Origin of the sequence: Bradyrhizobium sp. ISRA430, from assembly GCF_029909975.1 — a bacterium.
Classification (GTDB): domain Bacteria; phylum Pseudomonadota; class Alphaproteobacteria; order Rhizobiales; family Xanthobacteraceae; genus Bradyrhizobium.
Genome location: NZ_CP094516.1, coordinates 949889 through 1006380 on the forward strand (window position 1 = coordinate 949889; position 56492 = coordinate 1006380).

Genomic DNA, 56492 nt, shown 5'->3' on the forward strand with positions numbered 1-56492 from the left:
CAAGGTGAGGACGTCGCGCTGGCGCACTGTCAGGCTTTCGAAGCGGGACCGCACGCCCGAGACCGACTTCTCCGCATCGCGCCGCTTGCGATCCCGTTCGATCGCAGCCTGCACCGCATCCAGCATGTCCTGGTCGCGCACCGGCTTGGTCAGAAAATCGACCGCGCCGCTTTTCATCGCCCTGACGGTCATTGGAATATCGCCATGGCCGGTGATGAAGATGATGGGCGTGTGAATATTGGCCTTGGCGAGGTCCGCCTGGAGGTCGAGGCCGCTTGAGCCCGGTAGGCGGATGTCGAGCACGAGGCAGCTCGGCACCGCCGGCGGTTTGGCGTCCATGATCTCGGCCGCCGAGCCGAAGGCCTCGACCTTGAGGCCGACCGATTGAAAGAGATTGGTGAGTGCGCGACGCATCGACGGATCGTCGTCGACAATCAGGACGATCGGACCATCGGCGCTCGCCTGCGTCTGGGTCGGCTTGGGGTGGTCGATCACGACGTGTCCTCGTGCGGCAAGGGCAGGGCGATCTGGAATGTTGCACCGCCTCCGTCGTTGGGAAAGGCCGAAAGCCGACCTGCATGAGCCTCGATGATCGATCTGCAGATCGAGAGCCCCATCCCCAGGCCGCCTGATTTGGTGGTGAAGAAGGGCGTGAAGATGCGGTCCGCTACGTCCTTGCCAAGACCGACACCGCAATCCGTCACGGTGAGGAGCAGCCGGCCGTCGCCGTCATCGCTCGCCCGGCTGGAGCGGATCGTCAGCTCGCGCGGGCGGTCGACATTGGTTTGCATGGCTTCGATGCCGTTCATCACCAGGTTGATCAGCACCTGCTGGAGCTGAATCCGGTCGCCGCAAATGCTGGGCAGGTCGGACGTCAACTCCATTCGCACCGACACAGCATGGGTGGCGAGCTCGCGCCGAACGAGGGCCACCGCCTCCCTGACGACCTGGTTGATGTCGAGTGGACCCACTTCGATCTCGGTCTTCTTCGCAAGTGCCCTGATCCGGCGGATCACCTCGCTGGCCCGATTGGCATCCTCGACGATCCATTCCGCGGAACGGCGCGCAGCCTTCAGATCAGCAGGTTGGCGGCCGAGCCAGCCGATGCAGGCGTCCGCATTGGAGATCACGGCGGCAATAGGCTGGGTGATTTCATGGGCAATCGAGGCCGTGAGCTCGCCGAGCGTCGTGACGCGCGTGACGTGGGTAAGCTCGGCTTGCGCTCTGCGCAGCGCTTCTTCGGCCTGCTCGGCGCGGATCGCCGCCGTTACGTCGGTGCTGACGCCACGATAGCCGAGAAAATTGCCGCTCGCGTCATGGAAGGGCTTGCCGCTGGTGCGCACGTAGATTGGAGATCCGTTGCGATCCTTGCTGTGGTAGATCAGGTCGCGGAACGGAAGGTGGGCATCGAGCGCCGCGCGATGCTGCTCCCACTTCTCCGGCTCGAGCTCGGCATCGGGAGGAATGTCCCAACGGGTCAGGCCGATCAAACCCGTCGGCGGGGCGGTGGACGTATCGGTGTGTTCCGATATCCGCGTGATGCGGTGGTCCGGGCCGGTCTCCCAAAACCAGTCCGATGCGGTTTCGGCGTAGTCGCGGAATCGTTGCTCGGATGTCTTGAGCTCGTCGAATGCCCTTTGTAGCGCTTCCTTGGCGGCGACCTGCTCGGTGACGTCCACATGTGTGCCGATGATTTCCATCACTTCGCCGTCGCTCCCTATGACGGGATGCCCCTCGGTATGGACACGTCTGATCGAGCCGTCCGGGCGCGCAATGCGAAAGTCGACTTCGAAGGGCTTCTTTTCCCGGATTGCCTGGGCTTCCACCTCGACAATTCGTCGAAAGTCCTCGGGCAGGATACGTTGCTGGAAAGCCCGCGCCGGTAGATCGATCTGGTCCGGCTCGAATCCAAACAGGCGGTACAGTTCAGCCGACCGGTAGGCGAACTCCTGACGGCGCACGTCCCAGGCCCAGCTACTTGTGTGGCTGAGCCGTTGGGCCTCGGCCAAATAGGCCTCGCTGCGACGCAGCCTCTGTTCCGCCTCCTTTGCAACCGTGACATCGGTGACAGCCCCGACGAACTCGATGCGCCCGGACGCATGTCGCACCGCGCGCGCCACGGAGTGCAGATATTTGACGGATCCATCCGGCATCAGCAGGCGATATTCGTGGTCGAAATCCTCTGCTTCGCGGTAAGCCCGATCAAGCGTCCTTCGGACCGTGTCGCGATCTTCGGGATGGATGCGCTGAAAGACGAAGTTCAGGGTCGGCTTTGTCGCCGGGTCGCATTGGAAGATGCGAAAGGTCTCCCTTGACCAGACGGCCTCGCCTGTCGCGAGGCTCAAGCCGAAGCTGCCGGTGCGGCTCAATTCCTGTGCCTGGGCGAGGTAGGCCTCGCTCTGCCGGAGCGCATCCTCCGCTTCCTTGCGCTGGGTGATGTTCTCGCAGGCGACCAGCACGATCGGCGTGCCGTCGCCGCGCAGCATCGCCTTGGCGTTTTCACGGACCCAGAGCACCGAACCGTCCTTCCGGAACTTGCGAATCTCCCAGGTATGCGACTGGTCCACGGTTTCCAGGCACAACGCGATGCACCGACGGACGGCGTCGTGGTCCTCCTCGAAGAAGACGTTCAGCACGGATTGGCCGATTAGCTCGGGCGCCGTGTAGCCGAGCTGTGCGGCGCCGAACGTATTCACGTTGAGCACGGTTCCGGCCGGATCGACCATGAAGTACATGACCGGATTGTGCTCGAACACCTCGCGCCACTGCTTCACGGCGTCGCGCAGATCGCTGATGTCCTGCCGCGGATCATCTCCGACCGCGGGCTTGTCCTTCTCGCCATTGCCGAATGATCGAAGCGCCGCGAGGCCGCCGAGCAGCAATTGTGCGGCCGAATTCCCAAATTTTGCGATCTGGCCAGGCATCATCGCAGGCGTCCCGGCGCGCATGGTCGATGTGAGTAGAGCACTTTGGAACAAGGGGAGCAATTCTCCTTCTGACCAAAGCCGGGCTTTGCGTCCGTTTCGCGGGCACCGTGCAGCCTGCGAGCGTTGCGCCGTCTCGTTGCGCGAGGTCGGCAAAAGCTCCGGAGTACTACGGAACAAACCTACGTATAGCTCGCCCATCCCTAGTTCTAGCGCGCATTTACCTCCGTACAATTGAGCGAGCGGTTGCGCGGGGAATAGTCTTGCGGCCAATCGAGAGGAGTCGATTTGCGGAGCACAAATTGCCGAGAAGCTCGGTGTGCTGCACCCAAAGAGCCGGGCTCCGCCTCCGCCGCCCTGACTTCCCGGATGAATTGGCGGGGCACGATTGAGAAGCCGCATTTTCCGTGACGACCGTGGTGACCGCGCATTTGCGCACAAGGAAGCCAGGACCCCCGAGAGGTCAAAGGAGAGGACAATGTGCGATAGGTCTGAACACTCCGAGCGCCGCGCTGACTCCAAAGGCTGCGCCGTCTGTGGCGGGAAGTTTGGTCTGATCCGATACTATTCCTGGAAAGCGCCGCTCTGCTCGAGGAAATGTCTCGACCACTTCAGGGCGCGTCGCGAGCGCGACCGCCGCTGGCTGTTCCGATTTCAGGCGGCGTGAGGATCGGCCGCCGGATGTGGTCCATTCGGCAGACTCTGAATCGGGAGGTCGTGCGGTGCGCCGTGCTTGCAAGCTCCTCTTGGTCATGATGCTTTCGCTTCCGTCGATGACGGCGGTGGAGGCTGAGGAGGCTGGGCAGGACGGCGCACATCGTCACCATCCGCCGCAGGATCTACTGCTGCACGAGAAGTTCTATTCGGGCTGGCACATGCCCGACAATCCAGCGCTGAGCTGCTGCAACGACGCGGATTGCTACCCGACCGAGATACGGTACGTCGACGGCAGGATCTACGCGCGCCGCCGGGAAGACGGGAAATACATCCTCATCCCGCCCCAGAAGGTTGAACGCAACAGAGACAATCCCGACGGCCGCAATCATCTTTGCGCGCCGCCGCCGTCCGCCTCGATGGTCGATACGGTCTACTGCTTCGCGCTGGGAGGTGCCACGTGAGGTTCATACTGGTGAATGGCAGGACGCCGTTTCGCAAGACGTTCTGCCTGTGGTGCTGCGAGGAGATCAGCGGCGGCTATCTGCGCGACGTCCGAACATCGCTGCCCTACTGCGACCACGCATGCTACGCGCGTCATCACGAAGCGGTGTCGTCGATCGGGGAGCGCGCGCGAGCGGCGTCTTGAGCAGGTTGCGGCGAGACGATCGGTGCATGCACCTTTCGGCAGGAAAGGACACGGCGTTGAGATTCATGCTCGTCAATCAGGAATGTCCCCGCCATGGCGCAGCCTGCAGTGCGTGCGCCCAGCCGCTGGGGTCGAGCTACGTACGGCATGTATCCAAGCAAGAGCGGTATTGCGACTACGATTGCTACCGTCGATATCACCAGACGGCCATCGACATGCTTTGGCCCTATCGCAGCTCGCTCGAAGCGATCACGGTGCTGGCGGCGATTTCGGGCTGGAGCTGCATGATGCACATGGGCGCGCTCTCGCGCTCGCTGACCGAGGCATATCTGCGCACGCACGACCTTCTGACCAGGGAAGGAGGTGACGGCTAGCCGAATGATGCGCGCCGCGCAGAGCCGTCGGCCGCAGTCACCGCGTCCAGCGTCGCGCCGCGTCCAGCCCCGGCGGTGCACGCCTAGGGCGCGGGGGCTGCGGCCGATGCCGTCGGGGCCGCGCTCACTTCGTGCGTCGGGACGCGCTGCTCGGACTTCGCTGTCGCAACGCCAATGCCCTCGAACCGCTGGCGATAGACCTGCACGTTCTCCATCACGCGCTGCACGTAGTTGCGCGTCTCAGACAGCGGAATGCGCTCGACCCAGTCGACCGGATCGACATTGGGGTCGCGCGGATCGCCATGCGCCTGCACCCAGTCGCGCACCCGGCCGCGGCCGGCATTGTAGCCGGCGAAGGTCATGATCTGGTTGCCGCGATACTCCGACAGAAGCGCGCTGAGCTCGGCCGCGCCCATCTGCGTGTTATAGACGGGATCGGAGACCATGCGGTCCCAGTCGTAGCTCACCCCGAAGCGCTTGGCCGTGTCGCGCCCCGCCTCCGGCGTCACCTGCATCAGGCCGACCGCGTTAGCGGGCGACTTGTCGCGCTGGTCGAAGGAGCTTTCTGTGCGCACCACCGAGTAGATCACGCTTTGCTCGATCTCGGGCGCGATCTGCTTGTGCGCGGGGATTCCGATGGTCGGGAAGGCGTAATGGTCAAGCGCCAGCCCGCGTGCCAGCGCCGACTTGCCGATCTCGAGCATTGCGTGGGCGTCGTTGTGCCGGCCAGCGAGCTCGCCGAGCCCCTCGAGGGCGGCTACGTCGCTGCTCTGCTCGGCGAAATCGCCGACGAAATAGAACGCGACGTCGCGCTCGCCGATGGCGTAGAGCATGTCGGCCGCGCGCACGCGCTCGTCTGCGGGCGGTGTGTCGGCCGAGGCCAGTACGGGCGAGGGCGCGCGCAGCTCGATCCGGTGGAGGCCGAGCTTGGCGCGGGCGAGCTGACCGTAATAGGCGGTCGAATAACGCGCCGCCGCCTGATAGCTCTGGCGGGCATCGGCCGTCGCGCCCATCGCCTCGGCGGCGCGGCCGCGCCAGTAATGGGCCCGCGACAGCGCGATCGGATTGACCGAGCCTTCGTCGATCGAGGCGAAGTGCGCCATCGCTGTTTTGGGGTCGTCGAGATAACGTAGTGCGATCCAGCCGCACATGAAGTGGTAGTCGATGCGATAGACCTCCTTTTCCGGCACTGCGGCCGTGCGCACCACGTCATAGGCGGTCCTGGACTTGCCCTGGTCGAGCAGCTTGCGCGCCAGAAGGCGCCGCTCGCGCCACCAGGCGTCGGTATCCTGGGCCGCCATGGTGGCGGGCGCGGCTGCGAGGATCACCTCGGCCGCATCATCGATGTGGTCCTTCTGCAGGTGCCACTGCGCGCGGCACAGCACGTAGCCGAGATCGCGGCGCGTTTCAGTCGCCACGTCGTCGAGATAGTCCTTGGCCTTGTTCGCCTTGCCGGTGACCGCTGCGCAGGCCTTGACGATCGCAAGCTCGTCGCTGCCGAGCCGCTTGGCCGCGCGCTTCGCGCCGGCGTAGTCCTTGGCCCCCAAGCGCTTGTCCATGCGTGCGCGATGGTCGTCCGCGGTCAGGAGATCGCCGAACGCCTCATAGGCATCCTCTTCGCTGCGCTCGGACAGTTCGTCGGTGCGCCAGGCACTGCGGACAAGGATTTGCGCGCGGTCGCGATCGCCCTCGGCAAGCAGCACGCGGGCGAGCGCAAATTTGCCCTTGGCGCTGGTTGGCCGGTCCATCGTGAATTTGTGCACGGTGGCCGCAGCGCTCTTGTCCTGCCAGAGCCGCGCTTCCGCGCGCCGGCGCATCAGCGCGCTGCTCGGCCAGTCCGGATTGGCGGCAATGAAGGCTGCGTAGCGGTCGAAATTCGCCGTGGTCTCGGAGTGGCGCAGGATGAACCATTCCGCGAGCTTCTGCCCCGCGGGGTCGGTGATCCGGTCGCGCGCCGCGGTAGCGTCGCCGGTCTTGCCCTTGCGCGCGAGGTCGATTGCATCCTTCAGCGCGGCGAGGTCGCCGGTGAGGGGCGGTGCCGTCGGCTTGTCCGAGGGCTCATCGTCGTCCGGCTTCTTCGACCTGCGTTTGGCTTCGGCCTGTTTGCCGTGCCGCGCCTTGCCCGCTGCGGCATGGCGCTGCTTGCCAGCCTTGTTGCCAGACTTGGCTTCATGCGTTTTCTTCGGTGCGGATGATTTGTGACTGCCTCTCGCCGTTGCCTCGGTCGAGATCAGAGCAAGCGCGGCAATGGCGAGGGCACACGCGAGCGAGCGTAGGCACTGGTTCATTCGATGGTCCCCCTGCGAAACCACTACAAACCAAGGTCCGCGATCGGATGCGGCTTGAGACTCAGAAGCGATGCGGCAGTGATGATAGGGCATCGTTTCGCGCCGGTCACGCTCACGCAACATTGCGGCAAAAAACGGATGGAACGAGCGGGAACTTTTCCGGTGGAGGGGAAGGACTTCGATTTGGTCTTGCCGCACGCACCAGTTGCGCCGCTTCAGCGCGCCCGCCGCCCGCTTTCGCGGTCAGATTGCACGTGTTCCCACGGTCAAATCCGGTGTATTGAGGTTCCCGAGCCGTTCTTCAGCCCTTTGCTTGCACTTATGCCGATATTCAACCAGTCGATCCGGCGCAAGATCGTCGGTATCGCCCTCGGACTGATCATCCTGATGCTGGTCACCGCGATCCTGTCGATGGTGATGTCGAGCCGCGTCGGTCATCTCCTGGATGAGCTGACCAACCGCTACATTCCCGCCTATGGCCACCTCGCGCGTGCCAATATCCATTCGCTGGAGCGGGCGCTGGCGCTACGACGCATGGTGATCGTCAGGATGCAGACGCCCTCGGATGAGGAGGCCTATGCAGCGCGCCTTCGCGAGTTCCGGGACGAGGACAGCAAGATCGCGGCGGAGGCGGAAGCAGCGCGGAAACTGATCCTCGCGATCATCGACGATCCCAGCACGCCCTCGGACAATGCCGCACTGGCGCGCATCGAGACCCGGGTCGAAAACGCGGTCACAGAACTTCGCCGCGAACTCGAGCAGGACCACGCCAAGCTGCTCAGGCTGCTCGACGCCAAGGACGTGAACAAGGATATGGCGGAGGCGCGAGCGACGCTTGCGCATATCGATACGCTCCGCGACCTCTTCACCCAGCGCATCGACGCCGTCCGCGCCGACATGCTGTCACAGGTTTTCGCGAGTACCGCGCAGGTGATCCGCCACCAGCATCAGGCGATCATCATCTCGTGACGGCGCTCGCGGCGATCGTCGGGCTTGCCTTTGCGCTCCTAGTGTCCAGCGGTATCACGCGGCCGGTGCGACTGTTGCTCGCCGGTACCCGCGAGGTCGAGGCGGGTCGCTTCGACAAGCCCATCACCGTCTCGACCCAGGACGAGATCGGTGAGCTTGCCCGCGCCTTCAACCGCATGATCGAGCAGTTGCGCCAGAACGAGCGCATCCGCGAGACCTTCGGCCGCTACATCGATCCCAAGGTGGTGCAGGGGCTGATTGACCGGCCGGAGGTCGCCATCGACGGCCAGCGCCGCGTGATGACGATCATGTTCTGCGACATGAGCGGCTTCACCTCGATGAGCGAGGGCATGACCCCGCGCGGCCTCGTCAAGGTCATGAACCACTACTTCACGGTGATGTCCGGCCCGATCCGAAACAATCGCGGCATCATCGACAAATATATCGGCGATGCCATCATGGCCTATTGGGGCCCGCCCTTCATCGAGGATGCGGAGCAGGCCGAACTTGCTTGCCTTGCCGCCATCGACATGGCCGACCAGGTGCCCGGGCTTCAGAAGCAGTTGCCGGACCTGCTCGGCATTCGCGCCATGCCGGCGCCATGCGACTTGCGCATCGGCATCGCCACCGGCGAGGTTTTGACCGGCAGCATCGGCTCCGATCTGATGATGAGCTTCACCGTGATGGGCGACGCGGTGAACCTCGCCTCGCGGCTGGAGGCCGTCAACAAGGCTTACGGTACCCGCATCCTGATCTCGCAGACGACGGCGGATGCGATCGGGTCGCGCTGCGAGCTGCGCGAGGTCGACCGTCTCGTCGTCGTGGGCCAGAGCATTCCGCAAGCCGTCTTCGAGGTGCTGGGAAGAGCCGGCGCGCTGACCGAGGCGCAGACCAGCCTGCGGGCCCGCTATGCCGAGGGCCTTGCCGCCTATCGCACGCGCCGTTTCGACGATGCGCGCGCCGCCTTCAATGCCGCCTTGGAGAGCGTCCCCGGCGATGGCCCGTCACGTACCATGCTCGCTCGCATCGCGCAGTTTGAGGCCAAGCCGCCGTCCGCCGATTGGGACGGTGCCTGGCGAATGGACAGCAAATAGTCCTTCGCGCCGGCCGGCGCTGCCTGCGCCGGGAAAAATTGATGCTACCTAATAACGATGTTGGCAGTGACCTATTTCCCGGGCTTAGGTTTAGTGTCCTTGTTGCGTAAAATGGGGACACGGCGATGACAGAGCATCAGGACAGGCTGGAACGCTTCGAGACACTCACCGCCGAATGCGAGTTGATCGCCAAGCTCGCCACCGATAGCGCCAAGCGCGAATTTTACCTCAAGCTCGCGGGACACTACTACCAGCTCGCGAACGACATGCGGCAGGTCATCGCGAGCAAGGCCGCGGCCTGACGCCGGCAATCCGTTTTTAACATTTGGCGCGCATCCTCATGGATGCGGAGCGTCGTGATTTGCGACTGCTCCCGGTGGGAATGCCGGGGTTGTTGCCACATGGCGTGCGCCCCGAGGACGTCGCTTTTGCCAGTGTCTCACAGGGCGATCCCATGCGGCTTTCTGCGGTCATCTTCCTTGCGCTCATGACGGCGGCTTGCGAGCCCGAGCAAGACGTCACAGGTTCGACAGCGGCATGCCCGGTGCGGAACTACAGCTCCTACAATCCGCGCGACATGGCACAATGCGTGAACGCCTGCAAGGCATGCGACCACGGCACCACGGTCACCTGCACGACGTCCTGCACGCTCAAGGGCGCGCACTGAGCCGCAGGCCCACCGTGAAGGCTGATTCCGGAACGATTCACGCGAGTTAATCATTGGGGAGGCGGGCAGGCCGGAGGCTTTCAAGATGGGTATGCTCGATCCCGGTCGGTTCCTGGTGTCCTGCGCGCATTGCGAAGCCTGGCCGATGGCGGCCAATGTCAAGCAGTCGAGCTGGTCGGCGTCGCCGCACGAAGTTCGCTTCGTTTGCCCGCGCTGCCACCGCGAGGAGACCGCGATCATCTCGGCATCCGGCGAGCTGACTCCGGTCCGGCGGCTCGATGCTCCGCCCCGCGACGTTGAGATGGCGTGGGCCCAGGCTCAGCGTCCGAGAGGGCGGACCTGAGCTGCTGCGCTCTCGGTCACGGTGCAGCGCAGCCGCGTCGTCTCGCGCGTCGACGTAGTCTTGGGAAAGCTGCGTCGCTCGGCTTCGCCGTCAATCCCTGTCGCACCTCGGCAAATGTGCTAAGACGTCCGGCAAGGAGATCGTTCATGGCTCTCGACATCCTGCCGGTTCACGCCGACCGTTGCCGTATGTGTCCGGTCGAGCCGCGCCATGCGGCGCTGTTCTGCTTTGCGCTGCTGACCGTATCGTGCGCGCTCGCGAGCTTTGCGCTGGCCTGCGCGACACCGTTCGCGGCCTTCGCCGTGGTGGCGGCGGCGATGCTGCCGCTGCGTCCGGCGCTGCTGGTCGTCACCGGCGCTTGGCTCGTCAATCAGACCATCGGCTTCGGCGCACTGCACTATCCCGTCGATGCCAGCACCATCGCCTGGGATTTTGTTGTCGGCGCCGCCGCGCTCGCTGCTACAGCCGTCTCGTCGGCCGTTCTCCGCGTGCTGCCGCCGAACCGCACGCCGCTGGCATTGACGCTCACGCTCGCTTGCGCTTATTCCGCCTATGAGCTCGCGCTGTTTGCCGTCACGCCGTTCCTCGGCGGGGAGATGGCTTTTACTGCTGCCATCGTGACGCGGCTTGGGTTGCTGAGCGCCGTCTGGCTGATCAGTCTCGTTGCGGCCTGCGAAATCGTCCGCCTGCTCAATCAGCTCGGGCAGCAACGCGCGATCTCGACTTGAACGACGAGGTGCACTGGCGCGCCGACATCACCTCCCTGGTCTTTCCGGTCCGGGGGCATGGCGCTATTTGCGCCGTGCATCGGGGCGCGTTCCGGACGCTGCTCGGCGCCGAGCCCGCGGTCGAGGATTGCCTCGGCTATTTCCGGCGCTTTGAGGGGGCTTTCCGGGCCGCCGCTGGTGCCAAGATCGCCCGCAAGGGCATTCCGGCGGGCACGAGCGTGCATCTTACCAGTCGCGACATCGCCCGGAAGCTGCTAGAAGACGCCCAAATCGCAAGTGGAGAATAGCTATGAGCCAATCCCAGCTCACGAATGCCCAGGTTACGCATCTGCCGGTCGCGGCCGTGCAGGTGGGACGGCTTTCGCAAGCCCTGATGGCCATGGTGCTAGGCCTCTTCGTCGTCGGCGTCGTGGGCTTTTCCCACATCGATGTCATCCACAATGCTGCGCACGACGTGCGCCATTCGAACGCTTTCCCCTGCCACTGACCGGGGTGGCATGGGCACGTTTCGCTCGATCGTCTTCTCGTCGGTCATTGCCGGTTTCATCGTTGGTCTCATCGTCACGGCGGTCCAGCAGTTCGGCACCGTCCCCCTGATCCTGAAGGCCGAGGTCTTCGAGAAGGCCGCGGAGACGCACCAGCATGAGGCTGCTGCGGCGCCGCAAGCGGCCGCGACCGGCCATGATCACGCGGGGCACAGCCACGCCGACCATGACCACGGGGCCGGGGCCTGGGAGCCGCGCGAGGGCCTCGAGCGCAACGCCTACACGGCGGCCGCCAATGTGCTGACCGCGATCGGCTTCGCACTGCTTCTGGCGGGCTTCTTCGCTGTCCGCAGTGGAGCGATCGGCGAGAGCATCTCCTGGCACGAAGGTCTGATGTGGGGATTGGCTGGCTTTGCCGTGTTCACGATCGCGCCCGGCCTCGGCCTGCCACCGGAACTGCCGGGCGTGCCGTCCGCACCGCTGCTGTCGCGCCAGATCTGGTGGCTGACCGCCGTGCTGGCAACGGCTGCGGGCCTTGCGATGATCGTCTTCCGCCGCTCGGTGCCTGCGGCAATCGCCGGCGTGATCCTGCTGACGTTGCCACATTTGATCGGCGCGCCCGAGCTGGAACACGTCGAGACCAACGTGCCGAGCTCGCTGTCGCATCAGTTCATGGTCGCGGTGACGCTCACCAGTCTGGTTTTCTGGAGCCTGTTAGGTTCGTTGACGAGCGCGCTCTTCGCGCGTTTCGATCGTGGAGCGGAGCTGAGCGCCTAAATCGGGCGGGCTTCACGTCCAGCAAACTGAAAAGGTGCGGCTCGGTTCCTTGCCCATCGTGAACGCGCGCGGGTTGACATCGCGCGCGGCGGATATTTAATTCGCGCGACGGGGAAAGCGATCTCCCCGCGAGGCGACATGCCGAAGAATCGCGTCCTGATCACGAAGGACGCAGCATGTCTACATACAGCTCAGTTTTTCCCGACAAGCTTTCCCGACCGATCGGTGTCACCACCAGCGCGCCGACGATGATCGACGCCGTTGATCCGCGCCGTGTGGGCCGCGGAAACCGGCGATCGAACGAACTTCACCTGGGGCAGAGAGTTACAACCAGGAGAACAATCATGCGCAAACGGGTCATTTCTTCTGCCGCCATGTTGCTCGCGATTGCGGCCGGACCGGCGCAAGCCCTGACCAAAGAGGAGCTTGTCGCCAAGATTCAGGCCGCCGGCTATTCGGAGGTCAGCGACATCAAGTCGACCGCTGAAGGCATGGTCGTCCGGGCGGTGAAGGACGGCAAGCAAGTCCGGCTCGTCGTCGACAGCAGCGGCCAGATCAAGCCGCAGAAATGAGTGTGTGCGAGGTCTGCAAGAGCCTCCGAAATCCAATTCAAGGAGCAGAACAATGCGCAGCAGAATCTCAGCGTTGATTGCCGCCAGCGCTTGCCTCTTGGCCCTCGGCACGACCGCGTACATCGCCGATTGGCGCAAGTTCGCCGAAGCATTCGTTTCGACGGCGCAAGCCGCGCCGGATGTCGACTGGCAAAAGGTCGATGAGGCGTTGGGCAGAAAACCCGCCGTCAGCGGCGACGTGCATCGCTACGGGTTTGCGCGGTCCGATCTTACCGTGACGCTCGACGGCGTGACAATCAAGCCGGCACTCGCGCTCGGCGGCTGGGTCGCATTCAAACCGGCCCACGACGGCGTGATGGCCATGGGCGATCTGGTCCTGCTGGAATCCGAGATCAGTCCGGTGATGACAAAGATGATTGCGAGCGGGATCGAGATCACCGCGGTGCATAACCACCTGCTGCGGGCAAACCCCGCAACATTCTACATGCATATCCTGGGACACGGCGATCCGGCCAAGCTCGCCTCGGCAATCCGCGATGCGCTTGCCGAGAGCAAGACCCCGCTGACGGCTGCGGCACCGGCCAATCCGCCGCCTGCGGTCGATCTCGACACGGCGCAGCTCGATCAGATCATCGGTGTCAAAGGACAGGCCAATGGCGGCGTCTATCAATTCAACGTGCCACGGCGAGATCCCATCACCGAAGACGGCATGGCGCTGACCCCGGTCGGGCCGATGGGCGTTGCAATAGGCATCAACTTCCAGCCGACCGGCGCCGGCAAAGCCGCAATCACCGGCGACTTCATCCTGACGGGTGAGGAGGTGAACCCGGTGATCACCGCATTGCGGACAAACGGGATCGAGGTGACGGCGCTGCACAGCCACATGCTGAACGAGCAGCCACGGATGTTCTTCATGCATTTCTGGGCGAACGACGACGCAATCAAGCTCGCCAAGGGCCTGCGCGCCGCGCTCGACAAGACTGCGAGCACGAAGGGCTGACGGCCGGCACGGCAGTATAAATTGATGCAGTTTGGGGATCCGCGACCTCCCCATCAGATGGGTATCCATCCAAGCGTTCGCCGCCTCGTTTCGGGGGAGCGATCCTATGGACGAACTCGTCTTCGTTGTCTTTGCTCTGGCCGCCCTGGTCGGCGGTTTCGTCAGCGGCTTTTCCGGCTTTGCCATGGGCCTCGTCGTGTCAGGCGTATGGCTGCACATCATCACGCCGGTTCAAACCGCCACCTTGATTGCCGGCTATGGTCTGCTCACGCAGGGTTATGGTGTCCTCAAGCTGCGGCATGTCCTCGACTTGCGAAAGGCGTGGCCACTCGCACTCGGGACCGTCGTCGGCGTACCCATCGGCGTCGGCATTCTGACCTACCTCAATCCCGCTTACCTTCGATTTGGGGTCGGGGTCCTGCTGATTGCCTATGCGATCTACGGACTGCTCCGGCCCGCGTTCGCTCCGATGAAGATCGGAACCGGGGCCGATATCGCGATCGGCCTGTCGAACGGTTTGCTTGGCGGCTTGACCGGGCTCGGCGGCGTGATCTCGACGATCTCCTGCCAATGGCGGGGCTGGTCCAAGGACGTGCAGCGTGCGGTGTTTCAGCCGGTGCTGTTCTCGGCATTCGTGGTGATCTCGCTGTCTCAAGCAGCCGCCGGCACCATTACCAGGGACACGTTGGCGCTCTACGCGCTCGGCGTCCCTTTTATGATCGCCGGCCTTTGGTCCGGCTTCAGGCTATTCGGAAAGATTGACGACGAGACGTTCCGCAAGACCGTGTTGGTGCTTCTGTTGTTCTCGGGACTGTCGTTGATCGTCTCCGTGTCGCCGTTTGTTTCCCGCTAGCTGACGAGGCGAGCATGCCCCTGACGACTTTTGGCGTTGTCCCCATACCCAACGGTTTGGACAGCGACTTCGATCACGCCGCGTTCGATTCCAAGACCCGTCGCGTCTTCATTGCTCACACGGCGCGCGATTGCATCGAAGTCGTCGACCATGATGCGCAGAAGCACATTGCGACGCTTCCGGGATTTCCGGCGATCGCCGGTGCCGTCGCCGATGACGGCGATATCCTGACGACCAATCGCGGTGCCGCGACAATCACGTGGATGGATGCCAACACTTATGACATCAAGGGCGTCTTCCCATCGGGGCCGCGGCCGAACGGCGCGGCGCTCGTCAAGCGATCGGGTATCGGCATAGCCGCCTGCATCGGCGATGCCCATCAAGGCCCGACACTGCAGGTCATCAATTTGAGGGAGGTGACACAGCGGGCGATCGATCTGCCGGGCAGGCCGCGCTGGTGCGTCACCGACGCGAACGCCCAGCGTGTGTTCCTTTGCATCCGCGAACCGTCGATGATCCTGACGGCGCGATTGCCCGGCTTGGACGACATCGTCCATTGGCCGCTGCCGTCCGGGGGCGCGCATGGTCTCGATATCGATCATGCGCGCAATCGTCTCTACGCGGCCTGCGATGGCGGCGATCTGGTCGAAGTCGACAGCACATCCGGGCAAGTCACCAACATATGGCCGATTGCCGGACCGCCTGACGTAACGTTCTTCAACCCGGCGACCGGCCGCGTGCATGTGGCGATCGGTGACCCCGGCGTGATCGAGACGATCGATCCGAGGACCGGAAGCAGAATGCAGACGGTCACGGCGGAGGGTGCGCATACTACGGCGATCGTGGCGCCCGACCGGCTTTACGTGATCTCGCCCAGGCATGGTGGCGTCCTGGTGCTGGCCGATTAGGGCATATTGTCGCTGCGCGCTGAGGCGCCCGCTCGAAACGCATTACGAAAGGAGTTGGTGCAAGCCCGCCGACCCAGTGCAAATGCTGACCAGGACGATCAAAGCCACTGAAACGTAGGGCGCAAGGTGGCGAAGCGACTGAAGCCGCCCCAGTGCCTCGGCTAAGTGCCGCGAAGGTCAACTTCGGTGGAGGAGTCGCAGCTCCGCCCAATCCGGATTAGAGTATCCCCTCCTAGAGGATAGGATGAGCAGGATGACGGAACAGCACGTCCACGAAAGCCACGGCCAGATCGTCAAGCGCCTAAAGCGCGCGGAGGGGCACCTTCGCCGCGTCATCGAGATGTTCGACGACGGCCGATCCTGCCTGGACCTCGCCCAGCAGCTTCACGCGGTCGAGAAAGCGATCACGGAAGCGAAGCGGACGCTCATCCACGATCACGTCGACAACTGCCTCGACGTCGCGGCCAACGGCGGCTCCTCGAAGCCGACCAAGAACGTGCTCGCCGAGTTCAAGGCGATCTCGCGCTACCTCTGACCGGAAGTCGGCCGATGTCCTCTCGAAAGTTCATTTGGACGCTGGGTCTCGCCGTCGTCGTCGCAGCGGGCGCGCTCGCGGCCTGGGGACCGGGCGTATCGGCGCTGCGCAAGACGGTGGGCCTGGCCGCGGCGGAGCCGCCGCAGCACTCGAAATCGCAGGCGGAGGAGCGGAAGTCCATCATCCGGATGGACGACGAGCGGATCGCGTTGGCCAAGATCGAGCAGGCCAAGGCTGTGCCAGCGACGATGGCGACGAGATTGTCGGTCCCGGCCGTCATCGCACCGGACGCCGACCGCGTCGCCCATGTGTCGGTGAAGCTGTCCGGAACCGTCGCCGAGCTCCGCAAGAACATTGGAGACGAGGTCGAGAAGGGCCAGGTTCTCGGAGCGCTGGAGAGCCGGGAAGTGGCCGACGCGAAGAGCGAATACATGGCCGCCCGACTGTCGAATGACCTGCAGCAGGATCTGGCAGCCCGCGACAAGGCTGCCTGGGACGGTAGCAAGGCGATACCCGAGCAGCAGTACATCAGGTCGCGCAACGCCGCATCGCAGACGGCGATGCGTCTCGACATCGCCCGGCAAAAGCTGCTCGCGCTCGGGGTCGACGAAAGCGAGATTACCGCGATCCCACAGGCGCCCGAGGGGACGCTGAGACTTCAGAACGTCCGTGCGCCGATCTCCGGAAGGGTGGTGGAACGCAAGGTTGAACTCGGGACCGCCGTCGGGAGGGACAACCTCGAGACCGAGCTCTTCGTCATCATCGACCTCAGCCGGGTCTGGGTCGAGATGACGGTTAATTCCTCCGATCTGCCGGCGGTCCGCGAAGGGCAGAGCGTCGCAGTGTCCATTCGTGGCGCAAGCGGCGTCGGGACGGGCAAGATCATCTTCGTCAGCCCACTGCTCGACAAGGAAACGCGGGCCGCACGCGTCGTGGCGGTCCTGGATAATCCGGATCGGTTCTGGCGGCCCGGCTCGTTCGTGACGGCGGCCATTGCCGTGGAGTCGCGCCAGGTCCCGGTGGTGGTGCCGGTGACCGCCATCCAGACCGTGGATGGGCGGAAGGTCGTATTCGTGCGGACCTCCGACGGCTTCGAGAAGCGGGACGTGGTGCTCGGTCGCCGGGACGATGGGATGGTCGAAGTGACGTCCGGGCTTGCCGCCGGCGAAACGATCGCGGCTTCGAATACTTTTCCATTGAAGGCCGAGCTCTCCAAGCCGGGCGACGAGGACTGAGATGATCGCGCGTATCGTCGATTTCTCCGTCAGGCGTCGCTGGCTCGTTCTTCTGGTGGTGCTGGTTGCCGCGGCGTCCGGCGTGTGGTCGTTGACCAGACTGCCGATCGACGCGGTTCCCGACGTGACCAACGTCCAGGTGCAGGTGAACGCCGTGGCGCCGGCGCTGACCCCGGTCGAGATCGAGAAACAGGTCACGGTCACCCTTGAGACGGCCTTGGCCGGCATACCCGGCCTGGAGTCGACGCGATCCTTCTCGCGGAACGGTTTCGCGCAGGTGACCATCGTCTTCGTCGACGGCACGAACATCTACTTCGCGCGGCAGCTCGTCGCCGAACGCATCAACGACGCCAAATCCTCGCTGCCGCCGGGCGTCGAGGTGAAGATGGGGCCGGTCTCGACCGGTCTAGGCGAAATTTATTGGTGGGCCGTAGAGTACGAAAAGCCCGGCGCCACCGCGGTCGTGCGTGATGGCGAGCCCGGCTGGCAGAGCGACGGCAGTTATCTCACCCCCGAGGGCGAGCGATTGGCCGACGATTTTCGCCGGACGGTCTACCTCAGGACGGTACAGGACTGGATCGTCCGTCCGCAGATGAAGACCGTGCCTGGGGTGGCAGGCGCCGATGCGATCGGCGGTTTCGTAAAGCAGTATCAGGTGCAGCCGGATCCCGTGAAGCTCGTCGGCTACGGTCTCTCCTTCAAGCAAGTCATCGAGGCGATCGAAGCCAACAACGCCAGCAGGGGCGCCAACTACATCGAGCAGAACGGCGAGGGTTATGTAGTCCGCGCCGCCGGGCGCGTCGAGAACGTCGAGGACATCGGACAGATAGTGGTCTCGACCCGCAACGGCGTGCCGGTGCGGATCAGGGACATGGCCGAAGTCACCATCGGGAAGGAGCTGAGAACCGGAAGCGCCAGCGTTGATGGCCGCGAGGTCGTGCTTGGAACGGCCCTGATGCTGATCGGCGGGAATAGCCGCACCGTTGCCGCTGCGGCGGACGCCAAGATCAAGGAGATCAGCAAGATGCTTCCCCCGGGCATCCACGCTCGGACGGTGCTCAACCGTACGCAGCTCGTTGACGCCACGATCCGCACCGTCGCGACCAACCTGGCGGAAGGCGCGCTGCTAGTGATCGCCGTGCTGTTTTTGATGCTTGGCAACTTCCGGGCGGCCCTGATCACCGCCTGCGTCATTCCGGTCACCATGTTGTTGACGGCGACGGGAATGCTGCGGGGGCACATCAGCGCGAACCTGATGAGCCTTGGCGCGCTCGATTTCGGCTTGATCGTCGACGGCGCGGTGATCATCTGCGAGAACAGTCTCCGGCACCTCGCCGAACGGCAGGTCACCTTGGGGCGCACCCTGACGCGTAACGAACGACTCAAGACGGTCACCGATTCAGCGGTCGAGATGATCCGACCGACCGTCTACGGCCAGCTCATTATCATCCTCGTCTACGTCCCGCTGCTCGCCTTCACCGGCGTAGAGGGCAAGACCTTCGAGCCCATGGCCCTCACGGTGATGATCGCGCTGGCCACGGCCTTCGTGGTCTCCCTTACCTTCGTCCCCGCTGCAACTGCGATCGCCCTGACCAGGCCGGTGAGGGAGAACGAGAACTTTGTGGTTCGGTGGCTGAAGAACGCGTACGCGCCGATCCTGTCGCGTAGCATCGCAAATACCGGCCTGGTCGTCGCATCGGCTGCCGTCCTATTTGCCGCATCGCTCGTCGTATTCTCCCGCCTTGGTCAGGAATTCACGCCGACGCTCGACGAGAAAAACATCGTCATGGAGGTGAAGCGCGTGCCGAGTACGGCGCTGGCGCAGGCTCAGGCCATGCAGCTCGAGATCGAGAAGGTGATCAGCAAGTTCCCGCAGGTCGCGTTCGTCTTCTCGCGCACTGGCACGCCGGACCTGGCAGCCGATCCGATGCCGCCGAGCGCGTCCGACACTTACATCATCGTCAAGCCGCAAAGCGAATGGCCGGACCCGTCGATGACGAAGGACGATCTGATCCGAGAGATCGAGGCGGAGGCGACCAAGATGCCCGGAAACAAGGTCGGCTTCTCGCAACCGATCGAGATGCGCTTCAACGAGCTCATCGCCGGCGTCCGCGAGGATCTCGGCATCAAGGTGTTCGGCGATGATTTCACCGAGATGCAGCGCACGGCGTCCCGCATCGCGGACGTCCTGAGAAAGATCGAGGGCGCCGAAAGCGTGAAAGTCGAAGAAACCAGCGGGCTGCCGTTCCTGGAGATCCGGATCGACAAGGCTGAGATCGCGTGGCGGGGCCTCAATCTCGCAGACGTCCAGGACCTGATCGAGACTGCCGTCGGCGGGCGCGCGGCGGGGCTGGTGTTCGAGGGAGACCGGCGCTTCCATATCGTAGTCCGGCTGAACGACGCGCTGCGCGGCGACATCTCCGCGCTCGAAAGCCTCCCGGTGCCGTTGCCGCATTCGAACCCGAACGCGCCTGCGCCAACGGTGCCCTTGCGGGCTGTCGCAACGTTTGACCAGACCGAAGGGGCCAACCAGATCAGTCGCGAGAACGGCAAGCGGCGCGTCGTCACGACAGCCGAGGTCCGCGGGCGGGACATCGGATCGCTGGTCACTGAGGCCCAAGCGAAAGTCGGGGAAGAGGTGAAGTTGCCGCCGGGGAGCTACTTGGCATGGGGCGGACAGTTCGAGAGCTTCTCGGTCGCGCGCCAGCGGCTAACCATCGTCGTCCCAGCATGCTTCGCGATGATCTTCCTACTTCTCTTCGGGGCAGTGGGATCGGCGCGCGATGCGCTCGTCGTCTTCAGTGCCGTACCGCTCGCGTTGACCGGCGGGATCGCCGCGTTGTGGCTGCGGGGTATGCCGTTTTCGATATCTGCCGCGGTCGGCTTCATTGCCTTGTCCGGAGTCGCCGTGCTCAACGGTCTGGTCATGTTGACCCAGATACGGTCGCTGATCGACGGAGGTGTGCCACTTGCTCAGGCAATACGCGACGGAGCCCTGACGCGCTTCCGTCCCGTCGTCATGACGGCGCTGGTGGCATCGCTCGGCTTCGTGCCGATGGCGCTTGCGACTGGGACCGGCGCCGAGGTGCAGAAGCCGCTTGCCACCGTCGTCATCGGCGGCTTGTTAACCGCCACAGTGCTGACGCTAGTCGTGTTGCCAGCACTCTATGCGAGGTTCGCGGAGCGGGCCGCGAACCATTCCACCGGATCGAGAGGTATCCAGCGAGCTGCCGAATAAAGGTTTTTGATCTGCCCGACGGGCAAAACACTTGATGCTTTCCGACGACTGGCCGTTGTCAAGCCTGCGTCGCGAAAGGATTCCGCTTTACCGAAATTCGGATTTGTCGTATGTGTTGGCCATCCCGGCTCACCAAGAGGGGCGATCGTACGTCGTCGCGATTTCGCGGGCCGGGTTGCGGTGGACGCGGCAGCGTCGGCACGAGAGGCGCGGGCAGGGCGGGTCGTCCCTGTGAGCCCGAGGGCAGCGTGCAGACGAGCGGCGCTGTAAGGTTCGTCTCGCCAACATTTCGATGGCTACGTGCACGACGCCGTCGAACCCTGTGGCGATCGGCGAACGCGCGTACGGCAAAACCGGGTGGTCCTGGCCGTCGTTGCTACGGTCAAGCTCTCGCGGAGGTGCACGCGAGCCCAACCGGGCGGACGGCACCGTCAATTCGCGGAGTGAGGGAGGCCAGAAGGAAATCGGCTCCCGGGAGAGCGCGGCATAAGCCGTCAACCCACTGCGCAGGGAAGGCCGTGTGTTGGGCTTCACCTGTCTGCCGCTGTGCATCTCCTTTGCGCTACATGCGCACAGCGGATCTTTCGGGTGCCAGCCGGCATCCGGCCTTCCCTGCGCCCTCTTGGCTAAAAGGGGGTGGCAAGACGAAGCAAAGCTCGGGCGAAATCCGCCGCGAGAAGGCGAAGGTGTGTCTGCGATTTGAAATGTGATTTGGACTAGTCGAGACCCCGCACCTTCTCCGTCATTGCGAGCGCAGCGAAGCAATCCAGAACCCCACCGCGGCAGCAGTCTGGATTGCTTCGCTGCGCTCGCAATGACGACGTGGAGACAGGTGCACGTCACAACCTTGGTCGTCATGCCCGGGACTTTCCTCGGACATCCACATCTACCCTCACGCAGGGCGGTGCGTGGATGGCCGACAAGCCCGACCATGACAGTGGAGAGGGACAGCAGCAGCGACTCAGTTCATGTGCGTCCGATCATCGCGACGGACACAGGCGCGCAGACGCCGTCACGAAATCTGAGATTGTGGATCGGTCTCGCTCGAGAGGTATGTCAGTAAGCCTGTCCGTGTCTTGCGAGCCACGATCGTGCTATCCATGCAACAGTTTCTTGCGATTTAGCCCTCACCGCAGTCCGTTCGCATCAGCGCCGCTTTTTGGCCACACCCTAACATGAATAAAATCCCTCTAATGTTTTAGGGGCACACGGCGGCCGGCGCAGACGACGAGAAAAATCCCAGGGTCGATTCAAATCTTGGGTCTAACTTTTCGGGTCTGAAAGGGTTGGCTGGGGAAACTGGTTTGCGATGGACGCGAAGACGAACATCAAGGGCAGGCTGCCGAGCCGTCACGTCACGGAAGGCCCTGCGCGCGCCCCCCATCGCTCGTACTTCTACGCCATGGGTCTGACCACCGAACAGATCCACCAGCCCTTCGTCGGCGTCGCCTCCTGCTGGAACGAGGCCGCGCCTTGCAACATCGCCCTGATGCGCCAGGCCCAGGCGGTGAAGAAGGGCGTCGCCTCGGCCGGTGGCACCCCGCGCGAATTCTGCACCATCACCGTGACCGATGGCATCGCCATGGGTCATGACGGCATGCGGTCCTCGCTGCCGTCGCGCGAATGCATTGCCGACTCCGTCGAGCTGACGGTCCGCGGCCACGCCTATGACGCCCTCGTTGGCCTTGCCGGCTGCGACAAGTCGCTACCCGGTATGATGATGGCGATGGTCCGCCTCAACGTGCCTTCGATTTTCATTTACGGCGGCTCGATCCTGCCCGGTAATTTCCGCGGGCAGCAGGTCACGGTGCAGGACATGTTCGAGGCGGTCGGCAAGCACTCGGTCGGCGCCATGTCCGACGAGGACCTCGACGAGATCGAGCGCGTGGCGTGCCCCTCGGCCGGTGCCTGCGGCGCGCAATTTACCGCCAACACCATGGCGACCGTCTCGGAAGCCATCGGGCTGGCGCTGCCGTACTCGGCCGGCGCCCCCGCGCCTTACGAAATCCGCGACGCCTTCTGCATGACGGCCGGCGAGAAGGTCATGGACCTGATCGCCGACAACATCCGGCCGCGCGATATCGTTACCCGTAAGTCATTGGAAAATGCCGCTGCCGTGGTCGCCGCCTCCGGCGGCTCGACCAATGCTGCGCTGCACCTGCCGGCGATCGCTCACGAAGCCGGCATCAAGTTCGACCTGTTCGACGTCGCCGAAATCTTCAAAAAGACACCATATATCGCGGATTTGAAGCCGGGCGGCCGTTATGTCGCCAAAGACATGTTTGAAGTTGGCGGCATACCGCTTCTGATGAAGACGCTGCTCGACAACGGCTTCCTGCACGGTGACTGCCTTACCGTTACGGGCCGCACGATCGCCGAAAACCTCAAGAGCGTGAAGTGGAATCCGCACCAGGATGTGGTGCACCCGGCGGACAAGCCGATCACCGTCACCGGTGGTGTGGTGGGTCTGAAGGGCAATTTGGCGCCAGAAGGTGCGATCGTGAAAGTCGCGGGAATGTCCAACCTCAGGTTTACCGGTCCGGCCCGGTGCTTTGACCGTGAGGAGGACGCTTTCGAGGCGGTCCAGAAGCGCACCTATCGGGAAGGCGAAGTCATCGTGATCCGCTACGAGGGGCCGAAAGGCGGCCCCGGTATGCGGGAAATGCTCCAGACCACAGCGGCGCTGACCGGGCAGGGCATGGGCGGCAAGATTGCGCTCATCACCGACGGCCGGTTCTCGGGCGCCACCCGCGGCTTCTGCATCGGCCATGTCGGGCCCGAAGCGGCCGTCGGCGGCCCGATCGGGCTGCTCGAGGACGGCGACATCATCGAGATCGATGCGGTCGCCGGTACCCTTAACGTAAAATTGAGCGACGATGAGCTGGCTCAGCGCCAGACCAAGTGGCGGCCTCGCGCGACTAACCATACGTCGGGTGCGCTCTGGAAGTATGCTCAGCAGGTTGGGCCAGCGCTCGGTGGGGCAGTAACCCATCCGGGTGGCGCGCACGAGAAGCAGTGCTATGCGGACATCTAGGCGTACCATAGTTGCGTTTGCGTTCGGGGCTTTAGCGTTGGCCGCGCCTGCGCTCGCTTTCGACGGTGCGCCGGTCAACCAGAAGGATACGGCTATCCCGGTTGTCACGGCAGCACCGAACGCTGCCGGTGCACTGCGCAAGGCCGTACCGCCGGCCGTAACCCAGGAAACCTCGCTCAGCGCCCTGCAATATGCTGCCGAAGGCGGCCATCCGATCGCGCAGTGGAAGCTTGGCCGCATGTACGCCAATGGCGACGGCGTCGCGCAGGACGACTTGCGCGCGTTCGAATATTTCAGCCGGATCGCCAATGCCCATGCCGAGGACAGCCCGTCGGCGCCGCAGGCGCAGATCGTGGCCAACGCCTTCGTCGCGCTCGGCCGCTACTATCTCAGCGGCATCCCGAACTCGAAGATCAAGGCCGACCCGGACCGGGCACGAGAGATGTTCTCCTATGCCGCATCCTATTTCGGCAATGCGGATGCGCAGTACGATCTCGCCCGCCTGTACCTGAAGACGCCGGACGCCTCCCGCGAGGATTTCCGCTATGGCGCGCGCTGGCTCGGGCTTGCGGCTCAGAAGGGCCAGCACGAGGCGCAGGCGCTGCTCGGCCAGATGCTGTTCAACGGCGACCGCCTGCCGCGGCAGGCCGCGCGCGGCCTGATGTGGCTGACCCTGGCGCGCGACAGCGCCGGGGCCGACGAGACCTGGATCAAGGAAAGCTATAACCGCGCCTTCGCCAAAGCCTCCGACGACGACCGTGCGATGTGCCTGCAAATGCTCGAGCAGTGGGTGCAGGGCCGCCGGGAGTGATCACTGCGCCGTGGGGTGGGCGAAGGCGCCTCGGCGCCGTGCCCGCCATCAGACCATAGTTCACACCGCCTCGAGATCCAGATCCGCCCACACCGGCACGTGGTCCGAGGGCTTCTCCCAGCCACGCACATAGCTGTCGATGCCGACATTGGCGAGCCGGTCGCTCGCCTGCGGCGACATCAGCAGATGGTCGATCCGCAGGCCCTGGTTCTTCTGCCAAGCGCCGGCCTGGTAGTCCCAGAAGGTGTAGAGCCCCGGCTCGTCGGTGACCGCTCGTAATGCGTCGGTCAGGCCGAGGCCGAGCAGGGACTGAAAGCTCTCGCGTGTCTCGGCCTTGAACAGGGCGTCCTCGGTCCAAGCGACCGGGTTGTAGACGTCGCGGGCGGCGGGGATAACGTTGAAGTCGCCTGCGAGGATCAGCGGCTCCTCGGTCTTAAGCCGCTCCTTCGAATACTCAAGAAGTCGCGACATCCATTTGAGCTTATAGGGATATTTGTCGCTGCCGACCGGATTGCCGTTGGGCAGATAAAGACAGGCGATGCGCAGCACCCCGCGCTTGAGCGTCACGACTCCCTCGAGGAAGCGGGCGTGGGCGTCCTCGTCGTCGCCGGCGAGCCCCGACTTGGTCTCGTCGAAACGGAATTTGGAGAGCAGGGCGACGCCGTTGAACGTCTTCTGCCCATGGGTGACGACGTTATAGCCGAGCGCCTCGATTTCGAGCCGCGGGAAGGCCTCGTCGACGCATTTGATCTCCTGCAGGCAGGCGATGTCCGGCTGGCACTCCCGAAGCCAGGTCAGGAGAGGGTCGATCCGCTGCCGGACCGAGTTCACGTTCCAAGTAGCTACTCTGATGGACATGTCGGGCGGCTCCAGGCGAGAGGCCACCGTTAGAACAAACTGCAAACGCGCCCGTCAAGGCGGCGCCCCGGCGGGCACAAAATCGCCCACAAAATTAACCCGGCTTAAGCCGGCTCTGGGCCATTGATTGGCGAAAAGGTTGCTCGGATGGGATGGCCGGAAAAGTCCTTAAGTCGACATCAGCCGCGTGACGGCCTTGTCGGTGCGTTCCTGTATTGGCTCGGCGGCTTCGAGATCGAGGATGGCCTGACCGCCGATCTCGGCGAGCGCGAGATGCGCCGCATCCGCGCCAAGCAGATCGACGCGGTGATGCGGCTCATCCCCGTGACGATGGCCGTGAACCTGCTCACGGTTGCGATCGTGCTGATCCTGTTCTGGGGCAGGGGCTGGAACGGCTTCCTGGCGGTCTGGGGCCTGACGCTCGCCGCCGCCGCTTCGCTCGCGGTGCGCTCATGGCAGCGATCGCATCAGAAGGCGCCGCAGGAGGCCTCGAGCGGCGCCATGCGGCAGATGATGCGTCGGGCGTTTTTCCTCGCGGCGATCTGGGGCACGCTGCCGCTCGCGCTGTTCAGCCGCGTCGAGCCGACCAGCCAGCTCATCCTCGCCTGCCTGATGGTCGGGATGATGTCTGGCGGTGCCTTCACGCTGTCGACCTTCCCCCGCGCCGGCCTTGTCTATCTCGCGACCATGACGATCGCCTGCGCCGGAGCGCTGCTGCTGTGCGGCGCCGGGCCTTACCTCGTGACCTCGGTGTTCCTGCTGCTGTTCGCGTTTTTCATGGCGCGCAACATCGTCTCGCAGGGCAACCTTTTCCTCGGCAATCTCAAGGCACAGCTCGCGCTCGAACGGCAGACGGAGATCATTTCGCTGCTGCTGAAGGACTTCCAGGAAAACGCCAGCGACTGGCTGTGGCAGACCGACGCCGACGGACATCTGACCGACGTGCCCGAGCGCTTTGCCGCCGTCGCGCAGCTCCCCCTTCCGCTGCTGAAGGGATCGCACTTCGCCGATGTCCTCGACATGCTCTGTCCCGAGGACAAGACGGCGGCCTACAACGTCGTCGGCCTGATGGAGCAGGGCGAGCCGCTGCATGAGATGAGCGTCAAGGTCGTCGCCGGCGGCGAGGCGCGGCTGTGGTCGCTGACTGCGAAGCCTGCCTATGACCGCGACGGCCAGTTCCTTGGCTATCGCGGCTTCGGCCGCGACGTGACCGAGCGCTGGCGCGCCGAGAAGGCCGAGGCCGAGAGCCGCGCGAAATCGGATTTCCTGGCGGTGATGAGCCACGAGATCCGCACGCCCATGAACGGCGTGCTCGGACTTGCCACGATGCTGCTCGAGACCAAGCTTGATCCGGAGCAGCACGAGGCCGTCACCACGATCCGCGAATCCGGCGATAATCTGCAGCGCATCCTCAACGACATCCTCGACCTCTCCAAGCTCGAGGCTGGGCGCTTCGAGTTCGAGGCGATCGATTTTGCGCCGCGGGCGCTGGTCGAGACGGTTGCGACCGTGGTGCGGGCAGGCGCCAAGAGCAAGGGGCTGGCGGTCAAGGTCGAGCTCGATCCCAACCTGCCGCCCGCGCTACGCGGCGACGTCGCGCGCATCCGTCAGGTGCTGCTCAACCTCGCCTCCAATGCGGTGAAGTTCACCGACACCGGCGAGGTGACCATCGCCGTGACCTGCCAGGCGCGGCGCGACCTGCTCGCCACCGTAGAATGGACCGTGACCGACAGCGGCATCGGCATCGCACCGGAGAAGGTCGGCCAGCTCTTCACCGACTTCTCGCAAGCCGACGCCTCGATCAGCCGCCGTTTCGGCGGCACCGGACTTGGGCTCGCGATCTCCCGGCGCATCATCGAGCAGATGGGCGGCACCATCGGCGTCACCTCGACACCGGGCAAGGGATCGACCTTCCGCTTCACGCTGGTGCTGCCCTGGGGCCAGGCGCTGGCCTCCGACCAGGAGGCCGGCCGCGACGAGGCGGACGAGCTCAAAGCCCGCATCGCTGATCTCGACCGGCCGTTGAACGTGCTCGTCGCGGAAGACGACGCCGTCAACCGCATGGTCGTGAGCAAGATGCTCGGCGCCTTCGACGTCGAGCTGCGGGTTGTGACCGACGGCGTCGAGGCCGTGGAGGCCGTTTCCGAAGTCGGCTACGACGTGGTCCTGATGGATGTGCGCATGCCCGACATGGATGGGCTTGCCGCGACCCGTGCGATCCGCGCGCAGGGCGGGCGCTTCGCAGCGTTGCCGATCATCGCACTGACGGCCAACGCCTTCCCCGAGGACGTCAAGATCTGCCGCGAGGCCGGCATGTCGGACTTTTTGGCAAAACCTTTGCGCCAGCCTGCGTTGATCGCGGCGCTGCTGCGGGCGCTGAACCACGTGGCGTCAGACGACGCACCACTTCAGCCGGAGGCGCCGTTCGAAGCGGAGTTGGCGGGCGAGGGGAAAACCGTGGCAGGCGTCTAGATCGAGAAGCTCGTCCCGCAGCCGCACGAGGCGGTCGCGTTGGGATTGTTGACACGGAACGAGGCGCCGATCAGATCGTCCACGAAATCGACCTCCGACCCGGCGAGGAACGGCTGGGACGCGGAATCCACCAGCACCACCGCGTTGTCGCGCTCGATCACGAGATCGTCGTCGGCCCGCGCGCGGTCGATGTCGAACTTATATTGGAAGCCGGAGCAACCGCCGCCCTCGACCGAGATCCGCAGCATCGCGCCGGAACCTTCGCCCTTGAGGATCTCCCCGATCCGGCGGGCGGCGCGGTCGCTGATGGTCACGTCAGTCGTCATCGTTCGTCTCCGATCGCGCGTCATACCGAATTCACTTGCCCAATTCATTTGGTATCCCGCGTCCGGCATAGTTAAGTGCAAGGGTCCGCAGAATCAAATGGATAGGGACTAAATTCGTCGTGTCTGTCGGAATGGCTGCCCCCCGCGCGCCCTATGCCTGCGATCCCGATCGCAGCCGCGGCCGGCTGGTCGCGGAGCCGCCGAGCCGGACTCGTAGCCCGTTTCGGCGCGATTGCGACCGTGTGATCCACTCCACCGCATTCCGCCGCCTGAAGTACAAGACCCAGGTGTTCGTGTTCCATGAGGGGGATCACTACCGCACCCGGCTGACCCATTCGCTGGAAGTTGCCCAGATTGCCCGTGCGCTGGCCCGTCAGCTTGGACTGGACGAGGATCTCACGGAAACCCTGGCGCTGGCCCATGATCTCGGCCATCCGCCATTCGGTCACGCCGGCGAGCGGGCGCTCGACGCGTGCCTGAAAAGCTTCGGCGGCTTCGACCACAACGCCCAGACCCTGCGCGTCGTCGCCGCGCTCGAGCACCGCTATCCCGAATTCGACGGGCTCAATCTCACCTGGGAGTCGTTGGAAGGCATCGTCAAGCACAACGGCCCGCTGACGGATCGCAGCGGCGCGCCGGTCGGGCGTTACCGCGAGCACGGCGTTCCCGTCGGTATCGCCGACTACGTCAGGACATATGATCTCGAATTGTGGAGCTTCGCCTCGCTGGAGGCGCAGGTGGCCGCGATCGCCGACGACATCGCCTACGACGCCCATGACATCGACGATGGCCTGCGTGCCGGCCTGTTCCACCTCGATGATCTCAGGGTGATGCCGCTCACGGCCGAGATCATCGCCGAGACTGCCGCCCACTATCCCGATCTAGAGGACGTCAGGCGTGGTGCCGAACTGGTGCGCGAGCTGATCTCGCATCTGATCGGCGCGGTATTCGCGGAGGCGCAGAAGAACCTCGCCGCGGTCAAGCCGCAGTCGGCCCAGGACGTGCGTCGGCAGAGCCGGGCGCTGATAGCGTTTCCGCCCGCCGTGGCCGAGGAGGAGGCCGCCATCAAGGCCTTCCTCTATCAGCACATGTACCGCCACAAGCGGGTGATGCGGGTGATGGAGGAGGCGGAGCAGATCCTGTTCGACCTGTTCGCAAAATACCTGACGTCGCCGGCCGAACTGCCGCCGGAATGGCTGCTGGGTGCGGAGGGCGACAGCGAGGGCGACCGCGCCCGCCGGATCGGCAATTTCATTGCAGGAATGACCGACCGTTTCGCCCTGACCGAGCACCAGCGGCTCTTTGACTCGACCCCGGATTTGCGTTAGGCGGCGCCCATGCCCGACACATCTTCATCTCTGCACCTGTTCGCCGACGTGCTCGCGCGCGTGCACGCCGCCTGCCGCGCACTCGCGACGGAAGCCAACTGGCCCGAGGGCATCGATTTCTCGCGCGTGGTGGTCGAGCCGCCGCGCGACCCGTCTCATGGCGACATGGCGACCAACGCCGCCATGGTGCTGGCGAAGGAAGCCAAGACCAAGCCGCGCGACCTCGCCGAGCAGATTGCGGAGCGGCTCCGCGCCGACGCGCTGATCGCCAAGGTCGACGTCGCCGGTCCCGGCTTCATCAACCTCACGCTGAAGCCCGCCGCCTGGACCGAGTCGCTGCGGACCGTGCTGCGCGAGGGCGGCGAGTACGGCCGCATCCATGGCGGGTCGAAGGTCAATGTCGAGTATGTCTCGGCCAACCCGACCGGACCGATGCATGTCGGCCATTGCCGCGGCGCCGTGTTCGGCGATGCGCTGGCCAGCCTGCTGCAGTTCGCCGGCCACGACGTGACGCGCGAGTACTACATCAACGATGCCGGCGCCCAGGTCGACGTGCTGGCACGGTCCGCCTTCCTCAGGTATCGCGAGGCACTGGGCGAGAGCATCGGCCCGATCCCCGATGGGCTCTATCCGGGCGACTATCTCAAGCCAGTCGGCGCGGCCCTCGCGAAGGAGCACGGCGACAAGCTGCTCACGATGAGTGAAGCCGAGTGGCTGCCGACGGTTCGCGCCAAGGCGATCGCGATGATGATGGACGAGATCAAGGACGATCTTGCCGCCCTCAACATCCGCCACGACGTGTTTTTCTCGGAGCGTTCGCTGATCGAGAGCGACAACAACAAGGTTGCCGAGACCATCGATTTCCTGCGCGCCAAGGGCGACATCTACGAGGGCCGCCTACCGCCGCCGAAGGGCGCGCCGGTCGAGGACTGGGAAGATCGCGAACAGCTCCTGTTCAAGGCGACGGCTTACGGCGACGATGTCGATCGTCCGCTGATCAAGTCGGACAACTCCTACACCTACTTCGCTTCCGACATCGCCTACCACAAGAACAAGTTCGACCGCGGCTTCGCCGAGATGATCGACGTGTGGGGCGCCGACCATGGCGGCTACATCAAGCGCATGCAGGCGGCGGTGAAAGCGACGACATCCGGCAAGGGAAGCCTCGACGTCAAGATCGTCCAGCTCGTCAAGCTCCTGCGCAACGGCGAGCCAGTCAAAATGTCCAAGCGATCCGGGGACTTCGTCACCTTGCGTGAGGTCGTGGATGAGGTCGGCCAGGACGCCGTCCGCTTCATGATGCTCTACCGCAAGAATGATGCGGTGCTGGATTTCGACCTCGCCAAGGTCATGGAGCAATCGCGCGACAACCCGGTATTCTACGTGCAGTACGGCCATGCCCGCGGTCACTCGATTTTCCGGAACGCCAGGGCGGAGGTATTTCCAGAACTCCCTGAGGAGGCGGACAAGCGCCTTGCCTGGCTCGGCGAGTCGGCGCTGGAGCGGCTGTCAGACCCGGCGGAGCTCGACCTGCTCAAGCGGCTCGCAATTTATCCGCGGATGCTGGAAGCGGCAGCAGGCGCCCATGAGCCGCACCGAATTGCCTTTTATCTCTATGACTTAGCTAGCGAATTTCACGCGCTTTGGACGAAGGGGCGCGATCTGCCCTATTTACGCTTCATTATCAATAATGATGCACAGCTTACAAAGGCGCGGCTGGCCATGGTCCAGGGCGTCGTCTCGGTCCTGGCATCGGGCCTCGCCATCCTCGGCGTCCATGCCCCGAACGAGATGCGGTAGTTTGGGGCGAACTACTTAATGGGAATTCGGGGGTAACCGGCAGAAGCCGGACCGCTTAGACTTGGTTGAAAGCCTTGTGGGTCGAAAGTCGCGCCTTGGTCGAGGGGCGCGCGGCTTTCCCGAAGGGACGCATCATCACGATGGCCGATCGATATCAGCACAGACCGTTTCCTTCCGATGACTATCGTCGTGGTGACGACCAGCATGGGCGGGCGGAAAGCGATCCTTTGGCCGAACTCGCCCGCCTGATCGGGCAGACCGATCCGTTTGCGGCGCAGGGCGAGCCCGGCGCGCGGAAGGCGGCGCCTGCGCCCGCACCGTACCAGCAGCCGGCCCAACACCATCCGGAAGACGATTACCCGCAGGATAGCTACCAGCAGGGCTACGAGGAGCCGGCCCCGCCGGCGCCTCCGCCCGGGCCGCCGTCATGGATGCGCCGCGCCAACGTACAGCCGCAGCAGCCCGCATCTGCGCCGCAGCCCGACTATCCCGTGACGGTGAATCCCGTGCACCCGCTGCATCGCTATTCGGCGCAGCCGGCACAGCGGGAGCCTGATTTTGATCAGCCGCAGGCCCATCAGGGGCAAGCGTATCAGGATCAGGGCTACCGGGACCAAGCCTACCACGACCAAGCGTACCAGGATCCACACGAGCAGCCCGATCCGTCGCGCTACGATGAGGCCCTGTACGGACGTCTCGAGGCTGGCCAGGAGGATTTTCAACGCGAGGCGGCGTATCCGGACGATCCTTACGCCTTCCAGAGCGACTATCCCGAGGCTGAGCTCGACGAGCCCAAAAAGCAGCGCGGCGGCATGATGACGGTCGTGGCGATCCTGGCGCTGGCCGTGGTCGGCACCGGCGCAGCCTTCGCCTACAAGAGCTACATGGGATCGCCGCGTAGCGGCGAGCCGCCGATCATCAAGGCCGACAACACGCCAACCAAGGTCGTGCCGACGCCGTCCGACTCCTCGGCCAAGGTGCCGGACCGCATGGTGAGCGGCGACGGCAGCGAGAAGATCGTTCCGCGCGAGGAAGCGCCGGTCGATCTCAACGCCAAGTCGGGCGGTCCACGCGTGGTGTTTCCGCCGCTGAACCAGAACGCAAATCCGCCGCCGGTCGCGAGCGTCTCGCCGTCAACGCTGCCGCCGCCGAACGCAGGCCAGATGGCCAGCAACGGCACTCTGCCGAATAACGAGCCGCGCCGGATCAAGACACTCGCCGTGAAGGGCGATCAGACCGACAGCACGACGCCGCAAACGGCTGCGGCCGCGAAGCCCGCGGCTCCGCCGAAGCCTATCGCTGCGCCGACCTCATCACACAATCCGCCGACCTCGGCCAATGCCAGCGCCAACCAACCGCTGTCGCTGGCACCGTCCGAACCGCCCGCACCAATGGCGGGGCAGCGGATGGCGGCAACGAATCCGACGCAGATCGCGCCCCCGAGCAGCGCTGGTGGTGGCTATCTGGTGCAGGTCTCCTCGCAGCTCAGCGAAGAGAGCGCCCAGGCATCCTATCGTGTGCTCCAAGGCAAGTACGGCAACGTGCTGGGCCCGCGGTCTCCGGTGGTGAAGCGGGTCGATCTTACCGACAAGGGCAAGGGAATCGTCTACCGCGCCTTCGCGGGGCCGTTCGGTTCGGCGGATGAGGCCGTGCAGGTCTGCAACAGTCTGAAATCTGCCGGTGGACCGCAGTGCCTCGTCCAGAGGAATTAACGGCGCTTTCCTTGACCCCCTAGCGGGGTAGGGTTAATCGGCCCTTATGAGCACGCGGGCCTTCATTACCGGTGTATCCGGAACGGAACTGACCGCCGCCGAGCGGGAGTTTATCCGTGCCGAACGGCCATGGGGCTTCATTCTCTTCAAGCGCAATGTCGATAATCCGGCGCAAGTCGCTTCACTGGTTAGGGAATTGCGGGACGCTGCAGACGCCCCTGATGCCCCGGTCCTGATCGATCAGGAAGGTGGACGGGTGCAGCGGCTAGGCCCGCCGCACTGGCCGGTCTATCCGCCAGGCGCCGTTTTCGCGGCCCTGTACGACACTGATTCGGCCCTTGGGCTGACGGCCGCGCGCCTCAGCGCCCGGCTCATCGCGGCCGATCTGGCCGATCTTGGCATCACCGTGGACTGCCTGCCGTTGGCAGACGTACCGGTTCCGGACGCCGACGCCGTAATCGGCAACCGCGCCTATGGCACCTCGCCGGGCAAGGTCGCGGCGATCGCGCGCGCAGTGACGGACGGGCTGGAACAGGGCGGTGTGCTGCCCGTTCTCAAACACATCCCCGGCCACGGACGCGCGACCGCCGACACCCATTTCAAGCTGCCGACCGTCGACACGCCCAGGGATGAGCTGGAACGGACGGATTTCGCCGCCTTCAGGCCGCTCGCGGATCTGCCGATGGCCATGACTGCACATGTTGTGTTTAGCGCCTTCGACCCCGCCCATCCGGCGACGACTTCTGCGACAATGATAGCTCAGGTGATTCGTGGCCTGATCGGGTTCCAGGGTTTGTTAATGAGTGATGACGTGTCGATGAACGCACTGGCGGGGAGCCTCGCCGAGCGGACCCGGGCCATCTTTGCGGCCGGCTGCGACATGGCTCTGCACTGCAATGGCAACATCGAGGAGATGCGCGATGTCGCCGGGCAAACGCCTGAACTGTCGGGCAAGGCATTGGACCGGGCGAATGCTGCGCTCGCCGCGCGCAAGCCGCCGCAGCCGTTCGACCGGGCGGCCGCTCGCGCGGAACTGGACGCATTGATCGCACGGGCAAACACGGCTTCCGCATGACCGCAGAAATTCTATCGTTCGAAACTGGGCGGCCCGCAGAGCTTGCCGAGGGTGAACCGGCGCTGGTCGTTGATGTCGAGGGCTATGAGGGCCCGCTCGACCTGTTGCTCGCGCTGGCGCGGCAGCAGAAGGTCGATCTCGCCAAGATCTCCATCCTGGCATTGGCTGATCAGTACCTGCATTTCATCGAAGCGGCGCGAAAGATCAGGCTGGAGCTTGCGGCCGATTATCTCGTGATGGCGGCCTGGCTCGCGTTCCTGAAGTCGCGCCTGCTTTTGCCAGAGCCGCCGACGGCTGAAGGTCCGAGCGCAGAAGAGATGGCGACTGCGCTCGCCAACCGGCTGCGCCGCCTGGAAGCCATTCGCGAGGCCGCCAACCGGCTGATGAACAGGCAGCAGTTGCTGCGTGACATCTTCCCGCGGGGCGAGCCCGAGCAGATCGCCGAGGTCAAGCATCCGAAATACACGGCGACGCTGTACGACCTGCTCACCGCCTATGCCGCGCAGCGCCAGTCGCGTGTGCTCGCGAGCGTACATCTCGCCAAGCGCACGGTGTGGTCGCTCGCCGAAGCACGCGCCACTCTGGAGCGGCTGGTCGGCAGCATCACTGAATCGGATGACTGGGGAAGCCTCGACGACTTCCTGGTCCGCTACGTCGCCGATCCGTCGCAGCGCGCGACAGTGTTCGCCTCGAGCTTCGCCGCCGCGCTCGAACTGGTGCGGGAAGGTCAGTTGGAACTGAACCAGAAAGAGGCGTTTGCGCCCATCTATTTTCGGAAGGGGCGCCATAAACCGGTACCAGACGCAGCTCCTGCGCCTGACGCTCCGGTCGGTTAAGTGCAAGAAGGAGAAGCTGCCATGGCCTTGGCGGAAGTTCGGGTAGAAGAGGTCGAGCCGATGGACAACGAATCCCAGGCGCGCCCCGAAGAATTGCGGCTGCTCGAAGCGTTGCTGTTCGCCTCGAGCGAACCGCTGGATACCGCGACGCTGGCCAAGCGGATGCCAGAAGGCGTCGACGTCAAGGCCGCACTCAACCAGTTGCAGGCTGAATATGCGACGCGCGGAGTGAACCTCGTGCGCGTCGCCAACAAATGGACGTTCCGCACCGCCGGCGATCTCGCCTGGCTGATGACGCGGGAGAGCACTGAGACCCGCCGCCTGTCGCGCGCCGCAATCGAGGTGCTGGCGATCATCGCCTATCACCAGCCGGTGACGCGCGCCGAGATCGAGGAGATCCGCGGCGTCGTGACCTCGAAGGGCACGCTGGACGTGCTCCTGGAGACCGGCTGGATCAAGCCGCGCGGCCGGCGCAAGACGCCGGGCCGTCCGTTGACCTTCGGAACCACCGAGGCCTTCCTGTCGCAGTTTACCCTGGAACAGCTTGGCGACCTGCCGGGTCTGGAGGAGCTGAAAGGCACGGGCCTGTTGGATTCGCGGCTGCCGACCGGCTTCAGCGTGCCGAATCCCTCCGATGATCCGACATTGCGCGAGGACGAGGATCCGCTGGAACCGGGCGACGACCTCGACCTGGCGCTCGCGCCTGCACCCGAGCCGGAGACATCGGAAGGTGGCGGCGAGGGCGGCAGCGAGGACTGACGTCCCGTCTTTCTACGGGCCCCCTGCGACGAGTTAACACTAGCAAGATTACCTAGCGCCAACAGCGAATTGGCGCTGCCTTGGTCCTTGTTTTTGACACCTGCGAAGCCTAGGTTTCGGTAAAGATCGGCCGGTCCCCGGCCATGCGTGTTTGGAGGGTTGCAGGATGGGTTCGCTTAGCATTTGGCACTGGATCTTGGTGATCGCAGTGGTCCTGCTGCTGTTCGGCCGCGGCAAGATTTCGGACCTGATGGGTGACGTGGCGCAGGGTATCAAGGCTTTCAAGAAGGGCATGCAGGACGACGACAAGCCCGCCGACAAGCCGGAGCCGGCCAAGTCCATCGAGCACAATGCCGCGCCGACCGCGGCCCGGTCCGACGTCGGCAGCAAGGCCGTCTGAGCCAAAGAGTGGACAGACGCGGGCGGCCCCGATCCCTTAGCGAAGAGGATTGGGCCGGTTGCGGCTGGCCTGAACGGAACATCTCATGTTCGACATCGGCTGGAGTGAACTGGTCCTCATCGGGGTCGTAGCGCTCGTCGCCATCGGCCCGAAAGAGCTGCCGGGCGTGCTGCGCATGGTCGGACAGTGGATGGGCAAGGCCCGCAAGATGGCCGCCGAATTCCAGGGCCAATTCCAGGAGGCGATGCGCGAGGCCGAGATGGCCGACCTCAAGAAGAGCTTTGATGAGGTCAAGGAAGCCGCCTCCGGCTTCACCGGCAACAACCTGATGACCTCGCTGCAGAAGGACGTCAGCGACGCGCTGCGCGTCGATGCGCTCGACAAGCCGGCCGAGACCTCAACGACCGCTGCAATCGAGCCGCCGGCGACTTCAAGTGAGGCGCCGGTAACGCCAACCACACCGGAAGCCCCGACGCCCGAGACCTTCGTGGAAGCCGAGGCACATGCCGCGGCGAACGAACCGCTCGCCATCACCCGTGAGGTCGAGCCAGCGCCGGTCACCCAGGACACCGCGCCACCCGAGGCGATCAAGGACGCCAAAGCGTCATGACCGACGCCGATATCGAAGCCAGCAAAGCGCCATTAATGGACCACCTGATCGAGCTGCGGTCGCGGCTGATCAAGGCGCTGCTTGGCTTCGGCGTGGCCTTTATCCTCTGCTTCTTCTTTGCCAAGCAGATCTACAACGTGCTGGTCTGGCCGTTCGTGTGGGTCGCGGGGCCGGAGAATTCGAAGTTCATCTACACGGCGTTGCTCGAATATTTCATCACGCAGCTCAAGCTCGCGTTGTTCGGCGCCGGCTTCATCTCGTTCCCGATCGTCGCCACGCAGATCTACAAGTTCGTCGCGCCCGGCCTCTATAAGCACGAGAAACAGGCCTTCCTGCCATATCTGGTCGCGACCCCGTTCTTCTTCGTGCTGGGCGCTATGCTGGTTTATTTCGTCGTGCTCCCGATGCTGATCCGCTTCTCGCTGGGCATGCAGCAGGCGGGGGGCGAGGAGACCGCGCAGATCGCACTGCTGCCCAAGGTCGGCGAATATCTGTCGCTGATGATGTCGCTGATCTTCGCCTTCGGCATCGCCTTCCAGCTCCCGGTGATCCTGACGCTGCTCGGCCGCATCGGCATCATCACCTCGCAGATGCTGCGGGAGAAGCGGCGCTATTTCATCGTCATCGCCTTCATCATCGCGGCTGTGCTGACGCCGCCGGACGTGCTCAGCCAGTGCTCGCTCGCCATTCCCCTGCTGGCTCTCTATGAGGGCTCGATCATCGCGGTGGCGATGGTGGAGAAGAAGGCGGCCGCGTCGCAGGCCTCCAGCAGCGGCGCATCGTCGAGCGCCAATCCGGCCGAGTAGGGCGCTCGACCGTGCCCAATTGCGGACGTCATTCCCCGCGGAAGCGGGGAATCCAGTACGCCGCGGCCTATCGAGGAATCACTGCCGTCTCTGGAATACTGGATCGCCCGCTTTCGCGGGCGATGACGCCTGTGGTAGTGGGAAGCGCGGCGCAAACTCCCAGCACGAGCGTTGGTCGTTGAGCGCTCATCAGGACCACGGCCATGCACGACATCAAATCGATCCGCGACAATCCGCAAGCCTTCGACGCCGGCCTCGCACGACGGGGCCTGAAGCCGTTGTCGGCATCACTGCTCGCGATCGACGAGAAGCGGCGGGCGGCGATCCTGGCCTCCGAACAGGCGCAGGCCCGGCGCAATGCTGCCTCGAAAGAGATCGGCGACGCCAAGAAGACGAAGGATGAGGCGCGTGCGGCCAAGCTGATGGCCGAGGTGGCCGAGTTGAAGACCACGATGCCGCAGCTCGAGGCCGCCGCCAAAGCCGCCGATGAGGAGCTTGCAAAGGAGCTCTCTGCGATCCCGAACCTGCCGCTTGATGAAGTGCCCGATGGCGTCGACGAGCACGGCAACGTGCAGCACCATGTCTTCGGCAACAAGCGCAACTACAGCTTCGCGCCGAAGCTGCATGACGATCTCGGCAGCGCGCTCGGCTACATGGATTTCGAAGCGGCGGCAAAACTCTCCGGCGCGCGCTTCGTCGTGCTGAAGAAGGGACTGGCGCGCCTGGAGCGCGCGATCGGTCAGTTCATGCTCGACTTGCACACGACCGAGCACGGCTACACCGAGATCAATCCGCCGCTGCTGGTGCGCAACGAGGTGATGTTCGGCACCGGGCAACTGCCGAAATTCGAGGACGATCAGTTCTGGGCGATCAAGGGCGAACTGCTGGCCGCGCCGGACCAGGAGCGGTTGCGGACCGAGCGTCTCGGCCTCATCCCGACGGCGGAGGTGTCGCTCACCAATCTCGCGCGCGAATCCATCCTCGACGAGAAGCAGTTGCCGATGAGGCTCACCGCGCTGACGCCGTGCTTCCGCGCCGAGGCTGGCGCTGCCGGGCGCGACACCCGTGGCATGATCCGCCAGCACCAGTTCACCAAAGTCGAGCTGGTGTCGATCACGACGCCGGAGACGAGCAAGGACGAGCTGGAGCGGATGCTCGCTTGCGCCGAGGAAGTGCTGCGCCAGCTCGACCTGCACTACCGCGTGATGACGCTCTGTGCAGGGGATATGGGTTTCTCGGCGCAAAAGACCTATGACATCGAAGTCTGGATGCCCGGGCAGGGCGAGGGCGGCATGTTCCGCGAGATCTCGAGCTGCTCGGTCTGCGGCGACTTCCAGGCGCGGCGCATGGATGCGCGCTCGCGCGGACCCGACGGAAAGCCGCGCTTCGTGCACACGCTGAACGGCTCCGGCACCGCGGTCGGCCGCGCGCTGATCGCGGTGATGGAGACCTATCAGCAGGAGGACGGCTCGATCGCCGTCCCGGACGTGCTCCAGCCCTATATGGGCGGGCTGAAGGTGATCGCGCGCGAGTAGTACGTCGTTCGGGTTGCGAAGATCGGGCGGCTGGATATCCTGACGGCTGCCCGAGAACTCGAAATCGCAGCCTCATGCCCTTGCACCGCGACATCTTCTGGGTCGGCAGACAATGGGCGGTGACCGGATTTGGCATCCAGGCCGTCGACCAGCGCTTGCGCGGCGTGCTGGACATCGCGATCGCGCGGCTCTGGGACGACGATCTCATCCAGAACCGGCGGACCAAGCCCGGCGTCAATGTCGAGGACTTTGATAAGGCGCTGACGGTGGCACGCGGACGCTTTCCGCAAGCACAAGCGGCCGCTCCCATCGTAGCGCAACTGGATGGGCTCGACGTAGCGCAACTGGATGCGCTCGACCGGATCGACGCATCGCCGGCCGCGAACCCGGTCATGCCGGCGATGAAGTTGCGGGCCGAAGGCAGACTCGCGCGCTTCCTGCCGCAATGGCGCATCCGACGTTAGGCGGGCAGGGCCGGAAGAGGCGGCCGACTCGGGGCAGCGGTTCCAGCAGTCCTGGATTGTCGGGCTCAGCCGAAATCCCGCAAAACCAGCTAGTTTGCCTGATCGGCCAGAGCCAGATAAGACGGCCTCCAACGCCTCACCCAACTCTTGGAATCGACCCCGGCATGCGCATTCTCTGCACCAACGACGACGGTATCCACGCCCCCGGGCTCAAGGTCGTGGAGGAAATCGCGCGGGCGCTGTCCGATGATGTTTGGGTGGTGGCCCCCGAGCTCGACCAGTCCGGCGTGTCGCATTCGCTGTCGTTGAACGACCCGTTGCGCCTGCGCGAGGTCGGTCCGCAGCACTTTGCCGTGCGCGGCACCCCGACTGACTGCGTCATCATGGGTGCCCGCCACATCCTGGGCGCCAAGCTGCCCGATGTGGTGCTGTCCGGGGTCAACAAGGGCCGCAACGTCGCCGAGGACGTGGTCTATTCCGGCACCATTGCCGGCGCGCTGGAAGGCACCATACTGGGCCTGCCGTCGTTCGCGCTGTCGCAGGAATTCAGCATCGAGACACGCGAACGTCCGCCGTGGGACACCGCGCGCAAGTTCGGGCCCGACATCCTGCGCAAGGTGATCGCGGCAGGCGTCCCGAAGGATACGGTGATCAACGTCAACTTCCCGTCCTGTGCGCCCGAGGATGTTCTCGGCATCCGCGTGACGCGGCAGGGCAAGCGCAATCTCGGCTTCCTCAAGATCGACGAGCGCCGGGACGGCCGCGGCAATCCCTATTTCTGGATCGGCTTCGAGCGGACCGCGATGCTGGACACGCCTGCCGACGGCACCGACCTCGCGGCATTGCGGGACCGCTACGTCTCGGTCACGCCGCTCAGGCTCGACCGCACCGATGAAGCGTTTTCCGAGGCGCTCGACGCGATGCTGAAATAGGATCTAGCCGCCGCGAAGCGCGGCTTCGATGGTCTTGCCGAGCGCGTCGAGCTGAAACGGCTTCTGGAGCGCCGGCCGGTCGCGATATTGCTCGGGCAAGCCCGACGAGCCGTAACCAGTCGCGAAGATGAAGGGGCAGCCCTTGGCCTTGATCAGGTCGGCGACCGGCGAGATCACCTTGCCGTTGACGTTGACGTCGAGGATGGCGAGGTCGAACTCGGTCGATTGGGCGAGCCGGATCGCCTCGTTGATGTCGCCTGCCTCAGCCGCGACCCTATAGCCGAGCTCTTCCAGCATGTCCGCGACCATCATTCTGATCATGACCTCGTCCTCGACGAGGAATACAGAACGGCCCGACAGCCTTCCCGCAGCCATAAGTGAGTCCTTGCCCATTCGCACAAACGTTCGCAGATAACGCCAAGCGACGCAATGCGCGTTTCGGCTGGCGGAAACCTGCAAACGGCGATCGCAGTTGATCCGTTGCTGGCCAAATGTGGTCAAGTGCTGCGCCAAAAGGCTATCATGAGTTCCTGAGCCGGAACAAGAATCGAGAGTTCGGCACTGTCCCGAAGAGACGAACACAGGCACATGGCCTCCCATCAGCAGCCGCCGGAGAAGATGATGTTTCAGCTCACGCTGAGGCGTCGGGGGATCAGCGACCAAGCGGTGCTGCGCACCATGGAGGAGGTGCCGCGCGAGTTGTTCGTCGACGAGGCCGATCGCGAGGATGCCTACCGCGACAGCGCGCTGCCGATCGCCTGCGGGCAGACCATCAGCCAGCCCTTCGTCGTCGCCTACATGACCGAACAGCTTCAGCTCCGGAAGCAGCACCGCGTCCTCGAGATCGGCGCCGGCTCCGGCTACCAGGCTGCCGTGCTGTCTCGGCTCGCCGGGCATGTGCTCACAGTCGAGCGCTACCGCAGGCTCGCCGATGCCGCGCGCGCCAGGCTCGAGAAGCTCGGCTGTCACAATGTCGAGGTGATGCTGGGCGACGGCCTCAACCTGCCCGCCAATATCGGCCCGTTCGACCGGATTATTGTGACGGCCGCCATGGAGCAGATTCCGGAGAATCTGATCGAGCGGCTCGATGTCGGCGGCATCCTGATCGCGCCGGTCGGGCCGCATCAGGGCGTGCAGACGCTGATCCGCCTGACCCGTAGTGAAACGGGCCTGGAGCGCAAGGAACTGGTCGACGTCCGCTTCGTGCCCGCGCTGCCCGGCGTGGCACGGGAGTTGTAGATTCCCGGATCGGTTGTGCTGCCAACATCTTATTGGGAGGGTTAAGCCGTTATTTACTCGGCGCGTGTTTACTTAAAAGACCAGTTCTGTTGCGTACGAGTGAGTAACCATGTCCGCTGTCGCCGAGTTGCTTTACTCGCGCCGCGTGCCGCAGGTCGCGGTGCTGGCGCTGATCTCGTTCGGTTTCGCGGGGTGCAGCGCCGACATGTCGTCGCGGCTTTCCCAGACGAATTTCTCCAACCCCTTCGCCTCCGAGTCGACCGGTTCGGTGCAGCAAGCGCCTCCGCCGCAGCGTGAGCTGCCGCAATATGCGCGGCCGCAGACACAGCCGGGCTACTACCAGTCGCAGCCCTTGCCGCCGCCGGCGGTTGCCGCGCCGCAATCCTATCCGGTTTCGGGCGGGGGCGTGTCCGGAGGCGGGCGCGGCGTCGGCTCCTACACGCCGCCGGCGCAGCCGCATCTTGAGACCACTGCCACCGTGCCGCCGCGCTCGGTCGCAGCGGCCCAGCCGGCCGGTGGGACCAAGATCATCGTCGGCACCAGCGACACGCTCGACATTCTCGCCAAGCGTTATCACGTCACGCCGCAGGCGATCCTTGCCGCCAACGGCTACAAGGGCCCGCGCACGCTGTCGCCCGGCCAGCAGCTCATCATCCCGCGCGCGGCCACAACGGCTGCCGCCGCGCCAGCCCCCGTCGCTGCGACTCCCACGATGGCGCCTGCGGCCAAGCCGGTTGCCGTCGCCGCTCCGCCGAGCATCCATTTCGTCAATCGCGGCGACACGCTGGCCAGCATCGCCCGCAAGAACCACATTTCCGCGGCCGAGCTCGCCCGCGCCAATGGTCTCGAGCCGTCCGCCAAGCTCAAGCTCGGCACCAAGCTGACCGTACCCGGTGCCAAGACCGCCGCGGTCGCCGTGCCGGTCGCTCCGGCGCCGGCTCTGGTTGCGCCGACACCCGTTGCCCAGCCCGCCGCGGTCGCGCCCGCCACCAAGGTCGCCGCCGCAACACCAGTTCAGAGTGCTCGCCTGGCCCAGGCCACGGCGAACATCGAGGAGAAGCCCGCCGAGGCACCGAAGGCCGCGGACGCCACCGGCGCGCTGCCGACCTTCCGCTGGCCGGTGCGTGGCAAGGTGATCACGACCTACGGCGCCAAGACCAATGGCAAGTCGAATGACGGTATCAACCTTGCAGTGCCCGAAGGCACGCCGGTCAAGGCGGCGGAAGACGGCGTCGTTGCCTACTCCGGCAACGAGCTGAAGGGCTATGGCAATCTGGTCCTGGTGCGGCACTCCAACGGCTACGTCACCGCCTATGCCCATGCGAGTGAACTGCTGGTGAAGCGCGGCGATACCATCAAGCGCGGCCAGGTCATTGCCAAGTCGGGTCAATCCGGGGAAGTGGCGTCGCCCCAGCTCCACTTCGAGATCCGCAAGGGATCAAGCCCGGTTGACCCGCTTCAATTCCTGAACGGGGCGTGAGGCCTGAACTCGTCGTAGGGCAGGCTATCACCACACAGAGACTGTCATCGCCCGCCTTGTGCGCAATTGCGCACTGGAGCGGGCGATCCAGTATTCCAGAGACAGTGACGCGATCCGGAGAAGCCGCAGCGTACTGGATTCCCCGCTTTCGCGGGGAATGACGGTGGTGCTTGGGGCGGCAGCCCCGGGGCCTACTGCCTACTTCACCGTCAGCTTCACACCCAGCCGTCCCGCCAGCTCCTGCACGAACTGCCAGGCGACGCGGCCCGAGCGCGAGCCGCGCGTCGTCGACCATTCCAGCGCTTCGCGCTCCAGCGCCTCGTCGTCGATCTTGATGCCGAAATGGCTGCAATAGCCGCGCACCATCGCGAGGTATTCGTCCTGGCTGCAACGGTGGAAACCGAGCCAGAGGCCGAAGCGGTCCGACAGCGAGACCTTCTCCTCGACCGCTTCGCCGGGATTGATTGCGGTCGAGCGCTCGTTCTCGATCATCTCGCGCGCCAGCAGATGGCGGCGGTTTGAGGTGGCGTAGAGAATGACGTTGTCTGGCCGGCCCTCGATGCCGCCTTCGAGCACGGCCTTGAGCGACTTGTACGAGGCGTCGTTCCCGTCGAAGGAGAGGTCGTCGCAGAACACGATGAAGCGGAAGGAGGAGGCCCGAAGCTGCTCCATCAGCGAGGGCAGGCTCTCGATGTCCTCGCGATGGATCTCGATCAGCTTCAACCTGTCAGCGGCGGCGCGGTCGGCATTGATGCTGGCGTGAGCGGCCTTCACCAGTGACGACTTGCCCATGCCGCGCGCGCCCCAGAGCAGCGCATTGTTGGCGGGCAGGCCGTCTGCGAAGCGCTCGGTGTTCTCCATGAGGATGTCGCGCATGCGGTCGACGCCCTTCAGCAGGAAGAGCTCGACACGGCTGACCCGCGGTACCGCCGAGAGGCGGCCGTCCGGGTGCCAGACGAAGGCATCGGCGCGGTCGAACGATTCGGCCACCGCGGCGGGGCTCGCCTGGGCGGAAAGGTGCGCCGCGATGGTCTCCAGCGCGCGGACGATGCGCTCCTGGGAGAGGTCGACGGGGGCTGCTGTGGGGCGTTTTGCCGCGACGCGGGCGGGCTTTCCGGCAGGGGTCTTGAGGCCTTTGCCGGCCGGGCTTTTACTTGGTTTTCTGGGCATGTCCGAAGTTCCTGAGAACGCAGCCTTATCGGGCCTCAAGGCCCGCCGCAAGGTGGCCAAATCGACGGTCTGGCAGCGTTGCAATTGGGGCGCTGGCCGCTATAGTCCGCGCGAATTTGACCGAGCCGGTCGCCCAACGGGCCTGACCGGCTTTCCCCCGTTCTCACGAGGACCGTCCGTATGTTCATTACCCCTGCGTATGCCCAGGCTGCGGGCGCTGGCGACACCAACAGCATGTTGATGTCGCTGCTGCCGTTCGCCCTGATCTTCGTGATCATGTACTTCCTGATTCTGCGGCCGCAGCAGAAGAAGGTGCGCGACCATGCCGACCTCGTGAAGAACATCCGCCGCGGCGACACCGTGGTGACCTCGGGCGGCCTCGTCGGCAAGGTCACCAAGGTCGTCGACGACGACCAGATCGAGTTCGAAATTTCCGACGGCGTGCGCGTGCGGCAGATGCGCCAGATGATCTCCGGCGTGCGCGCCAAGGGCGAGCCGGCCAAGGAAAGCGCCAAGGACGACACCTCGGCGAGCTGAGCGCTCGCGCGAGCCTCGAGAATCTCCTGATCTGACAGGTCCAGTCGATGTTGTATTTCACGCGGTGGAGGGCGCTGGGGATTATCCTGACAGCGCTGATCGTGTGCCTCTGCGCGGTCCCGAACTTCTTCCCCGAGGCGCAGGTCAAGACCTGGCCCGCCTGGGCGCAGCGCCGGCTCGTGCTGGGCCTCGACCTGCAGGGCGGTTCCTATCTGCTGCTCGAGGTCGATTCCAACTACGTGAAGAAAGAGAAGCTCGACCAGGTCCGCGACGATGTCCGCCGCGCCCTGCGCGAGGCCAAGATCGGTTACACCGGCCTCGTGACCCGCGGCGACGCGGTCGAGGTCCGCGTCAAGGACACCGACCTGCAGCCCGCGCTCGCCAAGCTGCGTGACCTCGCGCAGCCGATCGGCGGCCTTTTAGGCTCGGGTTCGCAACGTGACCTGGAGGTCACCGATGCCGGCGGCGGCCTGATTCGGTTGGCGCTGTCGCAGCCCGCGATGGTCGAGCGCATGCGCCGCACGATCGAGCAGTCGATCCAGATCGTCGAGCGCCGCGTCAACGAGCTCGGCACCGTCGAGCCGGTGATCCAGCGCCAGGGCAATGACCGCATCCTGGTGCAGGTGCCGGGGCTTCAGGATCCGACGCATCTGAAGGAGCTGCTCGGCAAGACCGCGAAGATGGAATTCCGGATGGTCGATACTTCGATATCGCCGGACCAGGCGCAGCAGGGCAGGCTGCCGCCGGAATCCGAGCTCCTGATGAGCACGAGCTCGCCGAAGGTGCCTTACGTCGTCAAGAAGCAGGTGCTGGTCTCGGGCGGTGAGCTCACCGATGCGCAGCCCGGTTTCGACCAGCGCACCAACGAGCCGATCGTCAGCTTCCGCTTCAATTCGGTCGGCGCCCGCAAGTTCGCGCAGGCCACGACCGAAAATGTCGGGCTGCCGTTTGCAATCGTGCTCGACAATGAGGTGATCTCGGCGCCGGTGATCCGCGAGCCGATCACCGGCGGGCAGGGGCAGATCTCCGGCAATTTCACCGTCCAGTCCGCCAACGACCTCGCCGTGCTGTTGCGCGCCGGCGCACTGCCGGCGCCGCTCACGGTTGTCGAGGAGCGCACGGTGGGTCCCGGCCTCGGCCAGGACTCTATCGAGAAGGGCGAGCTTGCCGCCTATGTCGGCTCGATCATGGTCATCGTGTTCATGCTGTTGACCTACCGGCTGTTCGGCCTGTTCGCCAACATTGCGGTGGCGATCAACGTCGCCATGATCTTCGGGCTGTTGTCGCTGCTCAACGCCACGCTGACGCTGCCCGGCATCGCCGGCATCGTGCTCACCGTCGGCATCGCGGTCGACTCCAACGTGCTGATCTACGAGCGCATCCGCGAGGAGCTCCGCGGTGGCCGCAACGCCATCTCGGCGATCGACGCCGGCTTCAAGCGGGCGCTGGCGACCATCCTCGATTCCAACATCACGACCTTCATTGCCGCCGCTGTGCTGTTCTACATCGGCACCGGTCCGGTGCGCGGCTTCGCCGTGACGCTTGGCATCGGCATCATCACCACGGTGTTCACCGCCTTCACGCTGACCCGGCTGATCGTGGCCGGGTGGGTGCGGTGGAAGCGGCCGCAGAGCGTGCCGATCTAGGAGCTAAGACCGTGACCCACTACGTTCTCATCGGGCTTGGCGTCCTGATTGCCATTCTCACCGTCGTTGCCGCGCTCGGCGTGCTGCCGTCGCTGCGCATCGTCCCGGACGACACGCATTTCGACTTCACGCGCTTCCGCCGCATCAGCTTCCCGATCTCGGCGGCGCTGTCGATCGTCGCGATCACGCTGTTCTTCACCCATGGCCTGAATTTCGGCATCGACTTCCGTGGCGGCACGCTGCTCGAGGTGCAGGCCAAGTCCGGCACCGCCGACATCGCTGCGATGCGCACCACGCTCGATGCCTTGCGTCTCGGCGAAGTCCAGTTGCAGCAGTTCGGCGGCCCCGAGAACGTCCTGATCCGTGTCGCGGAGCAGCCGGGTGGTGATGCTGCCCAGCAGGAGGCAGTGCAGAAGGTCCGCGGTGCGCTCGGCGATACCGTCGAATACCGCCGCGTCGAGGTGGTGGGACCGCGCGTGTCCGGCGAGCTGCTGGCCTTCGGCATGCTCGGCCTGATGCTCGCGATCGTCGCGATCCTGATCTATCTCTGGTTCCGCTTCGAATGGCAGTTCGCGTTAGGGGCCATGATCGCCAACGTGCACGACATCGTGCTGACGATCGGCTTCATGTCGATCAGCCAGGTCGATTTCGACCTGACCAGCATCGCGGCGCTTCTGACCATTCTGGGCTATTCGCTGAACGATACAGTGGTCATCTATGACCGTATCCGTGAAATGCTGCGGCGCTATAAGAAGATGCCGATGCCGCAGCTTCTCAACGAGTCCATCAACTCGACGCTGTCGCGCTCGATCATCACCCATGTCACGGTGACGCTCGCGCTGCTCGCGCTGCTCCTGTTCGGCGGCCATGCCATCCACAGCTTCACCGCGGTGATGATGTTCGGCGTGGTGCTGGTCGGCACCTACACCTCGATCTTCATCGCGGCGCCGATCCTGATCTATCTCGGCGTGGGCACGCATCGTGAAGACACCGCGGATACGGCTGCGCCGGCAAAGAAAAATCGGCCATGATCCGAACCGCGTGCCCTCGCACGAGTTTGCGAGGGCAGTAGGCCAATTCGGACGAAGCGCATGACCGGCGATCCCAACGCTCCGCATTTCCCGCGCTCGGCGCCGATCGAAGCCTATGGCAAGGGCGGCTTCGCTTTTGCCGGGATGTCGCATCGAGGCTCGCTGCTCTGCCTGCCTGACGCGATCTGGGCCTGGGACGTGACCGATCCCGCGAAGATCGACCGTTATTCGCTGGATCGGGTGTTCGCGGCCGCCAACAGCATCGACACATTGCTGATCGGAACCGGAACCGGCCTCTGGCTGCCGCCGCCGGAGCTGCGCCAGGCGCTGAAGGCGGTGAGGGTGGTGCTGGATACGATGCAGACCGGGCCCGCGGTACGCACCTACAACATCATGATCGGCGAACGGCGGCGTGTCGCGGCCGCCTTGATCGCCGTGCCATGAGCAGCACTGCGCCTTCTGCCGATGCCGTCGCCTTCTGCGCCGATCTCGTGCGCAGCCACGACTTCCCGCGTTATGTCGCAACCCTGTTCGTGCCCGCCGCCGAGCGCCGCGCGCTGCTCGCGCTCTACGCCTTCAATGTCGAGATCGTCCGCGTACGCGACCAGGTGAGCCAGCCCTTGCCCGGCGAAATCCGCCTGCAATGGTGGACCGACATGCTGGCGGGCCATGCGCATGGCAGCGCCGAGGGCAACCCGGTGGCCGCCGAGCTCCTGCGCGCGATCCGCGAATTCGATCTGCCGGTTGAACCGTTGTCGCTGCTCGTCGACGAGCACCAGTTCGATCTCTACAACGATCCGATGCCGACCATGTCGGCCCTGGAAGGCTATCTGGATGCGACCTCTTCGGCGCTGCTCGCGCTGGCAGCCCGGATCGTGGCGCCGCCATGGGCGGCGATGGAGCACCTTGCACGCCATGCCGGGCTCGCCCAGGGCATGGTGCAGGTCGTCGCCAACCTGCCGCGCGATGCCGCGCGCCGGCAATTGTTCCTGCCGCAGCAGATTCTCGAGAGCCATGGCTGCCGCATGGAGGACGTGTTCGCCGGCCAGCAGACGCCCGCTCTGCGCGCCGTTCTCGATCAGCTCTTCAATGAAGCGCGGCAGCACCTCGCAACGGCCGCTTCGCTGCTGGCTGAGGTGCCGGCATCGGCACGATCAGCATTTTTGCCCCTGAGCCAGGCGCGCGCCGACCTGAGGCGGCTGTCGCGGGCGGATCGCAATCCGTTCACGCCGGCCCCGCCGTCGAGACTGCGCACGCTATGGACGCTGTGGCGGGCCTCGCGGTCGCGTGAATTTACCAAATAGCGGCCCGCATATCGCCTGGACCGGCCAAATGCTCTATGCTGTCCTATGGCTGAGTTGTCCCAAACCGCATCTTCGACGACGGTTGACCCGGTCGATCTGACCGGCCTTCCGGTTGCGCCGGCTGATATCCGTGCCGCGGCCGACATCGTTCGGGGTGCCGTCGTCGAAACGCCCTGCAACTACAGCCGGACGCTAAGCAGCATCTGCGGCTGCGACATCTGGCTTAAATTCGAGAACCTCCAGTTCACCTCCTCGTTCAAGGAGCGCGGTGCTCTCAACCGGCTCACGGCCTTGATGCCGGAGGAACGCACGCGGGGCGTGATCGCCATGTCGGCGGGAAACCACGCGCAAGGTGTCGCCTATCACGCCAAGCGGCTCGGCATTCCCGCCACCATCGTGATGCCGGTCGGCACGCCGATGGTGAAGGTCGAGAACACCAGGCACCACGGCGCCGAGGTGATCGTCACCGGTGCGACGCTGGAGGAGGCCGCTGCGTTTGCACGAAGCCATGGCGAGGCCCGCGGCATGATCTTCGTCCACCCCTATGACGATCCGCTCGTCATCGCGGGGCAGGGCACGGTCGGGCTGGAAATGCTTCAGGCGGTGCCGGAGCTGGATACGCTGGTCGTCCCGATCGGCGGCGGCGGACTGATCAGCGGCATCGCCATTGCCGCGAAGTCGCTGAAGCCTTCATTGCGGATATTGGGTGTCGAGGCCTGGCTCTATCCCTCGATGTACAACGCGATTCACGACGGCAACCTGCCCGCGCGCGGCGACACGCTGGCCGAAGGCATTGCGGTGAAATCGCCCGGCAAGATCACCATGGAGATCGTCCGCCGTCTCGTCGACGACATCGCGCTCGTGAATGAAGCCGAGCTCGAGCGCGCGGTCGCGAGCCTGATCTCGATCGAGAAGACGGTGGTTGAGGGCGCCGGTGCCGCCGGCCTTGCCGCGATCATGTCCGATCCGTCCCGCTTTGCCGGCCAGAAGGTTGGCCTGGTCCTCAGCGGCGGCAATATCGACACGCGGCTGATCGCCTCCGTCCTGACTCGCGAGCTCGCGCGCGAGGGACGGCTGACCCAACTGTCGCTCGATATCCCCGACCGGCCGGGCCAGCTCGCTGCGGTAGCTGCGCTGCTCGCCGAGGCCGGAGCCAACATCATCGAGGTCTCGCACCAGCGGACGTTCTCTGACCTTCCGGCCAAGGCGACGCTGCTGCAACTGGTCATCGAGACGCGCGACAGCGCGCATCTCGACGAAGTCATGGCCAGACTCAGCGCGTCCGGCCTGAGCGCGCGCTGCACCTGAGCGGCGTGCGACTATTCGAATGAAGCGCATTCGTCGTATCTTGCGTCCACATTCCAATTTCGACCGTGGCAGCGGGACGCTTTGAGAGATTTTGCCGGCTCCGAACGCGATATTTGAACACGCGCCACTGCGGCAAGTTGGCCACCCATGGTGACAGCCAGGCGAACAAGATTCTAAGCTGACGCGCGCTTGGGGAATGGGCACGCTTTGAGTTGGAACTGAAAGGACTCGCGATGGCGAAGAACACGATTTGCCTCTGGTATGACAAGGACGCCGAAGCTGCTGCCCGCTTCTATGCCGAGACGTTTCCCGACAGCGCAGTGCACGCTGTCCACCGCGCTCCCAGCGACTATCCGTCCGGCAACGCAGGCGATGTGCTGACGGTCGAGTTCACTGTTGCCGGCGTCGCCTGTCTCGGCCTCAACGGCGGTCCCGTGTTCAAGCACAACGAGGCCTTCTCGTTCCAGATCGCCACCGACGATCAGGACGAGACAGACCGCTACTGGAACGCCATCGTCGGCAATGGCGGGCAGGAAAGCGCTTGCGGCTGGTGCAAGGACAAATGGGGCGTTTCCTGGCAGATCACGCCGCGCGTGCTCACCAAGGCGTTGGCGGCCGGCGGTGCCGAAGCAAAGCGCGCATTCGAAGCGATGATGGGCATGACGAAGATCGATGTCGCCGCAATCAAGGCGGCGCGCCGCGGTTGACGTCGCCGGCACTTTGTCCGCCGCGTTGATCGAGACGGTGCGCTAACGATGCCGTCTTACCACCAACCCCGCTGCATCGGCTGCATCGGTTGATAATACTGGCCGCCGCGGCGACGCGGATAACCGGTGCCTGGTTGCTGGTCATAACTGCGCTGCTGGAAGAAGAAACCGAAGCCGTCGTCGTCGCCCCAGCCGCCGTCGCGGCTCGCAATCATATCTGTCGTCGGCTTGCGCGTGATGAAGCCGCCCTGGGGCTGGTTGCTCAGCACCGCGACGAACTCGGTGCGATAGTTGGTCTCTTTGCTCAGCGGCTCGTCCGAGATGATAATCGACGATCGCGGCACGGCCGTCGGCGCGATGCGATCGAGCACGTCCTGCGGAATGGTGATGCGGTCGAGCGCGTCCTTGGCGTTGTCGCCGTCGTCGATCGTGACCACACTCCAGCGCAGGCCGGTATCGTTCTTCGCCATCGCGGTGAACACATGCGTGCCGATCGGCTGATCGGAGTTGCGGATCGTGACCGGAACCTCGATGCTCGTATCGAACACCTCGCCGCCGCCGTCCGGCGCCGGCTTGTGCGTGTTGCGCCGCACGTAAAGCCTTTGCGTCGACCGGCTGATGTACACAGAGACCGGCTCGAGCGCGAGCTTCGCCTCGGTCGCCGCCTTGACGGCGTCGGCCTTTTTGGTTGCAGCCGCCTTGGCGGCATCTTTTGCCGCCGCAGCGGCGTCGCGCTTCGGCTGCGCATCGGTCTTGGCGGAGTCGAGCTGCGTCGCCGCATCCGCGGCCTTGGTGGCGGCCTTCTGCTTCTGCTCCTCGGCCCGAGCCTTGGCCTGATCCGTCTTTGCGGTCGCGAGTGCCTTGTCGGCATAGGCGAGTTCGGCGTCGGCCCGAGCCTTGAGCTGTTCCAGCTTGCGCAACGTCGTCGGGAGCGATGCGGCTTCGCGTGCCGCCGCCGCGGCGGCGCTCTTCGTTTCGTCGGCTGCCCTGGTGGCTTCCTCGGCTTCGCGGGAGAGTGTATCGGCACGCGCCGGGGCTGCCGCAATGGCCTGCTTGTTCGGCACGAACAGCGCCGGGTGGGAGAAATCGACCGGGGCCGCGTCGTTCGGCGAGATGATCACCCGCATCCCGATCTGCGTCTTTTCGAACAGATTCTCCGCAAAGCCGTAGGGCATGCGTACGCAGCCGTGCGAGGCCGCATAGCCGGGCAGGGGGCCGCCATGCAGTGCGATGCCGTTCCAGGTGATGCGCTGCATGTTCGGCATCCAGGCATCGTCATACATGGTCGAGTGGTGGTCCTTGTCCTTCTCGATGACGGCGAAGACGCCGGCCGGCGTCTCGCGTCCGGTCGTGCCAGTCGACACCGGGGCGCGCAGGATCCAGCCGTCGGCGTCGTAGAAGGTGACCTTCTGGCTCTGGATCGACACGATCGCCATGATCGGCTCGCCGGCCTCGCGCGGCGCCGTCGCCTCGACGGCGGGGCGCGCCTGCTTGGCCGCGGCGCCTGCGGTCAGTGCCGTCAAAGCGGCCATCGCCGCGAATGTGACAATGCCGGGGGGGCCTCGACGCCGCATCGCCGTGCTGCATTGCGCCGCCGTCAACCGATCTGCCATGTCATTCCCCGAACTGCCTATCCGCGCTTGCGTCGATCAAGTGTCAGATTGCGATACTCGGATTAACGAACTACCGCCATGAACGTTGCCAATTCGCTTCGAAGGATATTCCGGTGGCAAATCCCTCATATATGACCGCCTGCCTTGGAGGAAGGGCGGCTCGCACCTGAAGCTGGCCCGAAGACCGCGGTCGATTTGCCGCAGGTGGTCTTTTCGCTTTGCAGCGTACGCCGCCGGGCTCGGTTTCAAATGCAGAGGCTGAGCAGCTTGATGTGGCAGCCACCGGCTTTGGGCCGGCTTGAGGGCGCGACTTCACGCTTCACAACGACAAGCGGTTCTTTGTCCTTCTTGCCTTTGCCCGGCTTCGGCTCGTAATCGCCTGCGATCACCATCGCCCAGTAGGTGCGCTTGCCGCTTGCATTCCTGGCGCTTGCGATCCCAACGCGGGAGGCGTTGTGCAGCAGCAGGTTCTTGCGGTGCCCTGAGGAGTCGATCCACTGGCCGAGCGTCTTCTCGAAACTGTCATAACCATAGGCGATGTTTTCCGCGGCGCGGCCGGCACGCACCGGCGCGACCCGCCTGGTGAACGGGCCGAGGACCTCGTGACTGAGATCGTCCTTCGCCGCCATCGCGCGCGCCTGTTCCAGCGCAATGCGGTCGAGGGTTGCGTCGCGCACGACGCGGGCCTCGCCATGCTTGAGGCGGTAGCTGGAGATCAGTTCGGCAGGGGAGTCCGTGGCCATCGCGGGCGCGGCTGCCAGCAGAAGACCGGCGACGATTCCGCCGGCCATGCGACGTGTCATTGACCCCCAGGTCCTCATTCCCCACCAAGCCACCGTGATATCTGCGTCGCTTCTCCATCGGCAATGTGGACGCTTCAAGGCAGGTCCAAGCTAGCTCGCCGGCAGGTTCGCCTCGAAATTGAAGCGGTCACGCAGGTTCTTGCGCTGCTCCAGGATGTCCTTGAGGAAGGCGCGGTCCTGGTCGTTCCTCATCATCGGCTCGATCAGGTCGAGCTGGTTCATGGCAACTAGCTGCAGGATCTCGGTACGCGGCCTGCCGCTGGTATCGCGCGGCAGGGCATGCACGACCTGGATGTGTTCGGGAGGCTTCGGTCCCCTGGCGGCCGTGAGCTCGTTGCGGAGCTGACCTTCAAGGGCGGCCTGGTCGGCCTCGACGAAGGCATAGAGCCCGACGCCCGAGCGGCGGTCGGCGAAGGCGACGATGGCGGTGTCGCGCACGGCCGGATTTTTGCGGATCAGGGCGGCCAGCACCGGCGCGTCATTGACCAGCCGGCGGCCGCCGCCTTCGCGGTCGGTGAAGTTGAACAGTCCGCGCGTGATCGCGCGATAGACCTTCTTGCCCGTGGCAAGCCACAGGCTCGCGGCGAACGATTTTTTTGCGAGGATCTTGCGCTCCCGCGGCGTCAGCGCCTCCGGCACATAGGAGCGCTTGTGCTTGAGGAGATGCCGGAGGTCTTCATAGGCGAGGATGCGATAGAGCCATCCGCGTCCCTCAAAGCAGGCGGCAAGCTGGAAGTCGGTGACATAGGCGCGCCCATCGCGACCGACCAGCCAGTTCTGCTCCTTGGCGAGATCGTTGTGGCAGATGCCGGCGCGGCGCAACCGGCGCAGCGCCGCCTTGGCCGAGCGAAAATAGGCGAGGTCGCCATGCGGTTTGGCCAAATGCAGCGCGGCTCCGTCGACGAAGCCGCGGACCAGCGCGCGACGTCCGGCCCACAGCAACTCGGGACCGACGTTCAGGCCTTTGGCGAGCGCCAGGGCATGCTTCTCGCGCGCGAATAGGTGGCGCGCCAGTAGGAACGACCACCACGGGACTTCGTCGAGCCGGCGCAGGACGGCGTCGACCTCGCCGCTGTCGCTGCGAAAGCGGCCCCGTTCGACTGTCGAGAACACGTCGCGCTTGAGCAGCACGCCGTCCGTCCAGCGCGCCGAAAGCACCGCGGCGTCTTCCTTGGGGAGGCTCATCGAAAGCTCACGCCGCTGTGGCAATGTGCAGGTGATCGGCGATCCAGCGATCGAGATCGGCAAGCGCCCGCGCACTCAACGCTTGCTTCTTGGCCACCGTTTTCTCGTTGCCGCGCAGGCGTGTGCCGTCGGCCTTCTTCGTCGGTGCGCTTGCAAGCGGCGGGAACAGGCCGAAATTGATGTTCATCGGCTGGAACGATCGCGTGCCCGCTTCGATGGTCTCGATATGGCCGCCGGTGATGTGGCCGAGCAGCGATCCCAGCGCCGTCGTGGCTGGCGGGCTCGTAAGCCGCTCGCCGCGCGCGTCCGCTGCCGCATGGAGGCCCGCGATCAGGCCGACGCTGGCGGATTCCACATAGCCCTCGCAGCCAGTCATCTGGCCGGCAAAGCGCAGTCGTGGCTGTGCGCGCAGGCGCAATTGGCCGTCGAGCAGTTTGGGTGAATTGAGGAAAGTGTTGCGATGCAGGCCGCCGAGACGGGCGAACTCGGCCTTCTCGAGACCCGGAATCGCGCGGAAGATGCGCTGCTGCTCGCCGTACTTCAACTTCGTCTGGAAGCCGACGATATTGTAGAGCGTGCCGAGCTTGTTATCCTGGCGGAGTTGCACGATCGCGTAGGGCTTTGTGGTGGGATCGTGCGGATTGGTCAGCCCGACCGGCTTCATCGGCCCGTGGCGCAAGGTTTCGGGCCCGCGCTCCGCCATGACCTCGATCGGCAGGCAGCCGTCGAAATAGGGCGTGTTGGTCTCCCACTCCTTGAACTCGGTCTTCTCGCCCGCCAGCAGCGCGGCGACGAAGCCGTCATACTGCTCCTTGGTCATCGGGCAGTTGATGTAGTCGGCGCCGTTGCCGCCCGGACCGACCTTGTCATAGCGCGACTGGAACCAGGCCACCGACATGTCGATGGAGTCGCGATGCACGATCGGCGCGATCGCGTCGAAGAAGGCGAGCGCGTTCTCGTCGGTCAGTCCGCGGATCGCGTCGGCCAGCGGTGCGGAGGTGAGGGGGCCAGTCGCAACGATCACGTTGTCCCATTCGGCCGGCGGGAGGCCGGCGACTTCGTCGCGAGCAATCTCGATCAGGGGATGGTCGTTGAGCGCCTTGGTGACCGCGGCGGAAAAGCCATCGCGATCGACCGCCAGCGCGCCGCCAGCGGGCACCTGGTTGGCATCGGCGGCGCGCATGATCAGCGAGCCGAGGCGGCGCATCTCCGCGTGGAGCAGGCCCACGGCGTTGTTGGCGGCATCGTCGGAGCGGAACGAGTTCGAACAGACGAGCTCGGCAAGCCCGTCGGTGCGGTGAGCCTCGGTCATGCGGGTCGGCCGCATCTCGTGCAGCACCACCGGGATGCCTGATTTAGCCACCTGCCAGGCGGCCTCCGAGCCGGCTAGCCCGGCGCCGATCACATGCACAGTGTTGGATTGGGGTCCTGTCATGGCCGGGACAGGTAGCGCTTTTTGGCGGCCGTTGGAATCGCAGAGATCGAGTTTTCTGCCTTCCAGATGCGACAACGCCCGCACGAGGCGGGCGCTATCGGGTTCGTCCGGTAAGGGCTGAAACGGTATCAGCCCTGATACTGACCGGCGGCAACGCGCGGGATGTCCGAGCGATCGAGGCCGATGTCGGCCAGTTCGCGATCGCTGAGCTGGGACAGCTCGGCAACATTGCGCTGATAGTCCCGGAAAGCCTGGATCATGCGGATGAGCGAGAGCAGCATTGTAGTCTCCTGTAGTTCGATTCAGCCCTTGACCTGAGCGTCATCGTTGAAATGAATATAGATGGGTGTGTTGCAGTGCGGAAGTTCCGATGTTGCGATGCAGCTAAGCAAATAGCGCATAGCGCGGGTAAGGAACGATTAACCTCTCGGCAGTCCCGCCCAAGAGATGGTCGAGATCGTCGATAGTCGGCGATAAACTTCCGTGAAATCACGGGTTTATTGCCACTCTTGACGGTTCCCGATGGGCGCGAAATATGTCGCACATCGACCGTTCGCAAGACGTCGGGTAGCTTCTAGACCCAAGTGATATATGCGCAAATCGCATGTGGAGCGGCCATATTAAAATGAATATTTATTCATTATTTAGGCCAACGTGTCCTTGGGCATCTCCCTTGAGTCTTCGAAATCCGGAATGTTCCCGGGGGGCAGAATGACTTTTGAAGAGCCGTCGTTGGGTTGGTTCGTGCAGTTCGCGCGCATCGTTGCCGCGCTGCACACACGCCGAGCGTGTGAGACTTGATTACGAAGTTGTAATGAAAATCGGAAATTTCGCATGCGGCCCTGCGCGGCGCGCAACATCACGCAATTCTCGCGGGGAATTTATTGCGGCAAGTTGCCGCATCCGAGGAAAGTCACGTCGCAGATTCCGGCAATGCCGCCGGCTCTGTGTTCAAGAATAAGAGAAGGAAAGTAACATCATGA

The 56492-nt window shown here is 64.6% G+C and carries 54 protein-coding genes and 1 pseudogene (2 of these 55 running past the window's edge); 43 read left to right on the plus strand and 12 right to left on the minus strand.

The annotated features are described in order from the left end of the window. Together MTX21_RS04915 and MTX21_RS04920 are read right to left on the minus strand one after the other, a co-directional pair. Positions 1-495, minus strand: the 5' portion of a protein-coding gene (locus MTX21_RS04915; RefSeq protein WP_280970784.1) for a response regulator transcription factor. Its footprint begins 177 nt before the window's first position; the window shows 495 of its 672 coding nt (coding positions 1-495); its start codon is at positions 493-495; the stop codon falls past the left edge of the window. After that, on the minus strand, positions 492-2927 hold the full coding sequence (locus tag MTX21_RS04920) for a PAS domain S-box protein (RefSeq protein WP_280970785.1): 2436 nt from the start codon (positions 2925-2927) through the stop codon (positions 492-494). Before MTX21_RS04920 ends, MTX21_RS04915 begins: the two co-directional genes overlap by 4 nt. A 719-nt stretch (positions 2928-3646) precedes the next feature. Between MTX21_RS04920 and MTX21_RS04925 the strand changes: the two genes are divergently transcribed. The 3 genes from MTX21_RS04925 to MTX21_RS04935 all read left to right on the plus strand — a co-directional run bounded on the left by MTX21_RS04925 (position 3647) and on the right by MTX21_RS04935 (position 4601). Continuing rightward, positions 3647-4042 carry a hypothetical protein gene (locus MTX21_RS04925; RefSeq protein WP_280970786.1) on the plus strand — a complete coding sequence of 132 codons (396 nt, stop codon included), beginning with the start codon at positions 3647-3649 and terminating at the stop codon, positions 4040-4042. Continuing rightward, positions 4039-4227, plus strand: coding sequence for a hypothetical protein (locus tag MTX21_RS04930; protein WP_280970787.1), 189 nt, complete (start codon positions 4039-4041; stop codon positions 4225-4227). The genes MTX21_RS04925 and MTX21_RS04930 overlap by 4 nt, the downstream gene beginning before the upstream one ends. Before the next feature lie 215 nt (positions 4228-4442). Then, the gene (locus tag MTX21_RS04935; RefSeq protein ID WP_280970788.1) at positions 4443-4601 is read left to right on the plus strand and encodes a hypothetical protein; all 159 of its coding nucleotides are present in this window, start codon (positions 4443-4445) and stop codon (positions 4599-4601) included. Positions 4602-4684: 83 nt separating this feature from the next. On the opposite strand, the gene MTX21_RS04940 is transcribed toward MTX21_RS04935, so the two are convergent. Next, positions 4685-6889: a lytic transglycosylase domain-containing protein gene (locus MTX21_RS04940; RefSeq protein WP_280970789.1), complete on the minus strand. Its 2205-nt coding sequence runs from the start codon at positions 6887-6889 to the stop codon at positions 4685-4687. A gap of 321 nt (positions 6890-7210) precedes the next feature. Between MTX21_RS04940 and MTX21_RS04945 the strand changes: the two are divergent. From MTX21_RS04945 to MTX21_RS05025, 17 genes and pseudogenes are all read left to right on the plus strand, one after another. Beyond that, positions 7211-8952 (plus strand): annotated as a pseudogene (locus MTX21_RS04945) (adenylate/guanylate cyclase domain-containing protein). Between the two features lie 125 nt (positions 8953-9077). After that, entirely contained in the window at positions 9078-9254 is a 177-nt protein-coding gene (locus tag MTX21_RS04950) for a hypothetical protein (protein WP_280970790.1), read from the plus strand. Between the two features lie 38 nt (positions 9255-9292). Then, positions 9293-9619, plus strand: coding sequence for a hypothetical protein (locus tag MTX21_RS04955; RefSeq protein WP_280970791.1), 327 nt, complete (start codon positions 9293-9295; stop codon positions 9617-9619). 85 nt (positions 9620-9704) lie between these two features. Then, positions 9705-9962 (plus strand): hypothetical protein, encoded by a 258-nt coding sequence (locus MTX21_RS04960; RefSeq protein WP_280970792.1) that lies wholly within the window; start codon positions 9705-9707, stop codon positions 9960-9962. 146 nt (positions 9963-10108) lie between these two features. Next, entirely contained in the window at positions 10109-10690 is a 582-nt protein-coding gene (locus MTX21_RS04965) for a hypothetical protein (protein WP_280970793.1), read from the plus strand. Continuing rightward, the gene (locus tag MTX21_RS04970) at positions 10687-10977 is read left to right on the plus strand and encodes a hypothetical protein (protein WP_280970794.1); all 291 of its coding nucleotides are present in this window, start codon (positions 10687-10689) and stop codon (positions 10975-10977) included. Before MTX21_RS04965 ends, MTX21_RS04970 begins: the two co-directional genes overlap by 4 nt. A gap of 2 nt (positions 10978-10979) precedes the next feature. Continuing rightward, entirely contained in the window at positions 10980-11177 is a 198-nt protein-coding gene (locus MTX21_RS04975; protein WP_280970795.1) for a CbtB-domain containing protein, read from the plus strand. A gap of 10 nt (positions 11178-11187) precedes the next feature. Then, a complete protein-coding gene (locus tag MTX21_RS04980) occupies positions 11188-11952 on the plus strand; it encodes a CbtA family protein (RefSeq protein WP_280970796.1) in 765 nt (254 codons plus the stop codon). 176 nt (positions 11953-12128) lie between these two features. After that, positions 12129-12524, plus strand: a complete 396-nt coding sequence (locus tag MTX21_RS40040; RefSeq protein ID WP_341510736.1) for a PepSY domain-containing protein — start codon at positions 12129-12131, stop codon at positions 12522-12524. A gap of 52 nt (positions 12525-12576) precedes the next feature. Continuing rightward, the gene (locus MTX21_RS04990) at positions 12577-13524 is read left to right on the plus strand and encodes a DUF1259 domain-containing protein (RefSeq protein ID WP_280970797.1); all 948 of its coding nucleotides are present in this window, start codon (positions 12577-12579) and stop codon (positions 13522-13524) included. 31 nt (positions 13525-13555) lie between these two features. After that, a complete protein-coding gene (locus MTX21_RS04995; protein WP_280970798.1) occupies positions 13556-14377 on the plus strand; it encodes a sulfite exporter TauE/SafE family protein in 822 nt (273 codons plus the stop codon). Positions 14378-14391: 14 nt separating this feature from the next. Then, positions 14392-15285, plus strand: a complete 894-nt coding sequence (locus MTX21_RS05000; protein WP_280970799.1) for a hypothetical protein — start codon at positions 14392-14394, stop codon at positions 15283-15285. Between the two features lie 253 nt (positions 15286-15538). Continuing rightward, positions 15539-15820, plus strand: a complete 282-nt coding sequence (locus tag MTX21_RS05005; RefSeq protein WP_280970971.1) for a metal-sensing transcriptional repressor — start codon at positions 15539-15541, stop codon at positions 15818-15820. 14 nt (positions 15821-15834) lie between these two features. Continuing rightward, positions 15835-17055: an efflux RND transporter periplasmic adaptor subunit gene (locus tag MTX21_RS05010; RefSeq protein ID WP_280970800.1), complete on the plus strand. Its 1221-nt coding sequence runs from the start codon at positions 15835-15837 to the stop codon at positions 17053-17055. Between the two features lies 1 nt (position 17056). After that, the gene (locus tag MTX21_RS05015) at positions 17057-20293 is read left to right on the plus strand and encodes a CusA/CzcA family heavy metal efflux RND transporter (RefSeq protein WP_280970801.1); all 3237 of its coding nucleotides are present in this window, start codon (positions 17057-17059) and stop codon (positions 20291-20293) included. 1309 nt (positions 20294-21602) lie between these two features. After that, complete coding sequence (ilvD, locus tag MTX21_RS05020; protein ID WP_280970802.1) at positions 21603-23327, plus strand: dihydroxy-acid dehydratase; 1725 nt, start codon at positions 21603-21605, stop codon at positions 23325-23327. Then, positions 23314-24138 carry a tetratricopeptide repeat protein gene (locus MTX21_RS05025; protein ID WP_280970803.1) on the plus strand — a complete coding sequence of 275 codons (825 nt, stop codon included), beginning with the start codon at positions 23314-23316 and terminating at the stop codon, positions 24136-24138. The genes ilvD and MTX21_RS05025 overlap by 14 nt, the downstream gene beginning before the upstream one ends. Before the next feature lie 60 nt (positions 24139-24198). Here the strand turns inward: MTX21_RS05025 and xth are convergent, their stop codons facing one another. Further along, positions 24199-24996, minus strand: a complete 798-nt coding sequence (gene xth / locus MTX21_RS05030; RefSeq protein WP_280970804.1) for an exodeoxyribonuclease III — start codon at positions 24994-24996, stop codon at positions 24199-24201. Between the two features lie 147 nt (positions 24997-25143). On the opposite strand from xth, the gene MTX21_RS05035 reads away from it, so the two are divergent. Then, positions 25144-27468 carry an ATP-binding protein gene (locus MTX21_RS05035; RefSeq protein ID WP_280970805.1) on the plus strand — a complete coding sequence of 775 codons (2325 nt, stop codon included), beginning with the start codon at positions 25144-25146 and terminating at the stop codon, positions 27466-27468. Here the strand turns inward: MTX21_RS05035 and erpA are convergent. After that, positions 27465-27794, minus strand: coding sequence for an iron-sulfur cluster insertion protein ErpA (gene erpA, locus MTX21_RS05040; RefSeq protein WP_280970806.1), 330 nt, complete (start codon positions 27792-27794; stop codon positions 27465-27467). The genes MTX21_RS05035 and erpA overlap by 4 nt on opposite strands. Before the next feature lie 131 nt (positions 27795-27925). Between erpA and MTX21_RS05045 the strand changes: the two genes are divergently transcribed. From MTX21_RS05045 to surE, 12 genes are all read left to right on the plus strand, one after another. After that, entirely contained in the window at positions 27926-29122 is a 1197-nt protein-coding gene (locus tag MTX21_RS05045) for a deoxyguanosinetriphosphate triphosphohydrolase (RefSeq protein WP_280970807.1), read from the plus strand. A 9-nt stretch (positions 29123-29131) separates the two neighbouring features. Then, entirely contained in the window at positions 29132-30922 is a 1791-nt protein-coding gene (gene argS / locus MTX21_RS05050; protein ID WP_280970808.1) for an arginine--tRNA ligase, read from the plus strand. 140 nt (positions 30923-31062) lie between these two features. Further along, on the plus strand, positions 31063-32634 hold the full coding sequence (locus tag MTX21_RS05055; protein WP_280970972.1) for an SPOR domain-containing protein: 1572 nt from the start codon (positions 31063-31065) through the stop codon (positions 32632-32634). 46 nt (positions 32635-32680) lie between these two features. Next, entirely contained in the window at positions 32681-33709 is a 1029-nt protein-coding gene (nagZ, locus tag MTX21_RS05060) for a beta-N-acetylhexosaminidase (protein WP_280970809.1), read from the plus strand. Further along, positions 33706-34545 (plus strand): ScpA family protein, encoded by an 840-nt coding sequence (locus MTX21_RS05065; RefSeq protein WP_280970810.1) that lies wholly within the window; start codon positions 33706-33708, stop codon positions 34543-34545. The genes nagZ and MTX21_RS05065 overlap by 4 nt, the downstream gene beginning before the upstream one ends. 21 nt (positions 34546-34566) lie before the next feature. After that, on the plus strand, positions 34567-35304 hold the full coding sequence (gene scpB, locus MTX21_RS05070; RefSeq protein WP_280970811.1) for an SMC-Scp complex subunit ScpB: 738 nt from the start codon (positions 34567-34569) through the stop codon (positions 35302-35304). 166 nt (positions 35305-35470) lie between these two features. Beyond that, on the plus strand, positions 35471-35704 hold the full coding sequence (locus tag MTX21_RS05075) for a twin-arginine translocase TatA/TatE family subunit (protein ID WP_011087519.1): 234 nt from the start codon (positions 35471-35473) through the stop codon (positions 35702-35704). Between the two features lie 85 nt (positions 35705-35789). Beyond that, positions 35790-36314, plus strand: coding sequence for a Sec-independent protein translocase protein TatB (gene tatB / locus MTX21_RS05080; protein WP_280970812.1), 525 nt, complete (start codon positions 35790-35792; stop codon positions 36312-36314). Further along, positions 36311-37120: a twin-arginine translocase subunit TatC gene (tatC, locus tag MTX21_RS05085; RefSeq protein WP_280970813.1), complete on the plus strand. Its 810-nt coding sequence runs from the start codon at positions 36311-36313 to the stop codon at positions 37118-37120. The genes tatB and tatC overlap by 4 nt, the downstream gene beginning before the upstream one ends. A 203-nt stretch (positions 37121-37323) precedes the next feature. Further along, positions 37324-38655 (plus strand): serine--tRNA ligase, encoded by a 1332-nt coding sequence (gene serS, locus MTX21_RS05090; RefSeq protein WP_280970814.1) that lies wholly within the window; start codon positions 37324-37326, stop codon positions 38653-38655. Positions 38656-38729: 74 nt separating this feature from the next. Next, a complete protein-coding gene (locus tag MTX21_RS05095) occupies positions 38730-39119 on the plus strand; it encodes a hypothetical protein (protein ID WP_280963730.1) in 390 nt (129 codons plus the stop codon). Between the two features lie 164 nt (positions 39120-39283). Next, positions 39284-40051: a 5'/3'-nucleotidase SurE gene (surE, locus tag MTX21_RS05100; RefSeq protein WP_280963731.1), complete on the plus strand. Its 768-nt coding sequence runs from the start codon at positions 39284-39286 to the stop codon at positions 40049-40051. 3 nt (positions 40052-40054) lie between these two features. Here surE and MTX21_RS05105 read toward each other — a convergent pair whose 3' ends face one another. Further along, a complete protein-coding gene (locus MTX21_RS05105; RefSeq protein WP_280963732.1) occupies positions 40055-40426 on the minus strand; it encodes a response regulator in 372 nt (123 codons plus the stop codon). A 213-nt stretch (positions 40427-40639) separates the two neighbouring features. Between MTX21_RS05105 and MTX21_RS05110 the strand changes: the two genes are divergently transcribed. Next, positions 40640-41290 (plus strand): protein-L-isoaspartate(D-aspartate) O-methyltransferase, encoded by a 651-nt coding sequence (locus MTX21_RS05110; protein WP_280963733.1) that lies wholly within the window; start codon positions 40640-40642, stop codon positions 41288-41290. 109 nt (positions 41291-41399) lie between these two features. Beyond that, positions 41400-42770, plus strand: a complete 1371-nt coding sequence (locus MTX21_RS05115; RefSeq protein WP_280963734.1) for a LysM peptidoglycan-binding domain-containing M23 family metallopeptidase — start codon at positions 41400-41402, stop codon at positions 42768-42770. A 198-nt stretch (positions 42771-42968) separates the two neighbouring features. Here the strand turns inward: MTX21_RS05115 and MTX21_RS05120 are convergent, their stop codons facing one another. Next, positions 42969-43940, minus strand: coding sequence for an ATP-binding protein (locus tag MTX21_RS05120; protein WP_280963735.1), 972 nt, complete (start codon positions 43938-43940; stop codon positions 42969-42971). A 180-nt stretch (positions 43941-44120) separates the two neighbouring features. Here MTX21_RS05120 and yajC point away from each other — a divergent pair, with 180 nt between their 5' ends. From yajC to MTX21_RS05155, 7 genes are all read left to right on the plus strand, one after another. Further along, complete coding sequence (yajC, locus tag MTX21_RS05125; protein ID WP_279377589.1) at positions 44121-44477, plus strand: preprotein translocase subunit YajC; 357 nt, start codon at positions 44121-44123, stop codon at positions 44475-44477. A 47-nt stretch (positions 44478-44524) separates the two neighbouring features. Beyond that, complete coding sequence (gene secD / locus MTX21_RS05130; protein ID WP_280963736.1) at positions 44525-46123, plus strand: protein translocase subunit SecD; 1599 nt, start codon at positions 44525-44527, stop codon at positions 46121-46123. A gap of 11 nt (positions 46124-46134) precedes the next feature. After that, the gene (gene secF, locus MTX21_RS05135; RefSeq protein WP_280963737.1) at positions 46135-47154 is read left to right on the plus strand and encodes a protein translocase subunit SecF; all 1020 of its coding nucleotides are present in this window, start codon (positions 46135-46137) and stop codon (positions 47152-47154) included. Between the two features lie 60 nt (positions 47155-47214). Further along, positions 47215-47598, plus strand: coding sequence for an MTH938/NDUFAF3 family protein (locus MTX21_RS05140; protein ID WP_280963738.1), 384 nt, complete (start codon positions 47215-47217; stop codon positions 47596-47598). Further along, a complete protein-coding gene (locus MTX21_RS05145) occupies positions 47595-48458 on the plus strand; it encodes a phytoene/squalene synthase family protein (RefSeq protein ID WP_280963739.1) in 864 nt (287 codons plus the stop codon). The genes MTX21_RS05140 and MTX21_RS05145 overlap by 4 nt, the downstream gene beginning before the upstream one ends. 45 nt (positions 48459-48503) lie before the next feature. After that, the gene (locus tag MTX21_RS05150; RefSeq protein ID WP_280963740.1) at positions 48504-49766 is read left to right on the plus strand and encodes a threonine ammonia-lyase; all 1263 of its coding nucleotides are present in this window, start codon (positions 48504-48506) and stop codon (positions 49764-49766) included. Between the two features lie 233 nt (positions 49767-49999). Next, positions 50000-50473, plus strand: a complete 474-nt coding sequence (locus tag MTX21_RS05155) for a VOC family protein (RefSeq protein WP_280963741.1) — start codon at positions 50000-50002, stop codon at positions 50471-50473. A 56-nt stretch (positions 50474-50529) separates the two neighbouring features. Here the strand turns inward: MTX21_RS05155 and MTX21_RS05160 are convergent, their stop codons facing one another. The 5 genes from MTX21_RS05160 to MTX21_RS05180 form a co-directional block, all read right to left on the minus strand. Next, positions 50530-52086, minus strand: coding sequence for a L,D-transpeptidase (locus MTX21_RS05160; RefSeq protein WP_280963742.1), 1557 nt, complete (start codon positions 52084-52086; stop codon positions 50530-50532). Between the two features lie 245 nt (positions 52087-52331). After that, entirely contained in the window at positions 52332-52907 is a 576-nt protein-coding gene (locus MTX21_RS05165) for a CAP domain-containing protein (RefSeq protein WP_280963743.1), read from the minus strand. Positions 52908-52979: 72 nt separating this feature from the next. Continuing rightward, positions 52980-54074, minus strand: a complete 1095-nt coding sequence (locus MTX21_RS05170) for a serine/threonine protein kinase (RefSeq protein WP_280963744.1) — start codon at positions 54072-54074, stop codon at positions 52980-52982. A 7-nt stretch (positions 54075-54081) separates the two neighbouring features. After that, complete coding sequence (gene trmFO, locus MTX21_RS05175; protein WP_280963745.1) at positions 54082-55509, minus strand: methylenetetrahydrofolate--tRNA-(uracil(54)-C(5))-methyltransferase (FADH(2)-oxidizing) TrmFO; 1428 nt, start codon at positions 55507-55509, stop codon at positions 54082-54084. 128 nt (positions 55510-55637) lie between these two features. Beyond that, positions 55638-55790, minus strand: coding sequence for a DUF1127 domain-containing protein (locus MTX21_RS05180; protein ID WP_007590701.1), 153 nt, complete (start codon positions 55788-55790; stop codon positions 55638-55640). 698 nt (positions 55791-56488) lie between these two features. Between MTX21_RS05180 and MTX21_RS05185 the strand changes: the two genes are divergently transcribed. After that, a protein-coding gene (locus MTX21_RS05185; RefSeq protein WP_280963748.1) for a hypothetical protein crosses the window boundary here: on the plus strand, positions 56489-56492 show its 5' end (the start). Its footprint extends 260 nt past the window's final position; the window shows 4 of its 264 coding nt (coding positions 1-4); it begins with the start codon at positions 56489-56491; its stop codon lies beyond the right edge, outside the window.

Excerpts from the sequence above, each read along its gene's own strand:
- serS (WP_280970814.1), top strand. The coding sequence starts at position 37,324 with ATGCACGACATCAAATCGATCCGCGACAATCCGCAAGCCTTCGACGCC.
- argS (WP_280970808.1), top strand. The coding sequence starts at position 29,132 with ATGCCCGACACATCTTCATCTCTGCACCTGTTCGCCGACGTGCTCGCG.
- MTX21_RS05180 (WP_007590701.1), bottom strand. The coding sequence starts at position 55,790 with ATGCTGCTCTCGCTCATCCGCATGATCCAGGCTTTCCGGGACTATCAG.
- MTX21_RS04940 (WP_280970789.1), bottom strand. The coding sequence starts at position 6,889 with ATGAACCAGTGCCTACGCTCGCTCGCGTGTGCCCTCGCCATTGCCGCG.
- scpB (WP_280970811.1), top strand. The coding sequence starts at position 34,567 with ATGGCCTTGGCGGAAGTTCGGGTAGAAGAGGTCGAGCCGATGGACAAC.
- MTX21_RS05095 (WP_280963730.1), top strand. The coding sequence starts at position 38,730 with ATGCCCTTGCACCGCGACATCTTCTGGGTCGGCAGACAATGGGCGGTG.
- MTX21_RS05105 (WP_280963732.1), bottom strand. The coding sequence starts at position 40,426 with ATGGCTGCGGGAAGGCTGTCGGGCCGTTCTGTATTCCTCGTCGAGGAC.
- MTX21_RS05075 (WP_011087519.1), top strand. The coding sequence starts at position 35,471 with ATGGGTTCGCTTAGCATTTGGCACTGGATCTTGGTGATCGCAGTGGTC.
- MTX21_RS04990 (WP_280970797.1), top strand. The coding sequence starts at position 12,577 with ATGCGCAGCAGAATCTCAGCGTTGATTGCCGCCAGCGCTTGCCTCTTG.
- MTX21_RS04935 (WP_280970788.1), top strand. The coding sequence starts at position 4,443 with ATGCTTTGGCCCTATCGCAGCTCGCTCGAAGCGATCACGGTGCTGGCG.
- yajC (WP_279377589.1), top strand. The coding sequence starts at position 44,121 with ATGTTCATTACCCCTGCGTATGCCCAGGCTGCGGGCGCTGGCGACACC.
- MTX21_RS04975 (WP_280970795.1), top strand. The coding sequence starts at position 10,980 with ATGAGCCAATCCCAGCTCACGAATGCCCAGGTTACGCATCTGCCGGTC.
- MTX21_RS05170 (WP_280963744.1), bottom strand. The coding sequence starts at position 54,074 with ATGAGCCTCCCCAAGGAAGACGCCGCGGTGCTTTCGGCGCGCTGGACG.
- MTX21_RS05160 (WP_280963742.1), bottom strand. The coding sequence starts at position 52,086 with ATGGCAGATCGGTTGACGGCGGCGCAATGCAGCACGGCGATGCGGCGT.
- xth (WP_280970804.1), bottom strand. The coding sequence starts at position 24,996 with ATGTCCATCAGAGTAGCTACTTGGAACGTGAACTCGGTCCGGCAGCGG.
- MTX21_RS05000 (WP_280970799.1), top strand. The coding sequence starts at position 14,392 with ATGCCCCTGACGACTTTTGGCGTTGTCCCCATACCCAACGGTTTGGAC.
- MTX21_RS04960 (WP_280970792.1), top strand. The coding sequence starts at position 9,705 with ATGGGTATGCTCGATCCCGGTCGGTTCCTGGTGTCCTGCGCGCATTGC.
- MTX21_RS04920 (WP_280970785.1), bottom strand. The coding sequence starts at position 2,927 with ATGATGCCTGGCCAGATCGCAAAATTTGGGAATTCGGCCGCACAATTG.
- MTX21_RS04965 (WP_280970793.1), top strand. The coding sequence starts at position 10,109 with ATGGCTCTCGACATCCTGCCGGTTCACGCCGACCGTTGCCGTATGTGT.
- MTX21_RS40040 (WP_341510736.1), top strand. The coding sequence starts at position 12,129 with ATGTCTACATACAGCTCAGTTTTTCCCGACAAGCTTTCCCGACCGATC.
- MTX21_RS05010 (WP_280970800.1), top strand. The coding sequence starts at position 15,835 with ATGTCCTCTCGAAAGTTCATTTGGACGCTGGGTCTCGCCGTCGTCGTC.
- MTX21_RS05155 (WP_280963741.1), top strand. The coding sequence starts at position 50,000 with ATGGCGAAGAACACGATTTGCCTCTGGTATGACAAGGACGCCGAAGCT.
- ilvD (WP_280970802.1), top strand. The coding sequence starts at position 21,603 with ATGGACGCGAAGACGAACATCAAGGGCAGGCTGCCGAGCCGTCACGTC.
- MTX21_RS05025 (WP_280970803.1), top strand. The coding sequence starts at position 23,314 with ATGCGGACATCTAGGCGTACCATAGTTGCGTTTGCGTTCGGGGCTTTA.
- MTX21_RS05165 (WP_280963743.1), bottom strand. The coding sequence starts at position 52,907 with ATGAGGACCTGGGGGTCAATGACACGTCGCATGGCCGGCGGAATCGTC.
- MTX21_RS05055 (WP_280970972.1), top strand. The coding sequence starts at position 31,063 with ATGGCCGATCGATATCAGCACAGACCGTTTCCTTCCGATGACTATCGT.
- MTX21_RS05035 (WP_280970805.1), top strand. The coding sequence starts at position 25,144 with ATGGGATGGCCGGAAAAGTCCTTAAGTCGACATCAGCCGCGTGACGGC.
- MTX21_RS05115 (WP_280963734.1), top strand. The coding sequence starts at position 41,400 with ATGTCCGCTGTCGCCGAGTTGCTTTACTCGCGCCGCGTGCCGCAGGTC.
- MTX21_RS05140 (WP_280963738.1), top strand. The coding sequence starts at position 47,215 with ATGACCGGCGATCCCAACGCTCCGCATTTCCCGCGCTCGGCGCCGATC.
- MTX21_RS04950 (WP_280970790.1), top strand. The coding sequence starts at position 9,078 with ATGACAGAGCATCAGGACAGGCTGGAACGCTTCGAGACACTCACCGCC.
- MTX21_RS05120 (WP_280963735.1), bottom strand. The coding sequence starts at position 43,940 with ATGCCCAGAAAACCAAGTAAAAGCCCGGCCGGCAAAGGCCTCAAGACC.
- MTX21_RS05015 (WP_280970801.1), top strand. The coding sequence starts at position 17,057 with ATGATCGCGCGTATCGTCGATTTCTCCGTCAGGCGTCGCTGGCTCGTT.
- tatC (WP_280970813.1), top strand. The coding sequence starts at position 36,311 with ATGACCGACGCCGATATCGAAGCCAGCAAAGCGCCATTAATGGACCAC.
- MTX21_RS05045 (WP_280970807.1), top strand. The coding sequence starts at position 27,926 with ATGGCTGCCCCCCGCGCGCCCTATGCCTGCGATCCCGATCGCAGCCGC.
- MTX21_RS05005 (WP_280970971.1), top strand. The coding sequence starts at position 15,539 with ATGACGGAACAGCACGTCCACGAAAGCCACGGCCAGATCGTCAAGCGC.
- MTX21_RS05065 (WP_280970810.1), top strand. The coding sequence starts at position 33,706 with ATGACCGCAGAAATTCTATCGTTCGAAACTGGGCGGCCCGCAGAGCTT.
- erpA (WP_280970806.1), bottom strand. The coding sequence starts at position 27,794 with ATGACGACTGACGTGACCATCAGCGACCGCGCCGCCCGCCGGATCGGG.
- trmFO (WP_280963745.1), bottom strand. The coding sequence starts at position 55,509 with ATGACAGGACCCCAATCCAACACTGTGCATGTGATCGGCGCCGGGCTA.
- MTX21_RS04980 (WP_280970796.1), top strand. The coding sequence starts at position 11,188 with ATGGGCACGTTTCGCTCGATCGTCTTCTCGTCGGTCATTGCCGGTTTC.
- nagZ (WP_280970809.1), top strand. The coding sequence starts at position 32,681 with ATGAGCACGCGGGCCTTCATTACCGGTGTATCCGGAACGGAACTGACC.
- secD (WP_280963736.1), top strand. The coding sequence starts at position 44,525 with ATGTTGTATTTCACGCGGTGGAGGGCGCTGGGGATTATCCTGACAGCG.
- surE (WP_280963731.1), top strand. The coding sequence starts at position 39,284 with ATGCGCATTCTCTGCACCAACGACGACGGTATCCACGCCCCCGGGCTC.
- MTX21_RS05150 (WP_280963740.1), top strand. The coding sequence starts at position 48,504 with ATGGCTGAGTTGTCCCAAACCGCATCTTCGACGACGGTTGACCCGGTC.
- tatB (WP_280970812.1), top strand. The coding sequence starts at position 35,790 with ATGTTCGACATCGGCTGGAGTGAACTGGTCCTCATCGGGGTCGTAGCG.
- MTX21_RS05145 (WP_280963739.1), top strand. The coding sequence starts at position 47,595 with ATGAGCAGCACTGCGCCTTCTGCCGATGCCGTCGCCTTCTGCGCCGAT.
- MTX21_RS05110 (WP_280963733.1), top strand. The coding sequence starts at position 40,640 with ATGGCCTCCCATCAGCAGCCGCCGGAGAAGATGATGTTTCAGCTCACG.
- MTX21_RS04955 (WP_280970791.1), top strand. The coding sequence starts at position 9,293 with ATGGATGCGGAGCGTCGTGATTTGCGACTGCTCCCGGTGGGAATGCCG.